Consider the following 56,447-nt stretch of genomic DNA (forward strand, 5'->3'; position numbering starts at 1 on the left):
AACAAGTGCACAAAAAAGCCAGCGTTGAAGGAACGCTGGCTTAATAAAAACCGTCAACTTATTTTAGGACGGCACATAACTCGCAGTTTGATGCTGCTCCATCCAGCCTTTTAGTTGCTCTAAAATAGTCAACGCAGAGCGGCCAAACGGTGTTAACTGATAACTCACGGCTAAAGGCCGCTCGCTTTCGACTTGCCGCAATACCAGACCTTCTTTTTCCAATTCTTTTAATCGCTGATCAACCATTTTCTTGCTGGCTCCGCTAAGCATTCGAGCAAGATCATTGAAGCGCACGGGCTTGTCTCGGAGTTGCCAGAGAATCGAGCCTTTCCACTTACCACCAATGAGGCGCATGCCATCCTCAATAGGGCATGGCTTGGTGCAGGCGTTAATAACTTTTTTACGGCCGTTAGTATCTGTTTTAATTGCTGTTTTCATGACTTTCGCCTAGGTTACAAAAAGTATACTAGTTGCTTTATATTTATAGGTTACCAAAATAGACCGCGTTGTCATTCAAAAATATCGGCCAGTTTCAATATGGCGACTGTGATGCTCGTTCTTGGCAACAAGACCAACCAGCGTTGACGAACGACAAACTCAAGTAAGTTGGCGTGGTGATTATTCAGTTTCCAATGCGTTGGTTCGATGTCCGCTAACCTCAAGCGATAACTCAATGAGGTTTATACCTACACTTAATGTTTGATAAAGGCGGCGTTGTGGCTGAGCAAAAAGCCAAAGCTCAATGTATTAAACGAGATGTGAAATCTTAACGAAGGAAATAAATTTATGTTTACGTTACACGATGTTGATAGTGCACCAGAGCAATCCAAACCACTGATGGAGCAGTCATTAAAAGCCTTCGGTATGTTACCCAATTTACACCGAGTGCTGGCTGAAGCCCCAGCTACTTATGAAGCGTATAACACCACCTTTGGTTTGTTCATGCAAAACACCAGCTTGTCGCCGCTAGAGCAGCAAGTGGTGTTCATGACTGCTAATTTTGAGAACAACTGCCACTACTGTGTACCGGGCCATACTTGGATGATGAAGGCGGGCGAAATGCCAGACCAAGTGATTGAAGCGCTGCGTGAGGGAACGGCAATCCCGGATGCTAAATTACAGGCACTGCATGATTTCACTAAAGCCCTGTTAGATAACCGCGGCCACATCGGCGAGCAAGGTTTGAATGACTTTTTGGCCGCCGGTTACACCAAGCAACAAGCATTAGAAGTACTGACCGGGTTGGCTGCAAAGCTGATCTCAAACTTTACCAATGCGTTGGCTGGCACTGAAGTGGATGAGCCAATGAAGCCATTTGCTTGGACTCACCCTTCGCAACGCTAATCCTGTTAGAACTTCGTGTAATGCCTACTGTTGGCGGCTGGCAAACAGTAGGTAATTGACCGAAGAATCATCAGTGATGCGCCAGTTTTTAGTGACAAGATTGTAGCTAAGCCCAACCAGTTGGGTGGTGGAAAACTGGTGTGGTTGCAACCATTGTTCAAGTTGTGAGGGGCGAACAAACCAGCGCCAATCGTGGGTGCCTTTAGGAAGCATGTTAAGCAGGTACTCGGCGCCAATTATCGCCACAAAAAATGACTTGAGGGTTCGGTTTAACGTGGCCATCACCAACAGTCCGTTGCTGTGCGTTAACGATGCACAGGTGTTGGTCAGTGTTTGTTGATCATCGACATGCTCGATCACTTCTGTGTTTAACACAACGTCAAAGCATGCTGATTTTCGAGTGGTTAGCATGTGCTCGGCCAGTGCATGTTGATAATCAATGGAAAGCTTATTGGCACTAGCATTTCGTTTGGCAACTTCAATATTAGTTTCGCTGCCATCTATCCCTGTTACCGTCGCGCCAAGTGCTGCAAGTGCTTCACAGATCAAGCCAGCGCCGCAACCAACGTCTAGGATGTTGAAACCCGCCAAAGGCTTGTCCGACGCAGATTGGAGCTGAAAGTGATCGATGATGCGCTCAACAATGCAGCGAACGCGGCAACGATTAAATGCCGAGATATGTTTAAAGCGGCCATTATCGTTGCGCCATTCTTCAGCCAATTGGTCGAACTTAGCGATTTCATGTGCCTGGCGGTGGCTAGGTGTTGATGATGTTAGGGTGCTTTTATCAAGCATAGATACACTGCTGACTAAATTTCATATAACAGCTTATACGGCCACAACGGCATGAACAGTACAAAATAAAAGGGCGCCGTTAGGCGCCCTATACAATGTAATGCAATGTCATGGAGTCTCACGGCATGACAGCAAAGCGAAGCGAGTGCTTAGCTCTCCGTTTGCTTTTCCACTAGCTCTGGGTTCGCTCGAAGATAACCAGCGGCTTCTTCATCTGTTACGCCTAAGCTATTTTGTTGCGGTGAGTGTTGAGACGCAGCGCGCATTTGTTCATTGACCTGATAAATCTTGCCGGTGTTTTCCAAATCTTTCTCATTGGCAATGTTGGCTATGGACTCGCGGTTTTTCAGGAATGACTTAATTTCATCAACAATGCCGCCCAGCTCATCATCATTTTTATTCATGCCCATGATGTAGCGTGGCGATTCCAAGTTGGTGCCGCCGCTCGTGGCAAAGATGGTACTGTTAATGCGCGAAGTGATAATCCACGGCGTAATGCTGCTTTGTACCACGACGTTTTCTGAACGGGTGCTATCGTGAATCGACATACCCGTTGAAATTTTAGATTCCGTGTATGTACCTTCGGCTTTCAGGTACATCAGTAGCGAGTTAAAGCTCATTTCACCCCAGAATAGATGGGATGCAAATCGCAGCGCGCTTGAGCCAAAGCACAAGGTGATCCAAGCGAATAAGACAAACAGTAACCCGTTAAACTCGGTGACGACTTGGCTTAAAATTTCTTCGTTCATGCGAACATCGCTTACCCAAATCATCATGTTGGTGAAGTCGGCAACGTCGAGACTGAGCGAGTAGAACACGCCAGCAGCAACCACGAATAGCACTTGGCTCAACAAGGTCACCAAGCTTTTCATTGGCTTACTGTAAGCGTCTTGGTTAACTAATGCAGGTTGAGTTTCAATCAGCAATTCACCGGCAAAACTACCTTTGCCCTCTGACTGTTCATTCAGTTTTGGATCAAAAGCACGATAAATCCGATTGGGTACTTCTTTGTAGCGACGATTCGCCAACACAATGTTTTCGATGTTAATGAAAATCTCGTTGGGGTGAATCGACTCTTGCATGTTGTCGCGGTATTCGCTGACCTCAGTTTGAGGTGTCACCTTGCTCATGCGTTTGAACAGCAGTGGCATGACAACGGCAAGCACAACCACGATGGTCACCAGCAACAGCGCTAGGTTGGTCCAGGCAGAGAAGAGCGGCACCATTTCGGTCAGCTTGGTTAAGGTATCAATATCTCGAGCGAAGACTTCATCGAGGTATACGCCGCCGATGACCGGCGCCAAGATTGCTAACGCAAGCAGTGCACCAAACGACACGCCGCCACTTTTAAGCAAACGATGGCTTTGATAGCTACCAATCGCTTTGGCGGTACTGCGCCAGCTGATCAGCAAATAAATTAACAAGATGAGTGACAATATTGGCATCGCCACAAGTTGGGCAATTTGCCCTGCTAAACCCGTGCTGACAATAAACGAAGCAATACCAAAAGCGATTAAGCCAACCACCACTTTAATGGCCATGCCCGCGAGTGATTGAGTTAGGTTACGCAATTGAAATGGTAGGAATACGAGTTTAGGCATGACTGAGTGAATCAATCGCGCTAACCAGCCCTGTGGCTCTATAAATGTCGAGTTCTTGCGGCCCATCAACATCGAATGCAGTTGTTCGTCATCGTAACGAAGCGAGCGCTTTTCTTCCTGTGCGGAATCGCGTTCGGATTCTGCGCGGTTGTAGGCTAGTGATGTTGGTACTGAACGACCAACAAAATAACGAAACAGTTGGAATAGACCAACACCGGCACGATGAGCACCAGCGGAAAGCAAGATGAAACCGACAATGGTATATGTCCAGCCTAGGACTTTGTCATCTTTTAAGGTACTGGCAACCTGTAGAAGTGGTAATAAACCACCGGCCATCACCAGTAAACCGGCAATGGTTTTAAGTAAACCTTCTGTTTTAAAGGGGTTTTTAATGCCTAACGTCTGTGAACCGAAATCATAGGCCATTAGCTACAATCCTTCTTTTTGAGTTGTTTGGCTGTGGTAGTCGTCGTTATTTCAATTGTTGTTATGTGGTTGAAGCATAGGAAGGCACATGAGGCTGGATTCCTTTCGACAACCAGCAAGCGCCTTATACCAACGCTTGAGTGAGGAGCTATTACTCATCGGCCCTCATCATACGGTAGATTTTATTGATTGCTAGCTCAGAAATGCATTTAATAGCTGCCAGCTCAAAGAAATGAATAATCGATAAAAATCTTTACTGGTTAACAGGTTAATAAGTAGTCGCTTGTTAATGTTATGTTGCGGTTTGGGGCTGTTTACAATGCCGATACCCGTGCCAAGAAATGCTGTCAAAAAGACTTTAAATCCCGCCTAAGGAGGCGCCATGAAAACATCTCCCGTGCGATGGCTTATTGGTTATCTTGTTGTACCTTTATTGGCGCTGCAAACCGCTTGGGCTGACGATCGCCAGTTGGCTGAACTGTTTCAACAACAGCAAGTTGACGGCACCATTGTCATTGTCGATTTGGCGGGCACCCAAAAATACATCCACAATAGCGAACGGGCAGCTAAACGCTTATGGCCCGCGTCTACGTTTAAGGTGCCCAATACGCTTATGGCGCTTGATGCAGGGGTGATTGCCAGTGCCGACAGCGTCATCAAGTGGGACGGCCAAGATAAAGGCTTGAAGATGTGGAATCAGGACCAAACCCTTGCAACGGCTTTGTCGCGCTCTTGTGTTTGGTGTTATCAAGGCTTTGCTCGGCAGATTGGCAACCAAGCGTACTTAGACTACTTGCAGCAAATCGATTACGGCAATGGTCTAACAGGCAAGCAGGTGGACACGTTTTGGTTGGAGGGCGATCTGGCGATTTCAGCGCTTGAGCAAGTTGATTTTTTAGCGCGCCTTTATCAGCAACAATTGCCGTTCAAAGCTGAACATTTTGCCGTGCTTAAACAAATTATGTTGGTTGAGAAAGCGGCTAATTATCAACTCTATGCAAAAACGGGCTGGGCCCAGCGTGGCGATGTCGATCACGGCTGGTATGTCGGATACGTGGAGCGTGGTGAAGCGGTTTGGCTGTTCGCCCTTAACATTGATATCAAAAGCCGTAATGATGCCAACAAGCGCATCCTGTTGACGCGTCAGGCGTTGGCGGTCAAAGGGATTATCGACACGCCATAATACCTTGGAAACTTGAGCTAAATGCTGTGCCAAGCGATTTCTGCCTGACGCATGGGCATTCGATCTATTTGCTTCAACAATACTTGCAGTTGTAGCACCTTGTCACGGCGTTTAATTGCACCATCTTTGCCAATCAAAAGCGTTTGAGGCCGCGCCAACGTATTGCTGCGCAACACCGTTTGTAACTGCTCACTTAGCGGGGCTAAAGCATTGGTACTGATGTGCTCTGAGGTGGTAACAAACCAAACGATGTGGCGGTCTTGAACGGCTAGCTCCGCCTGCTCGAGTTGCTGGGTACTGGCGTGTTGGCATTGTACTGAGTCGCACTGCACCAGAATTATACGATTTTGCCATTGTAGCTGTTCTAAACTAACCAGCTTGGCGTCGGCGTTGCTGTTAACCAGCAACGCACATAAAGCTAGTATTCGAATCATAACAAGCCCCCATTTTCGATAAGCCGTGAATGCTTACCTCTGTTGTATGGGAGCTAGCGCTACTCAGATCAATTCAAATGCGTTGGGCTAAGCCGCGTTGGTGTTTAGAGTTTCCGGCCCAAGCGTTTTTCAACTTGCTTTCTTTCCCAGTCAGGGCCAAATAAATTGACCACTTCGAAGACTTGGATGGCATGAAAGACAATGCTAAGCCCCATGCCTAAAGCTGCCCACCAAGCCCAGATGTAACCCGGTGAAATCATATAATTTAAAATAAACAGAAAGGTAATCATGCAGATTGACGTGACTGTATGAGTATAAAAATCTTTCACGTCCTTAACCTGTTCGATAGCTTCTTGCTCGTCGGTAGACAGGCTGGCAGTGGCTTCTGATGGATTGTTCATTGGTTGCTCCTTGGCTGGCTTTTGCAAGTCTTGTACGTCCACTTCAAAAACAGCTGCTAGCGATTTGAGTGATTCTAATCCGGCGGTTTTACCTTGCTCAATACGCTGGATGGTGCGAACACTCAGGCCACTAAATTGCGATAGCTGCTCTTGTGACCAGCCACGCTGGAGGCGAAGTTTACGTACAATCATCAAATGCATTTCCTTGCGGTTGTGATGCCATTCATCATGGCGTTAAAGACCCAGTTAAACCACGACAGTCACCTGTCACCTTGGTGACAGTGCAATAAATTCAACTAGTTACTGAGCTACCCAAAAGGCAGGAGCGCAAAGGAGTGTAGTCCGAAAACAAAAACGGCTCCATTTTAGGAGCCGTTAAGTTGCAATTGAAGGGGGATTAATTTGCCGGTTGTGTCGGAGTTGGCGTAAGTACCGCCTCGAGTTTTTCGTTATCAACATGCTGTTGAATGCCGGCCATGGCGGCTGCGACTGCCGGGCTTGAGAACAACTCTTGGCCGGCAACTTGTCCTAGCACCTGAAAGCCACCTTGAATCGCCAGCTGGCCTTCATAGGCAATTGCATTCTTGGTTTGCTCTTTACATGTCTCTGTCATCAGTTTGGTAAATAGCAGGCCAGTTTGTTTATTGCCTTCATTCACTTGAGCAGCAGAGACATTGGCAATGTCGGCTACCGCAGGGTGATGGGAGGCGGCAATGAACATCCATCGGACTAACGCGGCGCGATCGTCTTGGGTGGTTGATGACACTAAACATTTGGCCAGTTCGTTGGTGTAAACCCCGGCATTTGCTAGACCGGTTAACGATGCGCTTAATACTGCTGCAATCAGGAGTTTGTTCATGGTGATTACATCCTTGTCTCGGTGTTATTGCTTCTTCACGAATTTTGTCAGGATCACGATGCGAACGCCATTGACTCGGCCTTCAATGTGATCTGGATTATCGGTTAGCGAAATACCACGAACTGGGGTGCCACGTTTGGCGGTAAAACTGGTGCCTTTGACGTCCAAGTCTTTAATCAATACAACATTGTCGCCCGCTTCTAACTTGACGCCATTATTGTCGCGCTGAATCACTTGTTGCTCTTCTTCAACTAAACCCGATTCGGCCCAAGTCACCAGTGCGTCATCGAGGTAAAGCATATCGAGTAAATCCTGCGCCCAGGTTTCACCTTGCTTAGTCAGGCGTTTTAGCATGCGCCACGCCATCACTTGTACTGGCGGCTCTTGACTCCACATGGCGTCATTCAGGCCGCGCCACAAGTTTGGATCGAGTTGTTCGCCATTGATTTGCTCGTGTAACTCTTGGCTAATGAGGATGGCACGATCAGCAGATTGACCATCCACTGGAGGCACAGCATAAACGACTAAATCATCGCTGCTGCCAGAGAGCTCGCATTGGTTACCGCTGCGATCTTTTAAAATTTGTTCAATTGACATGAGTTGATCCCAAAGCGGCTGGCAACGCCAGCCGAATGACAAACAAAGATAGTGAGATTATTTGGCCGGAGGCTGATAGCCTTCGATGTGAACGTCTTGACCTTCAAACAAAAAACCAATCATGGCTTGCTCAAGCTGTTCGCGGTGAGCTGGCTCCATCATGTTGAGCTTGTGCTCATTAATCATCATGGTTTGCTTCTTTTGCCATTCAGCCCAAGCTTGTTTACTAATATTATCGAAAATACGTTTGCCGACCTCACCAGGATAAAGTTGAAAATCTAAGCCATCGGCTTCTTGTTGGAGGTACTGACAGAAAACGGTACGAGCCATGAGATATACCCTGCTGATGAAAAACGGCCATTAGTTTAACTCAAAATTGCCTTAATCTGCTGCTTTTGCAGTGTGTTTTTCGATAAAGCTTTTGATTGGCTTGGGCAGGCCTATGGTTGCCAAGGTGTCGAGTGCGAACCATTTGCCACTTTGATGCTCGCTACGGTGCTGCGCCATATTGATGACTTCTGCTGCGAGCTTGTAATGGCTGAAGGTATGACGAAAACGGCCAATGGCTTTCGTTTCCGCCACCTGGTCGAGGGGTTGTTGGTATTCTGGCAGGCACCAAAGGCCGCCCCAAATGCCATCGGCAGGGCGTTTCACCAAGAAAATTTCTTGATCAACTAAGTGCCAGTCAAAAATTGCTGTTTTTACCGGTAAGGTTTTCTTGGGTTTTGGTGTTGGTAGCTCGCTGACGCGATTGCTCGCTAATGCTTGGCACTGATTTGCTAATGGACAAATGGTGCAGTCGGGCGATTTGGGCTTGCACAAGGTAGCGCCCATATCCAATAAACTTTGCGCAAAGCGGCGGTTACTCAACGGCTGATCTGTTGCTGGCGTGAGTTGCTCCGCAAGGCTCCATAAGCGTTTGCTAACTGTGCTGCTTGCCAATTGCCCTTCAATAGCAAATAGCCGACAAAACAGGCGTTTGACGTTGCCATCAACAATCGGCCCGTAGCGATCAAACGCAAACGACATCACCGCGCCGGCGGTATAGCGGCCAACCCCGGGAATACATTCTAAGCCTTTTAAATCCGACGGGAACTCACCATCACACTGCTCTACAACATAGCGTGCCGCTTTGTGCAAATTGCGAGCTCGCGAGTAGTAACCTAGCCCTTGCCAGTGGGCCATAATATGGTCTTCTTCGGCAGCGGCTAGCGCGTCGATGGTCGGGAAACTTGTCATCCATCGTTCAAAGTATGGGATCACCGTGGCAACCTGAGTTTGTTGCAGCATGATTTCCGACACTAATACGGAATAAGGGGTCGGGTTGAGCTGCCAAGGAAGATCATGACGGCCCTGAGTTTCTGCCCAACTGAGCAGGCGATGCTGAAAGCCTAGAATGTCAGTAGCTGACATGGTGCTGCTCGACGAGTCGGTCATGTTGTCCAGATAATGCCTGCAAAAACGGCGCTCAGTGTAGCCATCCGCCATTGACCAGATCAATATCCGGTTGCGCTATTCTTGATAATTACTGAGGCCATAGCGATAATGCGCCGCTATTTAACACAAACGTCAACCAGTTACCGGATTAAACCATGAGTCAGAGCAAAGACGTCAACGATGCCGAGTTCACCGAAGATGGCAAATACATGCGCCGGATCCGCAGCTTTGTGCGTCGCGAAGGGCGCCTGAGTAACCGTCAGCAGCGCGCATTGGACGAGCTTTGGCCAAGCTACGGTTTAGATTACAGCGGTGAGCGCGTCGAATTGTCCGAGTTGTTTGGCCGCCAAGCGAACACGGTTGTTGAAATCGGTTTTGGTATGGGCGCTTCGCTGGTTGCTATGGCGAAAGCTGCGCCTGAAATTAACTTCCTTGGCATAGAAGTGCATCGTCCTGGTGTGGGTGCTTGTTTAGCCGATGTTGAAGATGAAGCGCTGACCAATGTTCGCACCATGGAGCATGACGCAGTTGAAGTTCTGCAAAATACGCTTGCTGAAAACTCGGTTGATCGGCTGCAACTGTTTTTCCCTGATCCTTGGCACAAAAAGCGTCACCACAAGCGTCGCATTGTTCAGCCAGAATTCGTTGCGATGGTGCAACGGGTGCTGAAACCCGGCGGCGTGTTCCATATGGCCACCGATTGGGAAAATTACGCGGAACACATGCTTGAAGTGATGACCGAAGCGCCCGGTTTTAGCAATCAACACCCCGACACAAGTTATGCGCCGCGGCCTGATTATCGTCCGCTAACTAAATTTGAAAAGCGTGGCCAGCGATTAGGTCACGGCGTTTGGGATCTATTGTTTGAAGCGAAATAGTTCGGCTGGTTGATTCGCTCACAAATTAATTTATTTTGATACGAGCCGCGCTTTGATTACGACTGGTAATCAAAGCGCGGCTCTTTTTATTGTTGCAACTGAACTTATCTCTGCGCCAAAGACCAGCCATTTAATCGCTCAATTTGAAAGCTTCTAGTTCACCAATATTGGCCTAACAATTTTCCCATGTCGTAATGTTTGCTGTTGTGCACGAATTCAGCAATTAAACCCACATAAAAAGCAAGTGTTCAGCTAGTGAGCAAAAGCTCTAGTATATGTTGGTGGCAGTTCGTTAATGCTGTATTGAACCTGTCCCGGAGAACCTATCAATGAAAGAACACCAGTTTAGCCGCCGTAAGTTTTTAACTTCGATGGCTAGCCTTTCTGCTGCCTCAGTGCTGCTGCCATTTCACACTTTGGCTGCCTCAGACATGCACAAGGTAAAAATTACCGATGTCAAAACCATGGTGCTGCAGGGGCCAACAACGCCTTACATGAGAGGGCGTACTCATATATTGGTGAAGGTAGAAACTGATGCTGGAATATATGGTATTGCTGAAGCTTATGGTTCGCCGGGGTTAGGAATTGTTGAGGCGATTCATGGTGTTAAAGCAATTCTAATCGGCAAAGATCCATTGCAGATCGATCGCCTATATACCGGCTATCGATACACTGATGATAGTGCACACGCCCAACAACGTGCCATGAGTGGTATTGAAATGGCCCTGTGGGACTTAGCTGGCAAAATCTTAAAAGTGCCTACCCATACTTTATTAGGTGGTAAGTTCCGCGACAAAGTGCGCATGTATGATCACCACACGCCACGCGATTACAGCGACAAAATTTCTTGTCGTGACTGGGCCGCCGCCGCTAAAGAGCAGCCAAACGGTATTACTATTCACAAGCTGGGTGTACCGATTATTGGCGAAAAGGATGACTTTGGATTCGACCCATCTAACCGAGTCCTATCCAGCAAAGCCATGCGTAAGCTAATTGAAGGCTACGAAAATATTCGTGATGCCATTGGCTGGGATCACGACTTGCTCATTGGTTGTCACTGGCAATTCGATTTGCGCACGTCCATAGAGTTGGCGCGAAACCTTGAGCAAATTAAACCGCTTTGGCTGGAAGATCCAATGCCGGTTCCATATAGCGAAAGCTGGCGCCGCTTAGTTGATGCTTCGCCAGTGCCGATTTGTACCGGTGAAAACTGGTCGCGCCGCTCCGACTCGTTGCCGTTTATTAAAAATGCAGCCACCGACATTATTCACCCTGATTTGCGCAACTCAGGTGGCTTCCTTGAGAACAAACGCATGGCCGATCTGGCTGACTTATATTCGCTTCCTGTAGCGAATCACAATACCGGTGGCATTGTGAATGGTATTGCCTCGGTTAACTGGGCGGCTTCCATTCGTGATTATCTATTTTGTGAAACGGTGTTCTTTGATGGTGGCTGGATGGACGATGTGGTTGTGCATGACAAACCGCTGTGTGAAAACGGCTATGTGGCGGTCTCTGAGAAACCGGGGTTGGGGATTGAACTCGATCCCGATGTGGTTAAGCCGAATTTAGTTGAGGGCGAAAAGTGGTGGGGTTAAGTTAATTCTGCCTTGCCTAACAACTCTAAGCCTGCCGAGCTTTCTCTTCGCAGGCTTTGTTCTATGGGCATTTGTACAATACTAGCTTGGCTGGTCAAAACTCAGTGTAAGCTTGCTTAGATACGCCAGTTGTAGGTTAGCGTTAAAGTCTCTGTGCCTGGGTTTTCGTCGCTAATGCTCGCATTTGACAAGTGACCGAATTCTAATCGCAGAAAGCCTTTGTCGCTGGTGTCATAGTTGACGAAAATACGTGAATAGAACTCTAAGTGATGGCCTAAATGGTCGGTGTCGCTGAAGTAGCCAACCACATTACCAAATCCCCAATCCCATCGTTCAGTGATTTCAAACTCTTTTAACCAACCGCCTGCCACGTAGTACTCACCATCTTCGCTAACCATGCCGATAACTGTTGGACGAATCCCCCAAAGTGGCTCATATTCGGCGAATTCATAAGCAACTTGTGCATAGGAAATATCCATATTCTCAGTGGCTTCCCAGACGCCTGCACCAATGGCCCAACGGTGTTGTTGTGCGTCAGTTGCTGGCTCTGCTGCGTTGACCAAGCCACTCATTAACGCCAATGATGCGAATACTGCGGTGAAATAATTCATTCTAATTTTCTCTATCCATTTTGAGATTACAGCTGTTGTTGATATGACGAACGGTTATGAAAAGCAGCTCATTACTTCGTCCATCGCAATGCCTTTTTCTTTAAACATTGAGCGTAATTGGATCAACGCTTTGGTTTGGAAGTGAGCAATGTTTTGGCGCGATACGCCCATTTCTTTGCCGATATCGCTCAAGGTTGCAGGTTCTTGCCCTAATAAGCCGAAGCGGCGGGCAATAATGTTGCGAAGTTTGGGCTCTAGCACATCTAGGCATTCAACTAAAACGCTGTTAACCGTATTGGTCTGTAGCGTTTGATCTGTTTCCGCCTGGTATTCATCAGCAAGCAGATCAACTAGCGGGGTATCTTCGTTTTTACCCACGGTAATATCTAATGAACTGGTGGTTTCATTGAGCTTGAGCATGCGGTGAACATCGGCAACTGGCTTGTCCATTTTTTGCGCTAGCTGCTCTGCTGTTGGTTCGTTGCCAAGTGACTTGGCCATTTCTTTTGCTGTTCTTAAATACACATTCATTTCTTTGATTAAATGAATGGGCAACCGAATGGTGCGCGATTGATTCATGATGGCACGCTCAATGCCGTCGCGAATCCACCAAGTGGCGTAGGTAGAAAAGCGGAAGCCGCGCTCAGGATCAAACTTCTCAACGCCTCGGATTAATCCGATATTTCCTTCTTCGATGAGATCAAGCAATGTCAGGCCACGATTCATGTAGCGGCGGGCAAGTTTCACGACCAAGCGAAGGTTAGACTCGACCATGCGTTTTTTTGCTTGCTCATCACCTTGTTGCACTTTCAATGCAAGGACGACTTCTTCTTTGGCTGTTAGCAAAGGGAAGCGACCAATTTCGTCAAAGTACATTTGATTCGGGTCGATTGTTTTGCGTTGGTTCTGAGTAATGGTGTCTTGAAATTGTTGGTCTAGTTCTTGTTGTTCAAGCTCTGCAAGAGAAGCGTCAATATCAGATAGATTAATGTTAGCAACATGATTTGTATTAAAGCCTATAGTTTGCTGTTCCATGGTTATTCCCTCAATTCTCTGTTCGGTCGCAGAGCCGGTAACTGGCCGGTCAATTTCAATGGTTGCTATGGTATCGACGGTGAGTGTGTGGGTATGTGTGTTAATGGTGTGTGAATGTGTGATCGGAACAAGTGATGTGTTGAGTAAGTTATTCAAATTGACTCTTCATGCTGTGATTTGGAGGGCGATTGTAGCTTAGGTTTTTGAATTAATTGTTAAAAATAGTTAATTATTTATTGCTGCGACTGTATTTCGTACGACCTCACTCATGCCTGAATGATAATTATTATTAGGTAAGTGCCTGTAAGTAAACACAATGTGTGATGCGAAAGGGAAGCTGACAGCAAACGCCAAAGTGAAGCATTTGCGCAGTCATAGAGCTGTGTTGGCCAACGTGTTGATGCAGCTTACGTCTAATCGAGTGGAAGACGGCGTTTGATGTCACTACAGATGATGGCTAATTGGCGTGTCATGGCTTGTAACTGAGCCAATTCAGGAGCAGCTTCTTTCGAGGCTAATTCTATAGCGGCCGCCTGTTTTGCTATTTCAGTGAGGCCTAAGTTAGCAGCGCTGCCCTTCAATGTGTGGATGACGCTTTGCAAATCGCTTTGATGGGCATCGAATCCTCGCTGATATTGATTGGCAAACTTGACCAATAGCTTTTGGTAAAGGGTTACATTCAATCGAGCCCCGATAGGCGTCTAGGTTGCCTATCAAGATGATTGATTTTTAATGATTCTTTTGGCGATAGAACGGCGTGTTTTGGTGCTTATTGACGAGTTGAAGAGCCGTTGCTCGCTTGTCTTCAACGGAACGAAGGAGCAACGGTTATGCCTCATGTAACTAGCGCGGCGGCGCGTCCATGGGCTGGATGTAATCAAGCCAATCTTGTTTGACGACACGCTCGGCAAAAAAGTCGGCGATGCGCTGACCTTCTGAAATGATCTGTTGCCAATAAGGAATTCGTTGAGCTGGCGCCATGGTTTTGAAGTCGTTGCGATCAGAAATTTTACCGTGCGGTAATTGACTAACAAAGTTGGCAGACGGGGCAACCAGCAGCACGTTGCGATAGTTGTCTGCTTGCGCTTTGCGCCATGTCAACGATTTATCAAACCAACCAGGGGTGATACCTGAATAGAAATGCGGGTAGAGCACGATGCCTTGAGTTTTAATATTTAAATCAAAATGATAATCGACGATACCGCCGTCATAGTAATAACCTTCGCCGGGCCCTTGGAGATGACGCTGCGGGTGGATCACCAGTGGAATAGCGCCGGTGGCTAATAAGCCTGCGCGCAGGTTGTGCTGGTTGAGTTGAAAGTTACGGGTCGGGAAGTCGTTTAGCTGTAAGAATGGGCTTTGAACCGATTGCGAACGTTTGCTGTTATGCAACAAAATGCGCTCAAACGATAGGCTCAATAGATTTCGGTGGATCCCATTGAGTGTTGCTGCGGCGGCTAAGGCCAGCATTTGACGATGCTTATTGCCACTGGCTGCTAGGTGTTTACCGCGACAAACGACCATATGCAGGCGAAAACTTGGGTGTGACAAGATTTGCTCGCTACCATGCTCGCCCAACAATTCATCAACCAAGGCGATGGCTTTAGTGGTGATCTCATTAGCATTTGCTTGCGCGGAGTAAACGGTATTCGCGTAATGCTCGACAAAGCGGCGAGTGGCTTCGGCGGGTTGCTGCTGGCAGTAACACGCAAAACGCCAGCCGCCTGCCGAAGTGCCAAGTAAATCCAATGGCTGTTGTCGGTCAGCAAAAAACTCTCCCGCCAAATATTGATCGATGGCAGACAAAATAAACCACTTAGGGCCGCCTGACGCGCCCAACAGAGCGCTGATATCATTCGCGGCTAAACCGTTGGCGGCTATCTTTTGATAAGCCTCGCGGCCAGCCAGTAAGGTCACCGGTACTTGTTTGTTGTTAGAAATAGGCGTCATTACTGCGGTTTATTCCTGTGTTGTATCGCTTGCGGCTAGGTGTTTGCCGGCGTGCCAATTTTGCTCGGCTAATAACGCTTCGCCTTTAGCTTTCGCTGGCTCTTCAATGGTGGTTGCCATTGCATCGTTCCAACGGTTCAGAAAACCATACAGCGAAATCGCCGCGGTTAGCTCCACGATTTGTTCTTCGTTCCAGTGTTGCCGCAGGCTGGCCATGATGGGTTCGTTGACCTGTGCTGGTGCACTGCCCGCCGCCAAAGCGAAATCTAGCGCTGCTCGTTCTGCCGGTGAGAACAGTGGAGAGGTTTGATATTGCCAGAGTTGTTCTAAGCGTTGTTGTTGCTCGCCCGCTAATTCTGCGGCTAACAAAGAGTGTGCTTGGCAGTATCGGCAGCCTGCAGCACTACTGGCCATGTGGGCAAGTAATCGCTTGAAGCCCGCATCTACGCTGGTGGATTGCTCCATCACTGCGGCCGTTAAAACACCAAACGCGTTTAAAATTGCAGGGTTACGCTGCATGGTTAACAGGCTGTTGGGGACGAAGCCAAGAATTTTTTCAAACTGTTGAAATCTTGATTTCAATTCTGGGTTTAAATCAATTGCGAGAGGGTGCAAAAGTGCCATAATGCGCGCCTTTCTGGTGCAAGCCAGATTTTTTTTGGTAGAAACAAGCTACACACTTTAGCCGATCGACCAGCAATAAAACAAAGCTGGCGGGCGAGATTGCAGGTTTAGGAGAAATAATGAAGCACTTAATTTTGGCTGCCACTGCAGCCCTTGTGGCCCCTTTCACTCAAGCAGCAGGTTTAGTTCAATGGCAAGACAACAGCTTGTCGTATCTTTACGGTCAAGACTTTGAAGTTAATCCAGAGATTCAGCAAACCATCACTTACGAGCACGTGAGTGGTTGGAGTGTTGGAGATCTGTTCTTCTTCACCGACTACACCATGTACAACGGTGAGAAAGACTTCTACAACGGCGAAAGCGCCTACTACGGCGAATTCAGCCCACGTTTCAGCTTTGGCAAAATCTTCGACAAAGATCTGTCGTTCGGTATCGTTCAAGACGTACTGGTTGCGACGACCTACGAATTTGGTGAAGGCGATGTAGAAAGCTACTTGGTTGGTGCAGGGTTAGACTTGGCGCTGCCTGGTTTCGACTTCTTCCAATTGAATGCTTACCAACGTCTACCTGAAAATGGTGACGGTGACACTATCCAAATTACACCAGTATGGAAAATGACATTCCCTGTTGGTAACTCTGCGATCGTTTTCGATGGCTTCATTGACTGGGTCGTAACCAGTGATGGCACTTACGAGAAGAACTTCCACTTCAACCCACAAATCAAATATGACGCCGGTGTGCACTTCGGTCTGCGTGAGCGTTCGTTGCTGATGGGTGTTGAGTATGATTACTGGAAAAACAAATACGGTATTAAAGACAGCAGTGCATTTAAGACCGACCAGAGCGTTGTAAACCTCTTGGTAAAATATCACTTCTAATTGTCATGCTGCGGCAAGGCAAAATAAAAGGGGCCAGCAGGCTAATGCCGATCAGTTAGGTTTAATTTGAACGCTCATCTGAGCCTGAGAAAAATCCGGTACAACAATTGTTGTATCGGACTTATTGTTCGTGCAGTTATAAGACACTCCTGCATAATCTGTAGCAAGGAAAGCCCTTCAGTTTGAAGTCATTTGTTCGTTAGAACGGCAGGATAAACAAGTTCGCTTAACGACAATGTCACAAGCTCTTAAGAAGTTCAGGCGTTATGGGGATTATTACTTTCTTACAACCTAATCCGCTATGTCATGACGCAGGTGGCATGTTGACTTAAGGGCATATGGCCAAATCAGCTGAACTTTGACAGTTATTCAATACATAAGATTGTATTTTTAGTGACAGGCCTCTGAGCTCACTAGGCACATGGCCCAAGCTGGATGAGGTGCTATTAATTCGGCTACTTGATTCTGCCAACTCGAAGGTGGGAAGGTTTACCCAAGGTGTGTAATAAAACCAAAGCCGTCGAAATCTCCCCAAAAAAGTAATGCCAGCCAGATTAACTGACTGGCATTAGCCAATCGAAGGACTTTGTCATTCAGGCCCTATTTGCTATGGCAGCTAAATACCATTTTGAAGATGGTTTCGATACTGTTGCTGATACCGCTCGGTAAATGTTACGAACGCCACATCACCAAATGCCTCGCCACATTTCTTGAGCGCAGACATGAAGGTCAATGGATGCTGGTGATAATTTTCGTTCAACAAATCACAGTGCCACCCTTGCTGCTTAACGTAGCTCGCAATAACGTGTTGCTCTTGGGCTAAGTAATTGAACTTTCCTGAGGGCAAGGACTTGTTTTTCGCCTGTTGCTGTAATTGCGTAAAACGTTTGTCTTTGTCGCGCAGCAGTGTTGCTCGGTCAGTGCCAACAATTTCCTTAAAACGAGCATTGTAGTTAGCTATGACCATGCGCTCGCCAATTTGAAACAGTGAATTGCCATCATAGCCATTGATGAACCTAATCCCTTTCGCTTGGAGGCGTTTGCTCAACAAGTCTTGTATTTGACTCAGCAAATGCCTCATTTGCCCCTCATAGATTTTACTTTGGCGATCCTTGGGCAATGACTCTTTGGCCTGCAGTTGCAGTTGTCGCTCTTTCTTGATCGATGAACTCTGAACCAGATTTAGACTGCATTTCAAGCCAGTAGCAGTGAGCAATAAAAATTGTTCACCGGACAATCGCTTGGGATTTGATAAAAAGGTTTCGAGCAAATTTTTACGATCAATACAAGCGGATAAACCGAACAGGGACGATGAGCTGAACAAAGCGATTTGGTCAGAAAACCCTGAGTTACTATTTGTATTCACGGCGTCATACATAAATGCGGGTTGCGCCAATTTGATAGCCCGACTCGCGAACTCGCCAGTCACGTGGTTGACCTTCCGCTGATAGTTGACTGCCGCGCCGTTGTTAGTTAACCATGATGGTGCTTTCGCGATGTCTACCGCAACAGGATATTCGGCGTTAACCATAGCAATGATCTTCTCGATTTCTTTTTCTTTGGCAAGGACTTCTTGTCTTTGCTTTTCAGCCTGTTCCAATTTTGCTTGTTCTGCCACTTGTTCTTTTCTGGCTTCGGCTAATTGCTGTTTTGCGAGGTTAAAGTCAGCTTGTCGCTGTTGTGAGTATCCTACCCACTCCGGTTGCCATAGATTTGGCCGTAAATATCCTCTGCCAGGAACACAAGTCAGGCAATAGGATGTCCGATCGGTTACTGCCGCATCAGCGACATAAATTTGGGCCAAATCGGCCAACTGTTGCGGGTTTTGAGCAGCATCAAATTGCGGCTTTAGTGTTGCAAACTGCTCAGCAAAGCAAAGTCGTTGTAAATACTGAACCGGCACGGCATATTCCATTTGCTGGGCCTTGCTAGACCGGTTGCCGTAAACGTCAGGTGAATAATTTGGGAGAGTCCAACCGCTCGGATGACGATACTGTTTCAAATAGTTTTCGTCACAAGTTTGATTGAGGGCGTCATACAATTCCCGCTGGATGCCGGCTTCCCCTATTTGTAAAGCTTTCTTTTGCCATTTGTCGGCTGGGACCGATGCTTTTTGTTGTGCCAGTTTGGCGACAGTTTTGCGTAGCTGTAAGAGACTAAACTTGTTCTTGTTGACCGCTTTTTCCAAGCGTTTGTAGTCGTCTAACCCTTTAAGTAATTGCTGAGCTTGCTCAAAACTGAGATCAGAGATGGCTGTTGCTGCGGTGACAGACGCCGTCACATCGGCTGGTTTTTGCGAAGGCTCATCGAACGCAAGATCTAAGGTTAATTCTGGCTCTGGTGGCCATTCTCCAGCCTCCAACGCTTTACCTGCTTCCAACACCGCGAGATATAGAGGATTATTTTCTATCTCTCCCTGCAGTGCTAGTTTTGTCTGCATTGGACAACCTAAGTTGCTTGTATAGCTCTTCGACATCACCAACATAGCCGGTTGAACTTCGCCATTGGATTTAAATTGCGAGTTTGCTTGATTGAGGTTTTCGAGGCCTTGCTTACAGCCGATATTACAGCTGTACTGCATCGTCGAAGGCGCGGATTCGCAATAGGTTGCGAGCTTTTGATAGATAGCGATGATCTTATCCATATTGACACTGCCATCTTCATCTCGGAAGTTGGCATCTATCGGAGCGCTCGATGCTTGTTTGCTACCGCCGGTTTGGCCATGGTTTTGTTTGGCTATTGCTTGTTGCAAACTGGCTTGAGCTTTCGCTTTGAAATCTGTTGTTGTTTTGCTGTTGGTATCCGCTGACGTTGGTTCTTTTAATTGCGAAGCGGTCATTATTAACGGCATCAGGTGAGGATTTTTGGAATTGGCGCGATTCATTGCAGTCACGGAATAGCAGTTCATCATTGACTGCTTAATAGCCACTGCATTGCCACTGAGGCTATCGAGTTGTCTAATCTTGTTTGCTTCTGTTGCGCACTTGTCAACGCAGGCTCCTTTACAACTATTGGCGACAGCTTCAAGTTGCAAAACGTACAAATCAACGTCGCTAGCATGTGCTTTAGATAGTGCTGACGCAGCTACCCACAAGAAAATAGCAATCTTATAAGTGAAAAAATTCATCATTCCTCTTTAAACGTGGTGGATATTTCAGGTTTTTAGATAGGAATAAGGAATCCAATCTCTCCCCTACATTAGTTAACATTGAATCAACAAGCCAATAAGAATTCGAATCATTAGTGTCAACTTGTTTAAATAATGAATATTTTGTTCTTACTGTTAAATGGACATGTTGTGCCGTGGGTTATCATGGGGCCACTGTGGTCGCGGAAACTGATAATAAAAAGGCCTCAAATCGGAGTAATGCCGAACAGTTAAGTTCAATTTGAACGCTCATCTGAGACTGATAAAAATCCGGTATAACAATTGTTGTATCGGACTTATTGTTCGTGCAGTTATAAGACACTCATTGCATAACCTCTGGCAAGGAAAGCCCTTCAGTTTGAAGTCATTTTTTCGTTACAACGGCAGGGTAAACTAGTTCGCTTAACGACAATGTCACAAGCTCTTAAGAAGTTCAGGCGTTATGGGGATTATTACTGTCTTACAACCTAATCCGTTATGTCATGTTGCAGGCGGAATATTGGCTTAAGGGCATATGGCCCAAGCTGGATAAGGTGCTATCAATTCGGCTACTTGATTCTGCCAACCCGAAGGTGGGAAGGTTTATCCAACGCAATAAAACCAAAGCCGTCGAAATCTCCCCAAAAAAGTAATGCCAGTCAGCTTAACTGACTGGTACTACCCAGCAGGCCCCTTTTTTAATACCTGCGTGATATGGATTAGTCCGCTAGGTAATACACCACCGTTGAGACCACCCGAACTTTCTTGATATGAGGGCTATTTTTGTCTCGCGATGAAATAGAAAACTGGCCTTGCGAAGCGGTTTTGATTTTGCCTAATTGACTGTTGGAGTCGGCGGCAAACTTTTCCGCCACTTTGCGGGCATTCTGAGTTGCTTGCTCGACCATCTCGGGTTTAATTTCATTTAAACCGGTAAATAAGTAGTCGGTTCGGTAACTACTATCTTCCAGCGTGATGCCTTGTTTTCCTAATTCTAAGAGTTGGCCCATTGCTGATCTGACCTTGGCCACATTAGTGCTGTAAACCGTTAGGGTTTGCTGTGCGCTAAAGCGAAATGGTGGTCGATCGCGGCCATAAGTCTGGGCGTGGCGATCTTGCATGGCAGGTGGCGCGAGCGTTAATGACTCTTCATCCACGCCATTGAGCAGCAAAAATGCCCTAATCTTGTCGGCGTTATTTTGCAGTGCTTGATATACCGCTTGTTGCTCATTGCCGGCAACACTAAAGCGAATGGGCCAAATAACAATGTTGGCTTCAACTTCCTGCTCCGCTAGCCCTTTTACCGTCACTGTGCGATCAAAGCTGCGATATTCCCGCACGGCATCAGGCAGAGCCATCGCCAATAGCCACAAACCCACAACAATTGAGATCGCGATGAGTCCCGCGGCGAATGGATGTTGTTTCATTAAGTACTCCGAATGCTACGTTAAATGAGCTGCGGTTTAGTGTAGCGGTATTTATAAGCATGCAGTGACCACTGATGGTGAGAATTAATTGGTTGAGTTGGATCACGCCGCTGAATGATAACGTTTTCAATCTGGCGTCAAATCGCTTTAGAATTAATGAAAGCGTTTTCATTTTGACTTCTGAAAAATTTGTGCTGGTAGCAAGGCAACAACTCTACAATCAATAACAATGATCATCGGCCATCGGTGACGGAGAAAATCACATGAAATCCAATATATTATCGCAGCGCCTTAGCGTTGCATTAATCGGACTGGCTGCGGCTGGCGTGGCAATGACGGGCTGCTCAGGTGGTGGATCGGAAGCACCAGCGAACCAATCGGCGCAGCAAGCAACGACAGCTGACACGATTCGACTCAATCAGCATGGCTATGCGCCCGCTGCGACCAAACGAGCCACCATTGTGAGCGAGAGTAAGTCGCCACTGACTTGGCAGATTATGTCTGCGGACGAGCAGCAAATGATCAGCGGCGTCTCGCAAGTGTTTGGTGCCGATGGCGCTTCCGGCGAACACCTTCATCAAATTGATTTTTCAGCTCTACAGTTGCCCGGACATTACCGCTTAGACGTTGCTGAACATGGCAGTCGCGAAGTCTCAGTCAAAACCCAGTTGTTCGATAATTTATATGTGGATAGTGCGCGTTTTTATTACTTTCACCGGATGGGCGAACCTGTCCTTGCTGACTACTTGCATGATCCAAAACATGCTCACGACGCGATTCACCCCACAGACAACGCATTGCCGTGTTTTGATAGCTGGTGCGGTGATGGGGTGACGTTAAATGTCAAAAATACCTGGTATGACGCCGGCGACTTTGGTGCTTATCCGGTTAATGCTGCGATATCTGCTTGGACCTTACTCAATGCTTACGAGTTTGGTGCGCGGGTATTTGAGGACGATGAACTCACTATTCCTGAAAGTGGTAATGGTACGCCAGATCTACTCGATGAAATACGTTTTGGTAGCACCTTTATGGCGGGCATGTTGCCACCGGAAGGTCAGCTTGCGAGTCACAAAATTCATAATCAGGAATGGAGTGGTTTTGAAGGCGATATCGTAAAAGAAAACGCGATGGAGCGTTATGCTCAACCACCATCAACCGCAGCAACCTATGCAGTGGCGCGTAATGCAGCGCATTTAGCGCGTGTGTTCCTGCCTTATGATGAGTCTTATGCGCAGCAGCAATGGCAAGTTGCCAATGATGCGTGGCAGCGAGCCGAGTCGAACCCTGTTGTTTATTACTCATCGGACACGGTCGACTCGAATGGCGGCGGCGATTATGACGACAACAATGTGGTGGATGATCGCTATGCTGCCGCCGCTGAATTGTGGATAAGCGCAACCGTATTGGCTGACGATAGCCGCGAATCATTTGCCAGCACTGTGCGCCAATCTCCAGACTTTCTAACCTTTGATGACGATGGCGCGCAGCAATGGCAGTGGGTACAAGGCGCTGGCTCATTGAGTTTATGGTTGCACCGCGAAGCAGTCGGCCTGACCGTAGATGAAATCGCAACGTTGGAAGGGCGTATCGAAACTACTGCGACGCTGGCTGCCGCGCGTTTGCAAGCTAGCGGTTACCCCATGCTCTACAATCCAACCGCTGCGGAGCCTGAGCAGATCTGGCCATGGGGCTCCAATTCGTTTGTACTCAACCGAATGATTGTTCTTGCCTATGCGCATCAGATTACTGGCGATATCGCTAAGCTCGAAAATATGCACCAAGGCATGGATTACTTGCTGGGCAATAACCCACTAAACCTGTCATTTATTACAGGTTATGGTCAGCAGTTTGAGGAAGATTTACATGACCGAATTGGCTTCCCTTTATTGCGTGATCAGGGCGTAGCATTTCCGCCGGGCTGGGTTGCTGGTGGACCATTAACGGGTTGGAAGGGCTGTGATTCGGCTACGCCTGAAACCGTGGCACCAGCTAAGCGTTATGGGCCGGCTGGTACGGCGCCAGAAGCTTGGTGTTCAAAGGAAGTAGCCATTAACTGGAACAGCCCGCTGGTGTGGGTAAGTGCTTACCTCAGTGTTAACCCTCTGAATTAATTTGAGATACAGATAATGGTTTACAAGGCTAATGTAAATCATTCTCATTGTGCTCGTTGTATTTTTTGAATGTCTCAGCATACAATGACCTACTTTCCTAAAGGGTTTTGGCGTTACAAGGGTTTATGTTTAAGAATTTAGCCACCAGCTATGCGGTAAAAATCAGTCTGTATTACCTGATCTTCGGGTTACTGTGGATCTTGTTTTCCGATTGGTTGCTCAACGCATTGGTGAAAAACCCAGACCTAAACGAGCGCCTGCAAACCTTTAAAGGTTGGGTTTACGTAAGCCTGACAGCCTTTCTTTTTTATGTCTGGGCAAAGCGCTCACTGACAAAAATTCAGCAACTCACCATTCTTGATAGTTTAACGGGCCTAAAGAACCGCCATTGGGCCATTAATTACGGCCAATCTTTAGCCTCAAAAGATGCCCGTTATTATCTGATTGTGGTGAATATTGATGACTTCAAACTAGTAAACGATTCAGAAGGGCATGCCAATGGCGATGCCATGTTAGTTCACCTAACTGAGATCCTACAAGAGTGGGCGCCCGATCCCGATAAAGTAGCGCGTATCGGTGGTGACGAATTTTTGATTTTTGATACCGTCTCGGACTATACCGAATTACGGACATCGCTTAGTCTACTTGCCGTTAAGTTGCGGCAGTCACGCCACTTTATCAGTAAGACCATGCCATTTAGTGCTTGTATCGGCGTGGTGTGTTTCCCCGATGATACCAACTCCTTCAAGCAGTTGCTCTCTGATGCCGACGCCACCATGAGCCATGCTAAAAAGCAGGGGCATGGCCAGATCAGCTATTACCATTCCTTTATGAATGAACAGCTCAAGAGCAGGGTTAATCTGATCAAAGCGCTCCATGAAGCCGTGGAAAAACGCGAGTTTGATATTCATTATCAACTTCAGGTCGACACTCAGACTAATAAGGTGTTGGGCGCGGAAGCGCTATTGCGCTGGAGCGTGATGCAGGTACCCGTCCCGCCAAGTGAGTTTATTCCCTTGGCTGAAGAAGTTGGGCTGATCAATCAAATCAATGAAATTGTAATCACCAAAGCGATTCTGCAGCTCAAAGATGCCGGCTTGTTAGGGGGAACGATTCCCAAAGTGGCGATTAACTTGTCACCCATGCAATTTCAAACTTCCTCTGATGCTCACGCATTGCTTGAAATCGCCAGCCGCTTTGCGAGCGATTTGCCTTATGTACGTTTCGAAATGACCGAAACAGCGGTCATGGAAAATGTTGATGAGGCGTTGGTGATCCTGAATCACTTGGCCAAGCTAGGCGCGTCGTTGTCGATTGATGATTTTGGTTCAGGCCATTCTTCGTTGGGTCGTTTACGTGAGCTGCCGATTGATGAAATTAAAATTGATCGCAGCTTTATTCGAGATATTCCCGGCGACCCTCAAGGCGAAGTGATCGTAAAAACCATTATTGCTATGGTCGAGACCATGGGGTTGGATTTAGTGGCTGAAGGCGTTGAGTTAAGTAGCCAGGCCGCTTTCTTGATCAAGCACGGCTGTTCGGTTCATCAAGGGTTCTTATATGCCCGCCCGGTTGCTTTAACAGAGTTGCTTGAATCTGAACCCTTAATGAAGTTACTGGGTATTGGCCAAGAAAAAAGCGGCAATGTTACGCCGCTTTTTCGCAATACCTAAACCAGGCTTTTAACTTACCGCTATTGAGTGCTGTCGCTACTCTCATCTTTTTTACGAAGCGATAACGCCAGTGCCTTGGTGTGCACTACAACAACTTGATCGCCAACCGCGACTTTATCTAAGTGCTCGGGGTGACGTCTTACTGGCAGCGTTGACACCGCTTGGTTTGGTCCGCGTAACGTGACGGTTTTGTTTTCCAAATCGATGGCAATAATGTCTGCAATAAGCTCCGTTGTGTCGTGCGCTTCGATGTTTGGATTCGCACCTTGCTCTGCCATATCGAGCTGCTCAGAGCGATTAACGCGAGGGGAGCCGTCGTTAGCCTGAACATGAACCACAACCGATTCGGTGTATTCGGTATCTACTAAATCGCCAACTGCGAATTGATCAAAGTTATTCACGGCTTCTGATGCCACTAGCGTAACTTGCGAACCCGCGCGTTCAATGGTGAAGGTGCGCGATGGTTGGTCAATACCAATAATTCTTGATGTGCTCGTTGTGGTACTGGTTTGTATTACTTCTGGCCCCACGATCTTTTCGCCTGGCTCCGGCGTTGTCGAGCATGCGCCCAGCGCTAGTGTGCTTAGGCCAGCTAAGCAGGCTAACAGTGCTTTATTCATAGTTCCCTCGTTAAAACAGTGCGATTGATTGGTCGGACAACCGCAAGCCTATTTAGTTTCGAATTGGCTAATTTATTACTTGAATTGATTAGGTTTTCACCACTACTGCGAGTGCTGAACGAGGCAAGTATGGCGCAAAAAAATAGTTTTGCTGATGGTTTCGGAAATTTACATGGCTAGTCGGCCAGCGGTGCGATCACCTGATTGAAGAAGTTCAGGCCTTTGTCTGTCATTTGCCAGTTGTCTGCGGTCAGGATCATGGTGTCGTTACTTTGCTGTTGCTGCAAAAATGGTTCAATCGCAGAGATTGCTAATCCGGTGCTTTGTTCAAACTCGGCAAATGGGGCAGGCTGCCGCAAGCGGGCCCGATTCATAAAGTACTCAAATGCCACCTCGTCTTTGGCAACATCATGCACGTTCAAGCGAACATTCGGACTTGCCGCTAAATAGCTATTAGGTGCCGTGATCTTGACTGAGCGAACGATGCGCTGCTGCTCCGGCAAGGTAATTTTCCCGTGGGCGCCACAACCGATGCCAAGGTAGTCACCAAAGGTCCAATAATTGAGGTTATGGCGACATTCAAATCCGGGCTTGGCATAGCCCGAAATTTCATAACGCTGGTAGCCTGCTTGCTCTAATAACTGATGGCCTTGCTCGTTAATGGCATCCAACACATCATCGTCTGGTAACGCTGGAGGTTGGCGATAAAATGGAGTATTGGGCTCTAAGGTCAACTGATACCAGCTTAAATGGGGCGCACCTAAATCAATCGCTTGTTGTAAGTCGGCAAGGCCGCCATCAAGTTGCTGTTGTGGTAATCCATGCATCAAGTCGAGATTAAAACTGTTGATAGGCAATTTGTTAGCGAGTTGGGCTGCACGCACGGCTTGCTGAGGATCGTGGATTCGGCCAAGCAGATTGAGTTGCTCGCTTTGCAGACTCTGTACACCGATGGATAGGCGATTCACACCAGCTTTTACAAACCCTGCAAACTTGTCTGCCTCGACTGTTCCTGGGTTGGCTTCCATGGTGATCTCGCAATCATGGCTTAGTGCTACTGTGTTGCGGATCCCCGACAAGAGTTGTTCGATGGCATTCACTGATAACAGACTTGGGGTGCCGCCGCCAATGAAAATTGACACGATCTCACGGCCTTGAACCCAATTTAGATCGGTTCGTAAATCGTTCAACAAGGCTGCCACATAGGCTTGCTCTGGTAACTCGCCACGCATGGCATGGCTGTTAAAGTCGCAGTAAGGGCATTTTTCAACGCACCAAGGTACGTGAATGTACAGTGACAATGGGGGAAGTTGCAGCAAGCCTGCCGGGGAGTTCCGCATTACCACTAACCAAGCTGCAGAAAGTTGGGTAGCAGCTCGGTGAGCTGAGCCAAGGCTTGCCCGCGATGGCTGACGGCATTTTTTTCTGCTTTGGTCATTTGGGCTGCCGTGGTGTTTTGGCCATGGGGTATGAATACAGGATCGTAGCCAAAGCCGCCTTCGCCAAAAGCTTGTTGTGCAATTTGGCCTTGCCATGTGCCTTGGCAAATGAGCGGAGTTGGGTCTGCGGCGTGGCGCATAAACACCAGCACGCAGCGAAAACGGGCGCTGCGCTTGTTGTCTTCTGTGTTTGCCAGTTCGCTAATGAGCTTACTGACATTGTCACTGTCGTTGGCGTGCTCGCCAGCGTAGCGTGCAGAATAAACACCGGGGGCACCATTCAATGCATCTACTTCAAGGCCTGAGTCGTCGGCAATGGCAGGAAGACCGGTTAACGCCGCGGCGTGGCGTGCTTTGATAATGGCATTTTCCACAAAGGTGGTGCCCGTTTCAGCTACTTCAGTTACCTGAAAATCACTCTGTGGACGCAATTCAATATTCAGTGGCGCCAGCATGGCTGCCAGCTCTGCTACTTTACCGGGGTTACCGGTTGCCAATACCCATTTCATTAAGACTTGCTCCGCTGCACATTTGAGTGGCGCGAATCATAGCAGTGAGGCGGGCGCTAGTTCACGTAAAACTTTTTCATGAATTCTACTGGGTACGTCCCTTCCGGCGTTGTTATTTCTAACTTGAAGCGAAAGGTTTCTTCGTTGCTGTAACGGATTTGTTCTAGGTAATACACAGCTTCGCCTTCTTTTACTTCTTTAAAATCGAGCGGCACGTTGTGGCCAATTAGGTTTTTGGCGTCACCGGTGATTTCTACTTCAGTGGGTAAGTTACCACTGCGAGTATCGAGCACGGAGATATTAATCACGCCGTTATAGCGGCTGCGAGTAATGTTATAAGTTTTGGCTACCTCAGGCGTCAGAAACGTACTTTCAAACGCTGAAAAGTGGACTTGGTAGGGGCCGGCATTGTGCACTTCGGCCTGTGCAGCGGGAAACCAGCTGAGGCTGCTAATCAGTAATATCAGCGCAAAGTTGAATGGTTTCATCAGATGCTCCTATTGGTCACTGACCAAAAGTGGATTTGTATTCATTATAGGAAAGCCTGCGATGGTGAAAAATTTCACCATCGCAGGCTTTCAATAAATGGTTTGTTAGAGGATTTGCTGGAACAGCAATACTTGGAAAAACTGCAGGGCGACGAGTAATACCAGCACTGACAAATCCAACCCACCTAACGATGGCAATATGCGGCGAATGGGGGCCAGCATTGGTTCCGTCAATTGGTGCAACGCAGCCTCAATGGGGTTGTAACCTTGGCTGACCCAGCTAAGAATCGCACGGATCACCAGAACCCAAAATACAATTTGAAAGACTTCCTTCAGTAACGTTAAGCCGCCGACAATCACAATCGCTTGTGGATTGAGCTGGCTGCCTGACATGGCCAACAATATGGCAATTTTGGCGCAAGCCACCACAAAGGCAAACAACACCGACGCGGTATCAAGGCTACCGAGCGGTGGGATGATGCGGCGCAGTGGACCGACGACCGGATGCGTTGCTTTTACGACAAATTGAGCAAGCGGATTATAAAAATCTGCTTTTACCAACTGCAGCCAAATGCGCAGCAGGATTACCATTAGATACAAATTAAAAATGGTATCAATCAAAAATCCGAAAGCGGATTGAGTTGCCATAGCTGGTCCTTCCCAGAAAAATTTAAATACTAGTGAATTAAAATTGTTTTTCCATTTGCTCTGCGCGAGCCACGCAGTTTCGCAAAGCTTGGTCCACCAAGCCGGCTAAGTCACCGTCTTTAAAGGTTGCCACGGCTTCAGCTGTGGTACCACCTTTTGATGTGACTTGAGCGGTCAACTCAGTAAAGGATTTGTCCATTTGTGATGCCGCTAGCTGACTTGAACCGATTGCCGCTTGTTGAACAAACTGGCGCGCGCTGACGGCATCTAGCCCCATGGCTTCGACACTTTTTTGCATGGCGTCCATGAACATAAAGAAGTAGGCGGGCGCACTGCCGCTGGCGGCTATGACATGGTTTAGCCCAGCTTCACTTTCAACCCAAGCGGTTTTTCCTACAGCTTGCATGAGCGTTTGTGCGGCATTGCGATCGGTTTCTGAAACTTGTTCATCGGCATATAAGCCGGTCATGCCTTGTCCAATCAAACATGGTGTATTCGGCATGGTTCGCACCACGCGCTGCGCATTGCCGAGCATTTCTCGCAGGCGGGCTACTTTAATGCCAGCGGCAACAGATACGATCAGCTTATTGGCTAATGAAGGCTGTGCGGCGAGTAAAGGCTCACACACCGCCGCCATAAGCTGCGGTTTGACAGCCAATACCACTACGTCGGCATTGGCAATACACGCGGCGTTGTCGGTGTATGTATTGAGCCCGGTGAACTCGGCGGCCAGCGCGTTTAGTTTTGGTTCATCAAGGTCGCTCACATGCACCTGTTGTGCGGGGTGGCCTTGCTGAATAAGCCCTTTCAAAATTGCGCCTGCCATGTTGCCGGCACCGATAAATGCAATCTGTTGTGACATTCTAATTCCTATGGTGTTAGCCCGCGGCTCGTTTAATTCGACTGGCGGGGTTGGCGCGCACCGAAAATTGCTGTGCCAATGCGGACCATGGTACTGCCATGATTAATGGCATGCTGCAAATCCTGACTCATCCCCATTGATAGGGTATCAACATTGTCGTAGCGCGTTTTTAGTTGGTCGAAAAGCGTCTGCATGGCAGTGAATTGCTGCGCAAGTTTGGCTTCATCCGCAGTATTTTCAACAATGGCCATCAAGCCGCGCAATTCGATGTTAGGTAACGTCTGGATTAAGGCCGCTAGGTCTTTAACATCGGCAGGCATCGCGCCTGATTTTTGTGGCTCGGCACTGATATTCACTTGAATACAAACCTGCAGCGGTTTGAGTTCTGCTGGCCGTTGCTCGCTCAAACGTCGGGCAATTTTGTCTCGTTCAACCGTATGGAGCCAATCCATATGCTCGGCCAATGGCCGCGTCTTATTGGATTGAATGGGGCCAATGAAGTGCCATTGCAACCCTAGGTGGGCTAATTTTTGTGCTTTCTCGACCGCTTCTTGGGCGTAATTTTCACCAAAGTCGGTCTGTCCTAACGCGGCCACGGCTTCTATGTCTGCGATGGGTTTAGTTTTTGACACTGCCAGCAGTTTGACGCTGTTTGGTACTCGTTCGGCTTTTTCGACGGCAACTTGAACTTGGTCGTAGGCAGCGGCGAATCGCTCTGCTAGGGTTGGCATAATTTTGTCACGGCTTAATCTGGAGTTTCAGGCCATGGATATTACCGAACTTTTGGAATTCAGTGTTAAACATAACGCCTCGGATTTGCATTTAAGTGCTGATATGCCGCCACTTATTCGGGTAGACGGCGAAGTTCGCAAGCTTAACATTGCTCCGCTTGAGCACAAGCAAGTGCATGCGTTGATTTACGACATTATGAACGATAAACAACGCCGTGATTATGAAGAACAGCTAGAGAGTGATTTCTCCTTTGAAGTACCTGGGCTGGCGCGTTTTCGTGTGAATGCTTTTGTGCAGAACCGTGGTGCCGCGGCAGTATTCCGTACCATTCCTTCGAAAGTGTTGACGTTAGAAGAATTGGGCGCACCGGATATTTTTCGTCAGGTGAGTGAGAAGCCACGCGGCTTGGTGCTAGTGACCGGACCAACGGGCTCGGGTAAAAGTACCACGTTGGCGGCGATGATCGATTACATCAATTCGAGTCGTTTCGATCATATTCTGACCATTGAAGATCCCATCGAATTTGTTCATGAAAACAAAAAATCACTGATCAATCAGCGCGAAGTACACCGCGATACCCACAGCTTTAACAACGCCTTACGTTCTGCGTTGCGTGAAGATCCAGATGTGATTCTGGTGGGTGAAATGCGTGATTTGGAAACTATTCGCTTAGCCATGACCGCAGCGGAAACCGGCCATTTGGTGTTTGGTACGTTGCACACCACCTCCGCGCCGAAAACCATTGACCGGATCATTGATGTGTTCCCAGCTGAAGAAAAGTCCATGGTTCGCTCGATGTTATCGGAGTCGTTGCAGGCAGTTATTTCGCAAACACTGCTGAAACGAAATGGCGGCGGCCGAATTGCAGCCCATGAGATCATGGTGGCAACACCGGCGATTCGAAACCTGATCCGTGAAGACAAGATTGCTCAAATGTATTCGGTGATCCAAACCGGTATGGCGCTTGGCATGCAGACCCTCGATCAGTCGCTGCAAGATTTACTGAACCGTGGTTTGGTTGCACGTGAAGAAGCCGTTAAGAAAGCGGGCGGCAAGCAAGCGCTGTAATGTTTCATCCCATTTGTTATTGCTGTCTTAAAGCGAATACAGAGAAATTAAAATGGAATTACTGACTCCTTATCTTGAAAAAATGGTGGCGCAAAAAGGTTCCGATATATTCGTCACCGTTGGCGTACCGGTCAGCATGAAAGTTCATGGCCGGGTCGAACCGCTCGATGCTAACCCGTTAACTCCGGGCGCTGCGCGCCAGTTGCTCGACAACACCATGAATGCGTCACAACTGGCTGAATTTGAAGAAACCAGTGAGTGCAATTTTGCCATTGCGGTTGATGGTGTTGGGCGTTTCCGGGTGAATGCTTTTTGTCAGCGTGAACAGGTTGGCATGGTGATTCGACGTATTGAAACCACTATTCCTGATGCCGACGACCTCAATCTGCCGTCAATTCTTAAAGATATTGTGCTGTCTAAGCGCGGTTTGTTTTTGTTTGTTGGCGGTACGGGCACCGGTAAATCAACGTCAATGGCGGCATTGTTAGGGTATCGAAACCTGAAAACCTCTGGTCACATCCTAACCATTGAAGATCCCATTGAGTTTGTTCATGACCATCGGGGCTGTATTGTGACCCAACGGGAAGTGGGCATCGACACGCCAAGCTTCGATTCAGCGCTGAAAAATAGTTTACGACAGGCGCCAGATGTCATCATGTTGGGGGAGATCCGTACCTCTGAAACCATGGAATACGCGCTTAGCTTTTCCGAAACGGGCCATTTGTGTATCGCCACGTTGCACGCCAATAACGCAAACCAGGCTCTGGATCGCATGCTTCACCTGGTACCCAAAGAAATGCAAGATCAGCTGCTGTTCGATTTGGCGCTCAACCTGCGGGCCATCGTTGCACAGCAATTGGTGCCGACCAAAGATGGCAAAGGCCGTCGAGCTGCCATTGAAATTTTGATTAATACGCCACACGTGTCGGATTTAATTCGGCGTGGCGAAGTACACAAAATTAAGGAATCGATGGCGAAATCGCGTGAGCAAGGAATGCAAACCTTCGATCAGGCGCTGTTCGACTTATACAAAAAAGGTGATGTGACTTACGCCGATGCTTTGCATGCTGCTGACTCACCGAATGATTTACGTTTGATGATTAAGTTGGATGACGGTGACAAGGCGTCCAAAGGAATGCTCGACGGTGTTTCTATCGATTTGGATGACTAGGCCATGTTGATATCGTGCGGCTTAACTAGGCCAATTCATGAGCCCTGAATTCATCATTTTGTTGCTGAACGGGGTATTGCTAGTGGTTGCTTACTTCTGGCTTTACCCATCGTTTGTAAGTAGCGACCTTAAGCGACTACTGATCAACGACGTGTTGGCATCAGGCGTTGCCATAGTTATTGCAGGGGTGTTGTTCTATGGCAAGGGCGTGGTATTTAACGCAGTGCTGTTTGAGGCCAATTGGTTTTGGTTTACCTTGTTGAGTTACTTTGTGCTGGAAATTCCATTTTCTGTTGTTTACTGCAATAAATATGATTTATGGCGTAAATTCTAGCGCTAACAAGTTGCCTTATATGGTATTTATTGACTATAGCTTACGTATTCTGTCATTCATCTCAGGTCGTTAGTTTGTCTATTTTTGAGCAACGCCATATTACTGATGGCGACGTTATCAATGAAATCATCTCTTATCTTAAGCCTGGCAACCTGCTCGACTTTCAACTGAACGCACCGGTTAAAATTCGCACCAAGCTTCGATTGATCGGAGTGGAATCAGAAAGTTTTTTCGTCTGTGCGCTTCCAGCTTCTGCTTATCGGACTCACTTAGAAGAATTTAACGCTGGCCATAGTTGCGTGATACGGGCTGTGGTGGGTGGCGATCTCGGCCATTGCATTGCATTTCAAGGCAATGTGATTTCAGTGCAAAAATCGCCAAAGCCTATGATGTTTGTCAGCTGGCCAAACAAGCTGGAGAATTTCCGTCTTCGCAAAGAGCAGCGCATTGGCACTCGAATCCCTGCGACATTGATGGACAAAGAAGGAACAGCGCAAGAGCGCAGTAACTATCATTTGATTGAAGGCACCTTGATGGATTTGTCGGTCGGCGGCTGCTTGTTGCAAATCCCCTGGTCAGTGCAAGCGGGGGCGATTCCAATCAAGCGGGGTTTGCTTAAGATCAACTTCCCATCTCGACCGGATGATCCCTTGTTTGTTCCGTGTGAAGTTCGCCGAGCAACCCGACAAAACCAAGAGAATATGCATGTAGGGCTGCAGTTCGAGCCGGTTGACGAACTAATTGAGCTGTTTCACCACATCAATATGGACAACCGTAACTGACGTTTTATTCGCGCCAGAGGTTTTCAAAGTAGCTTTCGATAATCAGCACGGCTGAGACACTATCGACCTTGCCTTTGGTCAACGCCTTGTAGCCACCGAATTCGAATAAACGGGCTTTGGCGTCCACCGTTGTTAATCGCTCGTCTTGCCACGCCACTGGGTAACCAAATCGACCATGAAGCCGGTTGCCAAATTTCTTAGCGCGTTTGGTTAATTCTTGCTCCGTCCCGTCCATGTTGAGGGGAAGGCCAATCACCAAAAGGTCAGGTTGCCACTGCTTGAGCAAAACCTCGACTTGTTGCCAATTAGGAACGCCGTCATTGGCTGGCAGTGCGGCTTCTGGTGACGCGGTGCCGGTAATTTCCTGACCGATGGCAACACCAATACTTTTGGTGCCATAGTCAAAACCGAGAATGGTGCGTTGACCTTCAGGTTTGGTCATGGCTTACGCATGACCGGCTTGCGGGCTGATATTAGCAATATCGATGCCTAGCTTTTGGCCGGATGCTTGCCAGCGCATGTCCGCATCAACATCAAAGATGATGGCTTGGTCTGCTGGGATCATTAACCAAGAATTTTCTGCAATTTCTTGCTCCAGCTGGCCTGCATCCCAGCCGGCATAGCCTAAAGTCACCAGGTATTTGCTTGGCTCGAGATCAGTACCGAGGATCTGCAAAATGTCCTTGGAGGTCGTGACCATCAGATCATTGTCTAATTCCATACTTGAAGACCAACCGGGTTGCGCAGTATGTAAAACGAAACCGCGTTCTTTGGCCACCGGCCCACCGGCAAAAATAGGTTGGCCGAGATTGTCCGACGCCAGGTCATCACGGTGTAGATCATCAACCTTAGATAACAGCTCAGACAGGCTTAGATTTTTAATGGGGTGGTTAATCACCAGACCCATTGCACCTTGATCGTTATGCTCACAGACATAGGTCACTGAACGCTGAAAATACGGATCTTGCAGCGACGGCATAGCGATTAGTAATTGACCTTGAAGACTTTCCATACAACTCGTTTCTGGCTCACTCATAGGCTTATTATGGCAGTTATTTGGCAACAGCCCCTAGGGTTAGTTTGCTAATTTATCGGCAATGGCATCCATTAACCGGTCGGCAATGCGAACGTCAAAAGCCGCTTCAATTTCTCGAATGCAGGTTGGACTGGTGACATTAACTTCTGTCAGCTTGTTGCCAATCACATCAAGGCCGACAAATAGTAAGCCGCGCTTTTTCAATTCTGGTCCGACTGAGTTGGCGATTGCCCAATCATCATCCGATAGTGGTCGCGCTTCGCCGCGGCCGCCGGCAGCTAGGTTGCCTCGGGTTTCACCGCTGGCAGGAATGCGGGCTAAGCAGTAGGGGACCGCTTCACCATCAATCATTAAAATACGCTTGTCGCCTTGCTTAATTTGCGGAATGAAGTTCTGAGCCATGGCATAGCGTTGACCGTGCTCGGTTAGGGTTTCGGTGATTACGCCAATGTTTGGATCATCTTGCTTCACCCGAAAGATTGACGCGCCGCCCATGCCATCAAGAGGCTTGAGAATAATATCGCCATGCTCAGTCAAAAATTCTCGAATATGACTCGCTTCTCGGGTGACTAAGGTGTCTGGAGTGTGCTCAGAAAACCAAGCCGTGAATAGCTTTTCATTACAGTCGCGCAAACTAGCAGGTTTATTCACCACCAGAACACCTTGTTCTTCAGCTCGCTCTAGCATGTAGGTTGCGTAAATAAACTCAGTGTCAAATGGCGGATCTTTGCGCATCAAAATGGTGTCGAGATCGGCTAAAGGGCGAGCCTCTGGTTCGCCAAGGGTGAACCAATCATTCGGATCTTCTTGTACATGCAGTTTGCGCATGGTGGCATAAGCCGTTCCCTGGCGCAGATACAAGTCATTCATCTCCATGTACCAGAGTTGCCAACCGCGCGCTTGGGCAGCCAACAACATGGCGAAACTTGAATCTTTTTTGATGTTAATGCCTGCAATGGGATCCATCACAATGCCAAGTTGTACCGTCATTTGGTGTCCTTATCCTAAATCGCCGAAGCGTGTTTGCAGTGCCGTTAAGGCGGTGAGGGCGGCGGTTTCAGTTCGAAGCACCCGTGGCCCCATCAAGATACTTTGGTAACTGTGCTGCTGGGCCGCTTCAATTTCAATGTCGCTTAAGCCGCCTTCCGGGCCAATTAACAAACGTACGCCGCTATCGGGTACCGTCGTCAGGCCATTAATGCCGTGGGCAGCTTTGGGGTGTAGATTGAGTTTGAGCTGATCACTGGGTTGCTCCAACCAGTGTGACAAGGTCAGCGGTTGGTGAATGGCTGGCACTTTGTTGCGACCACATTGTTCACAGGCACTAATTGCTATTTGTTGCCAATGCAGCACTTTCTTTTGCCAGCGCTCTGCTTGCAACTTGACGCCACAGCGTTCGGTCAGCAATGGGGTAATGGCATCAACGCCCAACTCCACCGCTTTTTGAATGGTGAAATCCATTTTGTCACCGCGGCTTACGCCTTGGCCAATATGGACTTTGAGCGGGGACTCACGATCGTGCTCGGCTGCAGTGGTAATGTTGGCAACTACTCGACGCTTTTCCACCACGGTTAGCTCTGCTGAGTAGGCAAAGCCGGAGCCATCAAACAGTTCAACCGCATCACCAACACGCATTCTCAGCACTCGGGCTACGTGGCCTGCAGCACTGTCAGATAATTGGATCTGGGTGTTGGTGTTCAGAGGTTCTGGATGAAAAATTCGGGTCGTCACTTGGCTTCCGCTTAATCAAACGTTATTGCTCTAGATGATGGGGGCTGTGGCTGATATTTCAAGTGATTAGCGAGGGTTGAGTGTAAATCTGCCAGCCAACATAAAAAAAGCCCGAGCACTTGGCTCGGGCAAATTCGATTATGGATGTAAACGTGCTATCTAAAGCTAGTTCAAAGTTTCACTAACGCAAACAGTGATTACAAACCGGCGCTGGCACGCAGAGCGGCAACTTTGTCGGTCGCTTCCCAAGGAAACTGCTCACGACCGAAGTGACCGTAGGCGGCAGTTTGTTGGTAAATTGGTTGGGCTAGGTTGAGCATTTCGGTCAAACCATAAGGGCGTAGATCAAAGTGCTGACGTACCCAAGCAACTAAGGTTGCTTCGTCAAACTGGCTGGTACCAAAGGTTTCAATGCTGATTGAAGTAGGCTCAACCACACCGATGGCATAAGACACTTGAATTTCACAACGTTTGGCTAAGCCCGCCGCCACTAAGTTTTTGGCAACATAACGTGCAGCATAAGCGGCACTACGGTCAACTTTAGAAGGATCTTTGCCTGAGAACGCACCACCACCATGGCGGGCCATGCCGCCATAGGTATCAACAATAATCTTACGACCAGTTAAACCACAATCCCCCATAGGGCCACCAATGACAAAGCGCCCCGTTGGGTTAATGAAGTATTTGGTGTCCTCGGTCAGCCACTGTGCAGGCAATACGGGTTTAATGATTTCTTCCTGCACCGCTTCAATTAAGTCGGTTTGGCTGATGGTGTCACAGTGTTGAGTTGAGAGAACAACCGCGTCAATGCCAACCGGCTGACCATCTTCATAAACAAATGTGACCTGACTTTTTGCATCAGGGCGAAGCCAAGGCAGGGTGCCGTCTTTACGAACATCAGCTTGGCGCTTCACTAATTTGTGTGCGTAGCTGATAGGAGCAGGCATTAATTCTTCGGTCTCATCCGTGGCGTAACCAAACATCAGGCCCTGATCGCCAGCACCTTGTTGTTTTGGATCGGAGCGATCAACACCTTGAGCAATATCTGGCGATTGCTTACCAATGGCATTTAGCACGGCGCAGGAGTCGGCATCAAAGCCCATATCCGAGTGAACATAGCCAATATCGCGCACGGTTTTACGCGCCAGTTCTTCAATATCAACCCAAGCTTCGGTGGTGATTTCACCGCCCACCATGACCATGCCGGTTTTGACATAGGTTTCGCAGGCAACACGCGCATTGCGATCTTGTTCTAATATTGCGTCCAGCACAGCGTCGGAAATCTGATCCGCGATTTTGTCTGGATGACCTTCAGAAACGGATTCGGAGGTGAACAAATGTTTTGCCATGTTGCCTATCTCGATATTAAGGATGTTTATACGGATTTACGTCTAGACGTCTATTCTAGATTAATTCTGCTAAATATTGCTAGCCTAGATTGATTTTGCAGATAGCATGCGATGATTTCCGCTTAGCCCTTGTGGCACGCACGATGGCAGCGACTCGTAATCGATGGTTTCCAGCATTAGAGAGAATTGATAATTAATTTGATTGAAAAACAAATTGGCGTAAAATGGTTGGGCTGGTTGATATTCTGGTTTTAAACCCAAGATAAATGAGTGTAGGTAACCACCCGAAGCTTGTTACAGGCTAGGGTGATGTAAATCAAATTGCTGATAGTTGGCTTATACCATAATGCGCGGGCTTCGCCAAAAGACCCGTTGCGCGTTGAGGCTCGTTTCTCCGCGCGGCCAATGATGACTGGTTCAGCTCAAAGTAAGGTCGATAACGCAGAGTTTTTAACAGCGCACTATAATGCGTTGAGCTTGTTTCCGAACGCTGGTGAACACCGGCGTTCATTCAAAATACACAAAGCAATTCTAGAGGAATAATCATGTCCGTATTGAAAATGACAGATCTGGATTTGGCCGGCAAACGCCTGTTCATTCGTGCTGATCTAAACGTGCCAGTGAAAGATGGCAAAGTCACTTCTGATGCTCGTATTCGTGCATCTATCCCTACCATTGAGCTAGCTCTGAAAGCGGGCGCCAAGGTAATGGTGACTTCTCACCTCGGTCGTCCAACTGAAGGCGAGCCAGCGGATGAGTTTTCTTTACAGCCTGTTGTGGATTACCTCAATGACGCGTTGGACGTGCCTGTTCGTTTAGCCAAAGATTACTTGTCTGGCGTTGCGCTGGCTGAGAATGAAGTTGTTGTGCTGGAAAACGTTCGTTTTAACAAAGGCGAGAAGAAAAACGAAGAAGCATTGTCAAAAGCGTATGCCGCTTTATGTGACATCTTCGTAATGGACGCCTTCGGTACAGCGCACCGTGCCCAAGCATCAACTCACGGTGTTGGCATGAATGCTCCAGTGGCCTGTGCTGGCCCACTGTTGGCTGCTGAATTAGAAGCCCTAGCAAGTGCGATGGACAACCCAGCTCGCCCAATGATCGCCATTGTTGGTGGTTCTAAGGTGTCGACCAAGCTGACCGTTCTAGAATCACTTTCTAAAGTTGCGGATCAATTGGTTGTTGGCGGCGGTATTGCAAATACGTTTGTTGCTGCAACTGGCAACAACGTGGGTAAATCACTGTGTGAAGCAGACCTGATCCCAACAGCTCAAAAATTGATGAAAGAGTGTGCTATTCCTGTTGCTACCGACGTAGCCGTTGGTAAAAACTTCTCTGAAGACGAAAAAGCCGTGATTAAGTCAGCCTCAGATGTTGAAGATGACGACATGATTTTCGATCTGGGCCCAGACTCAGCTGCAGAGTTGGCTGAAATTATCAAAAATGCTAAGACCATTCTGTGGAATGGCCCAGTTGGCGTTTTTGAATTTGACGAGTTTGCTAAAGGCACTGAAGTTATTGCTAACGCCATTGCCGAATCAGAAGGCTTCTCTGTTGCTGGTGGTGGTGACACCCTAGCGGCAATCGACAAATTCGGCATTGCCGACAAAGTCTCGTACATCTCCACCGGTGGCGGCGCTTTCTTAGAATTTGTTGAAGGTAAAGTGTTACCTGCAGTTGCCATGCTTGAAGAGCGAGCAAAAGCTTAATTTGCATGCAATTATCAACGGGAGCCTAGCGCTCCCGTTAATTTATAAAAAAATTTTGACTTGCGTGACTAACAGCGTGAATCATCTACAATAAATATCGAAAAATTATTAACCCACAGGATCAAATCATCATGTCTCAGAATATTCTTGATGTTGTTAAACCGGGCGTAGTAACTGGTGACGACGTAGCTAAAGTATTTGCCATTGCGAAAGAAAAAGGTTTCGCTTTGCCAGCTGTTAACTGCGTGGGCACAGATTCTGTGAACGCGGTATTAGAAGCAGCAGCTAAAGTGAAAGCGCCTGCAGTCATTCAATTCTCAAACGGCGGCGCTGCGTTCTTCGCGGGTAAAGGTTTGAAGTTGGACGGCCAGGAAGCAGCTATTCTGGGTGCCATCGCTGGCGCTAAGCACGTTCACACTATGGCTGAATCTTACGGTGTTCCAGTTATTCTTCACACCGACCACGCAGCTAAAAAACTATTGCCTTGGATTGACGGCTTGCTAGAAGCCAGTGAGAAAGAGTTTGCAGCTACCGGCAAACCACTGTTCAGCTCTCATATGATCGACTTGTCTGAAGAGTCTCTGGAAGAAAACATCGAAACATGTGCCAAGTACCTTGAGCGCATGAGCAAAATCGGTATGACGTTGGAAATCGAACTGGGTTGTACCGGTGGTGAAGAAGATGGCGTTGATAACTCCGATATGGACCAATCGTTGCTTTACACCCAGCCTTCAGAAGTTAACTACGCGTACGAAACGTTGAACGCGGTTAGCCCTAACTTCACCATTGCAGCATCATTCGGTAACGTACACGGCGTTTACAAGCCAGGTAACGTGAAACTAACACCGACCATTTTGCGTGACTCACAAGCTTATGTATCTGAAAAACATAACTTGCCAAACAACTCGCTGAACTTCGTATTCCACGGTGGTTCTGGTTCATCACAAGCTGAAATCCAAGAGTCTATCAGCTACGGTGTGATCAAAATGAACATCGATACTGATACTCAATGGGCAACTTGGGATGGTATTCGTCAGTACGAAGCTGACAAGCACGATTACTTGCAAGGCCAAATCGGTAACCCAGAAGGTGACGATGCGCCAAACAAGAAATACTACGACCCACGTGTTTGGTTGCGTAAAGGCCAAGATTCTATGGTGACTCGCCTAGAGCAAGCTTTCGCCGATCTGAACGCAATTGACGTACTATAAGTGAGTTAACCACTCATTTATTAAAGCCCGCCGACCGGCGGGTTTTTTTGTTGCTGAAACGTCCTTGTTTCCTGCCCTTAATTTTTTATAGAATCACCGGACCGCTGTTATTTTTTGCCCTCAAATTTACTGGCCTTAGAGATTGAACATGTTGGAATTGCGTCGACGTCTTGCTGTTTTTGCGTTGTGTTTTGCTCCGCTTTGCCCAACTGCTTTCGCTTTGGACATTTCTGATGAAGATCTGATCAAACAAGGTTGGTCCGCCGAAATTGAAGGCGGAATCAGCTACTCAACCGGTAATACCGATGAATCCGCCATGCGCTTTCGCGGTGAATTTGATTATTTTTGGGCAGACTGGCGTCATTTCCTAAAAGCTGAAGCCAATTCTAGTAAAAGCAATGGCCAGAACAGTGCTGAGCGGTATCGTGGTTCATACAAAGCTGATCGTGACTGGACCGATGTGGATTATACCTTTGGCCTCGTAACCTACGAAAATGATCGGTTCAATGGTCTTGAGGATTTGTTTTCGCTAGTGGCCGGTTGGGGGCATCGCTTTTTCCCGGGTGAAGGCATGGAGCTTTATACCGAAGCTGGGCCCGGCTACCGTTGGAATAACTCACCAGGCTCCCAAGATAGCGAAGCCATTTTACGTGGCGCCAGCCAGTTCGACTGGACCATTAGTGAGAACAGTACCTTTCGTCAGATCGTCACCTTTGAAAGCGGTGAAAGCAACGTTATTAGCCGTTCGGAAACATCGCTGACCACCAGTATCATTGGTTCACTGGCATTGAAAGTGAGTATTTCCATGACACACCAAAGTCAGCCAGAAGAGAACGATGACGGCAGCAATAAAGATAAACTCGATACCATTTCGGGTGTTACTCTCCTTTACCGCTACTAATCTCGCCTCGTTACTCAAACAATTTACTAAGCAGTTGATTCTGATCCCATTGCTCAACTTGGACCGGCACCGAGCCATGCATTGAAAATTTGGGTTGCAGGGCAAAGCGTCTGGCTTGCTCTACATTCATGTCTGGCAATACGAGCTGATAACGCTCATTTGCTGTGGCATCAAACTTGACGATATGAACCCCCGAATTAACAAACTCATGTTGCTCAAATCCATACTCGAATAAATCATGGTAGCGCAGCGCAATGACTTGTGCGCCAGAGGCGAGAGTGACGGTGCTTGATGGCGCCGTGCTAATCGTTTGGCCATTGATTGCCAAGATCTGAATGCCATCATCTAATTCTAACGTGGCGGCAGACAGCGAAAAGCTGGCGCTGGCAAATAACGCGCAAAGATAGGTTTTCATGCGGCTTCTCCTGTTGGGCTTATTGCAATAGACCGCCAGGCGCAGCATTCGATTTCAAACCGAGTGCAAGATGGGTATCAATTCGCTTGGGACTCGCTCGCAGCTTCTTGTTGAGCTAACCAATCTGCAAAGTCCGGCAGGTGATCATTAAAAGCATCGGGGTGCACTAGAAGCCCTGTGTGATCATAGTCTTGGCGATTGCCATTGTGTTGACTCAAGACGCTGAGTTTAGCGTTGTGATTATCGCTATCGCGCAAAAAAGCGCGCACATCATTTTTGTTGCCTAAAACCGAATCCCCTTGTCCTGCGAAAAACCAAGATGGTGGCCAGTCAAATTGGCGGGACGCTGCGTGATAGCAAAAGCCATCTTGATCGCGCCATTGCGATGAGTTGACCCATTCAACATTTGCCAGCAATGATGCCGTTGTTTCGTTATCCATGCCTAACTTAAACCGCTTGGCAGGAAAGTAGCCGTAGCGTCGGGTCAGCATTGGACAAAATCGATTCCAAATTAAATTCACCATGAATTTACGTTTTAAATGATTGGAATAGATTGTTTTTTTACTAGCGAAGCCCGATAGCGTTTGCACCTGTGGCCGCCGTTTTGGGAAACGCACTAAATGACTGGCTAGCAAAATAGTTCCCCAAGAATGGCCAAGCCAATGCAGTGCTTGTTGGTGTCGTTTCACGATCCAATCATGAACTAAGGGGATTTGTTCGGTGATCACTTCAGTTTGGCCAAACTCTTCTCCGCCGGTCAGTCGCGGCTTACTTTGACCATTGCCAAACACGTCCATTACATATACCGGGTGGCCGCGTTGTGCGAGCAAGCAGGCAAGGCCCTTTCCCGATTCGGTGTAGAACACTTTGCCGTTGCTCATTGATCCGTGCAGCATCAATACAGGTTGGCGCGGTTGCTCGCCTGAGGGGGCAATTTCACGCAGGTGTAATTGACCATTCCTGTACGGTAAGAAATGCGAATGCTGTTGTGGCAAAGCCGATTCTCCAACTGAGGGTAGGCTCTAAGTTGTAAGTTAATCTTTCTGGTATGACCAGTGATGTAGCGATAACAAAGAGGAAGTTGTGATCTAGTTGGAGGTTTAACTGAGTTGACCTACAAACCATATGGAAATAAAAAAGCCAACCGAAGCGGTTGGCTTTTAATTACGCGATAGGGCAATCGCAGATTTGATCGCTTAGTGCAGGATGCGAGTCTTAATTGTGCCATCAATTGCTTTGAGGTGCTCAAGTGCCGTCTGGGCATCTGCTGTGTGCACATCAATCACGACATAACCTAACGCATCATCCGTTTGCAGGAACTGGGCGGCAATGTTGACGCCTTTTTCCGCAAAGGTCAGGTTAATCTGGGTCAGAATACCAGGTTTGTTCTCGTGCACGTGTAGCAAGCGGCTACAGTCGGTATGCTCTGGCAGTGATACTTCTGGGAAGTTAACTGCTGACAAGGTGGAGCCATTGTCTGAGTATTTGGTGAGCTTACCGGCAACTTCAATACCAATGTTCGCTTGCGCTTCTTGGGTTGAGCCACCCACATGCGGGGTAAGGATCACGTTGTCGATGCCGCGCAGCGGTGATACAAATTCTTCCTTGTTGGATTTTGGCTCAACTGGGAATACATCAACCGCGGCGCCTGCGATCTTGCCGCTGGTTAGTGCTTCAGCCAAGGCATCAATCTCAACCACGGTACCGCGAGCAGCGTTGATGAAAATAGCGCCTTGTTTCATCGCGTCAAATTGTGCTTTGCCAATCATGTCTTTGGTGGCGGCTGTTTCTGGAACATGCAACGAGACAACATCGGCTTGATTCAGTAAGTCGTTAAGGCTACTAGCAGGACTTGCGTTACCTAACGGCAGCTTGGTTTCTACATCGTAGAATTTTACCCGCATACCCAACGTTTCCGCCAAAATGCCCAATTGAGTACCAATATGGCCGTAGCCAACAATACCTAAGGTTTTGCCGCGAGCTTCATAGCTACCAACAGCGCTTTTCAGCCATTCACCACGGTGTGCTTTAGCGCTTTTGTCAGGAATGCCGCGCAACAACATGATGGTTTGTCCCAGCACCAACTCGGCAACACTACGGGTGTTTGAGAACGGCGCGTTGAACACTACAATGCCGCGCTTTTTAGCCGCTTGCAGATCAACCTGGTTCGTCCCAATGCAGAAACAGCCGATGGCGATTAGCTTTTTGGCATGTGATAGAACTTGCTCTGTTAAATTGGTACGCGAACGGATGCCGATGAAGTGAGCATCTTTAATTTTTTCAATCAGTTCAGCTTCCGGCAGTGACGTTGAAAGCGATTCAATGTTGCTATAACCGGCGTCACGAAATGTTTGCTCTGAGCTTGGGTGCAAGCCTTCCAGCAGTAGAATGCGAATTTTATTTTTATCGAGCGAAAACTTTTGCATCAGTGGGTTCTCTTTGAGCTAGCGATTTGGGAAATAGTTGAATTTATGGTTCTAGTGTAACCACGCCGGTATCGGTACCGAGTAAACAAATATCAGCACCGCGATAGGCAAATAGGCCGTTGGTCACGACACCAGTAATCATATTGATGTCATGCTCCATTTGTTTAGGCTCCATGATCTTCATGTTGTACACATCAAGGATCACGTTGCCGTTGTCGGTAATCACACCTTCGCGCCACACTGGATCGCCACCAAGCTTCACTAATTCACGAGCAACATAGCTGCGAGCCATCGGGATCACTTCAACGGGCAGCGGGAATTGGCCTAATACTCCAACTTGTTTACTGGCATCGGCCACGCAAACAAATTTTTTGGCGACAGCGGCAATGATTTTTTCGCGAGTTAGCGCGGCACCACCACCTTTGATCATGTGCATATGCTTGGTAATTTCATCCGCGCCATCAACATAAACTTCAATGCCATCAACAGCATTCAATTCAAACACGGGGATGCCATAACTTTTCAGGCGCTCAGTCGAGGCTTCGGAGCTCGACACCGTTCCTTCAATTTTATGCTTGATGGTTGCAAGCGCGTCAATGAAGTGAGCTGCAGTTGAGCCGGTACCAACACCAACGATGGTGTCTTGCGGAACATATTCCAATGCAGCCCAGCCGACTGCTTTCTTTAGTTCATCTTGAGTCATGGCGATTACCTTTACGGTACGCATCGATAAATGCAGTACCTAAATGTAGGGAGGGCGAATTATACCCAAATTCGGAGCCTCCTGAGAATAGCCGTTTAGACGTCTTTTTGCAGAGATTGTATGAATCTGTCTGACAAGCCAGCGATGCGGGCTTTAATCGGCCTAATTTGCTTATAGCGCTCGGTGATACGTTGATGGCGTAACAATGATATCGAGTGGCACATCCCAACTTGCGATAGGCAGCTCTGGCACTTGCTGGCAATCGTGTGCCACGCCGATTAGCGCGGCATTGACGTGGCGCTGCAACTGCCAATGGGCCAGTGTTCGATCGTAAAAACCGCCGCCCATACCGAGTCGATTGGCATCGCCATCAAACCCAACCAGAGGCAACAGAATTGTGTCCAGTTGTTCAAGGGGTACCACTTGAGGAGCAGCCAATTCGGGTTCAAAAATACCAAACCGATTGCGGTGCATTGGGCTATTCGGCTGATAATTTAAAAACAGCAAGTGATGTTTGCTAAACGGATGCAGTACTGGCAGGCAGAGTTGCTTGTCATGATGCCAACACCAATGACAAAAGCGAGTTAGGTCGATTTCACCATCGTTGGCTAAATAAACTGCAATAGTCTTGGCGGCTTGAATTTGAGGAAGTTGAATGAGCTGTTGTTCGAGCTGAACGCTGGCCGATTGTTGTTCCGTGGCGGAGAGTGCTTGGCGTTTTTGTCGAAGGAGTTTACGAAGCGCGGCCCGTTCGGCCATTAAATTTATCATCTAACTGCTCGTGTGATAGGTGCCCCAGAGTGCCGCTGCATTGGTGTCTGCCCTTGAACCATTCGGTTCAAGGCGGAACAACATGCGTTTACCGTAGGCTTCTCAGTTTATCTGAGCTTGCACAATAGTAACCGATGTTATCCCTTAAAAAAGTGAATATCGGCTCAGGGACGTAACCCGCTGGCAAACACCCCAGGGTAGCTTGTCAAGGCACAACTGATATCTTAGCAATGAAGATAAACAGCGTTTGCGCCGCTGACATCTCTAATTGTTCTGACTTTGCCGTTGCTTGTCAACCGAGTTATTGCGTTCGTTCAGCGCGCGTTCAACCGTTGCTTGCAAGACCTTCATCCGGCTATCCATGGATTTGGCTAAACGCTCAGCACGCCGCTGTTCAATTAATAAGTCATGGCACAGATTTAATGCCGCCATCAGGGCGATTTGCTCATTACCTTGGTTGATTCGGCTGCCTTGTAATTGGGTAATTTTTTGTTCCAGTAATTCAGCAGCTTGTTTTAAGTCTTCAACTTCCTCTGGCGGGCAGCTAAGGGTGTAGCTTTTACCGAGTAACTTAATTTTTATGTCCTGCTCTGCCATGGCGAATCATCCTGTTTACAGCCTGCAACCACCTTAGCGGCAAAACTGATCGACTCTAGATCTTTATGTGCTTTTTGCCGAAATTTTATTCAAATGAACTGGTCTGCTTTGCCGGTTCGCAATAAATCTAGCGGACGAGGTTGGTGCACATCAGCCGCGGTGTTAGCATGAGGCGATTCAGATAGTTCGGACTTTTTCTTATGTATCAGACGCCAAGTTTGTATCAGGCTTTAAACGAAGCCATTGAAGCCAAGTCAATGCTGACCGACGCTGCAGAGGTTCACGGCATTTTAGTTGGCCAATTGTGTGGCGGTATCGCGCAAGATAGCGATGATTGGTTAAGCAACCTCTGCGACTTAACTAATAATGGCGAAGCAATGCCAGAGCAAGTGCAACAGCTCGTTGACGATCTGCGCCAGGTGACGGCTAAAACCTTACTGGATGAAGAGCTAGGATTTCGTTTGCTGTTGCCTGATGACGAACAGCCATTTGATCTACAAGCCGAAGCAACAAGCCAGTGGGTTCAGGGCTTTTTGGCCGGGTTTGCCTCGGCTAGCCCTAAACTCGATGATGCCAGCGATGAGCTAAACGAATGCATGCGCGATCTCAGTGAAATTGCGCTGCTGGAAGTGCCTGAAGACGGCGACGATGAAAACGACATCGCGTTGACCGAGCTGCAAGAATACGTTCGTATTGCCGCCATGATGGCCTTTGCTGAATTTGGCGTGCCACCACAAGCGCCCGAAGTTTCGCCTGCGCTACACTAAACCCAGTCATTCCGGCGCTGCGTTATTGACTTCAAAGTCACGCTGCGCCGCTTGTAAGAGAGATGTTTGATGCCTGCCGTGCATATACCTACCACTCAATACGTTGAACGCCGCCGTCAATTGATGGCGCAGTTACCAGCCGATAGTGTTGTGCTGATCCCCGCGGCCAAAGAGCTGACCCGTTCTGCCGATACCGAATTCATGTTCCGTCAGGACAGTTACTTCTATTACCTGACTGGTTTTAATGAGCCCGACGCGTTGCTGGTATTGAAGCCAGATGCTGAACAAGCGGTCACGCTATTCTGCCGCGAGAAAGATAAGCTAGCTGAGGTTTGGCAAGGTCGCCGATTGGGCGTTGAAGCGGCAGTTGATACGCTGCAAGTTGATGCAGCTTTTACGCTTGCCGAAGTTGACGAACAACTGCGTGAACTGGTGAACGGAACCTCGCAATTGTGGTACCCCGATGGGCTATATGCCGACTGGGACGAGTACGTTCAGAATCTGATTAAAACCTTGCGGCAAGGGCCTAAACGTGGCTGGCAAGCGCCATCAATGCGCCGAGATGTTCGCGGTTTGCTTGATGAAATGCGACTCTACAAAGACCAACATGAGCTGGCCATCATGGAGCAAGCGGCAACGCTTTCTGCCAACGCTCACTGCCGTGCAATGGAAAAAGCCTACCCGGGCATCCATGAATATCAGCTCGAAGCTGAAATTCATCATGAATTTGCTCGTAACGGGGCTCGCTTTCCGGCCTACAACAGCATTGTTGGCGGCGGTGCCAATGCCTGTATTTTGCATTACACCGAAAATCAGGATGCCATTGCTGACGGTGATTTAGTGCTTATTGATGCCGGTTGTGAGCTGGCAGGGTATGCCGCTGATATTACCCGCACCTTTCCCGTTAACGGTACTTTCAGTGACGAACAAGCTGCTTTGTATCAAATCGTGCTGGAAGCGCAATATGCTGCGTTGGCCGAAGTTAAACCCGGTAGCAATTTCCACCAAGCGAATCAGGCAGCCGTTGCCGTGGTGACCCAAGGTTTGCTGAGCTTAGGAATTCTGCAAGGCGAACTAGACGACTTGATTGCCAATGATGCCCACAAGCCATTTTTAATGCACGGCATTGGTCACTGGCTGGGGTTAGATGTGCACGATGTAGGGGATTATCAGCGAACCGATGGCAAGCAGTTACGGGCATTTAAAGCCGGTATGGTGCTTACCATTGAACCTGGAATTTATATTGATGACAGCCATGATGTTGATCCCAAGTGGCACAACATTGGTATTCGAATTGAAGACAATGTGGTGATCACCGATAACGGCCATCAACTACTGACCGGCGATGTGCCCAAAGACATTGATGCCATTGAGCAGTTAATGGCAAGCGCCAAAGGCGCTTAATCACCGTTTCTAGTTAAGGATTAACAACCATTACCATGAGCGCGACCACGTCTCCTGCAGCAGCCAAGCAACCTACCGATTACGATGTGATCATCGCCGGCGGCGGTTTGGCTGGGTTGTCGCTGGCGTACGCGCTACAGCAGGTGTTGCCTTGGCGAATCGCCGTTATTGAGGCGAAGCCTCTACCAACTGGCGCTGTGCCTGCAACACCAAGCAGCCATTATGATGAGCGAGTGTTAGCACTATCAGCCATGACAGTGCGCATATTAAAAGCACTTAACCTCTGGTCGACGTTAGCCAATAAAGGCTACCCGATTCGACACATTCACGTGTCTGATGAAGGAAACTACGGCAAAGTTCGGCTCGATGCAGAACAACAAAGCGGTGCCACTGAATTTGGCCAAGTGCTAGCTGCACGCCATCTCGGTGAGCATTTACAACATCAGGCCGAACAGGCTGCCCTCGACTGGTTTCGCCCCGCTCATATTGAATCAACCTCGGTGCTTGCTGATCATCGAGAGGTGAAACTCAACACCGGCGATACCCTAAGGTGTCAATTGCTGGTAGTTGCGGATGGCGGTGAGTCTAATACGTGTGACGTGTTGGGAATCGAAGCTGAAGAGCATGATTATCAGCATGTGGCTGTCATCGCCAATATCACCACCGATAAACCCCATAATGGTTTGGCGGTAGAGCGCTTTACCGCCAATGGCCCGCTTGCTTTGTTACCCATGACCGAACAACGCCGTTCGCTGGTGTGGACCTTGCCGCCAGAGCGGGCAGCTGAAGTGGTCAAACTTTCCGAACAAGCATTCAGTGAGCAACTACAGCAAGCCATGGGGTATCGTCATGGCTTAATTACGCAAGTGGGCAGTCGACAGAGTTACCCGCTCAAGCGTCGCTTAGTCACTCATGCCGGATTACCGCGCGCAGTGATCATTGGTAATGCGGCGCACGCGCTGCATCCGATTGCAGGGCAGGGCTTTAATCTTGCCCTACGCGATGTGATGGAGCTGGCCATGCAACTGAACAAGCGCGGCGTCCAAGCCGATATTGGTACGCCCTCGGTGATCCAGCATTACCAGCAACAACGGCAGGGCGACCAAATTAAAGTCGCCAATGCAACACATGCGTTGGCAACACTATTTTCCAATGATTTGCCTCCACTCAAGTGGGCGCGCAATCTTGGCCTGGTGGCCATGTCACATGTTCCGCCAGCACAGCAATGGTTGGTGAATCAAGCCATGGGTGTTTCGGCGCTTTCAGAAATTGTTGAAGGCTGGTCCACCGGTAAATCTGAAAATGCGAAAGGAAGCTAATGCAAAGCGTTGATATCGTCATTATTGGCGGCGGTATGGTGGGCTTGAGTGCCGCCATTGGCTGTGCTCGTTTGGGTTATCAAGTGGTTGTGGTCGATCAAGCAAAGCCACCACAAGCTGCCAGCGATGTCATCGCCAACAGAGTGTCAGCCATTAGTGCCGCGAGTCAGCGTTGGCTTACCCAGCTCGATAGTTGGGCCGGAATTGAAGCGCAGCGGGCAACGGCCTACCAAACCATGGCGGTGTGGCAAGCGGATCAGCTAGGCGAGCTGCACATGGATGCCAACGAGTTGGGGCAACCTGCCTTGGGCCATATTGTTGAAAACCAGGTGGTGACCTATGCCTTATTTCAACAAGCGCAGCAGCAAACCAACTTACAGTTGCTTTATCAAAGCCAGTGCCAGCAGTTACACCTGAACGAGCGAGAAGCATGGTTGGCGTTAGAAGGCGGCCAAATGATTGGTGCGCAACTGGTGATCTGCGCCGATGGAGCAAATTCTTGGGGGCGACAACAAGCAAACTTGCCGCTCACTTTTCGCGATTATGGTCATCATGCCATTGTTGCGACTGTGCGAACTGAGCAGCCGCATCAACACTGTGCTCGACAAGCCTTTACTGCCGCCGGACCGCTGGCATTTTTGCCTCTGCATGATGAGCATTTGTGCTCCATTGTTTGGTCTATTCCGCCCGCGCAGGCTGAGCAATTAATGGCGCTGCCAGATGACGGCTTTAATCGTAAGCTTACCGCGGCGTTTGATGCCCAGCTTGGCTTGTGCCGCGTTGAAGGTGAACGTGCCGCCATTCCTCTCACCATGCGTTATGCTCGCCGTTGGTTGAAACATCGTTTGGTACTCATGGGCGATGCCGCTCACACCATTCACCCGCTGGCAGGGCAAGGTGTCAACTTGGGCTTTGCCGATGCCGCTGCGTTTGTGGCGGAATTAGCTCAGTTGACCGAAGCGTCAGCAGAATCATTAGACTTGGGCGAGCAGCAGCACTGGCGCTCGTACGAACGTCAACGCAAAACGGCGGCCGTTGAGATGATTGCGGCAATGGAAGGTATTAAGCAGGCCTTTTCATTACAAGCGTCACCGTTGCGAGGCATCATTGGCGCGGGCATGAATCTCGTCAATCAACTCAGCCCGGTTAAAAATGCCTTAGTCAAAAAGGCGATGGGGCTTTAAATAATGCGCATTGAATTGCGACCCGCTCGCTCTTTGCTCTGAGCCTGTCGAAGGGGGCAAAGCGCTGCTTATCAACAACTCCCAACTCTACCCCTGCAATCGAAGCTTAATGAATTGCGCTAATTTCTCGGCCGCTTGTGGGTGCGACGTTTTTTGACTAAACAAACAAATCTTAATTTTGCCAAGCTCAGGCAGGCTTGAGTGATGAATTAGTTTTAGTTCTTTCGGCACACTGGTTCGTGCCAGCGCTGTGACTCCCAAACCCTGTTGAATCGCCGCCGTTAAGCCATATAAGTCCGCATTGGTATAAGCAATGCGCCAGGCCGTTTTTTGTTGCTGCAAGCGGTTTAAAGCGCGGCTCCGGTAAACGCAACCATCGGGAGCCAACACCAAGGGTAATTGATTTTTCGGCAACGAATGGCGGCCTGAGCCAACCCACACCAAGTCGTCTTCCAATACCAACTCACCATCGGTTTGTTGTTCCGGATTAAGCAGCGCAAGAATCAAATCAAACTGCTCGCTTTGTGTGCCAACGGGCGCCTCGCTTAATAAGTCTCGGCTTAGTGAGGAGGTGATCTCAAGGGCAACATCGGGGTAAAGCTGATTAAACTCACCAATAATGCCGGGCAATAGCGTGGTCGCAAATTCACTCGGGATCCCCAGTCTTAATCGGCCACGAAGCGGCGTTTCACGAAAGTGATTAAACAATTCATCATTCATGGCCAGCATGGCGTGTGCTTTTTTATAAAGGAATAAACCGTCTTGATTGGGCACATGACGCTGGCCTTGTTTGGTAAACAAGGCTTTGCCTAGCTGCTCTTCGAGCTTTTTTATTTGCAGACTAATTGCGGGTTGAGAGCGCCCGAGTTTATTCCCAGCTTTGGCGTAGCCACCCAATTCGATCACGGTAACCAGGGTTCTGAGGTTGTCTAAAGAAAGTGGGCGCATAAGTAGTGCAGCTTTTAATAACAAATTTTAATGAAGGGATTGTCATACATTAACAAAACTTATGTAAGTATAAAAACTTCCAATTTGTTTGCCACACTAGCCATTCATATACTTTTCGCCCTAATCCTTGTACGAGTAACATCATGACGCAACAAACCGCCTTGTATCAGCAGCATGTTAACTGCAACGCCAAACTGGTTGATTTTCATGGCTGGGAAATGCCAATTCACTATGGCTCTCAGCTAGATGAACATCATCAGGTTCGTAACGATGCGGGCATGTTTGATGTTTCCCACATGACCATCGTGGATGTTAAAGGCGAGCAGGCCAAAGCATATTTGCAGGTGCTGCTGGCGAATGATGTTGCCAAACTAAAAGTGACCGGCAAGGCGCTGTATTCCGGCATGCTCAACGAGCAAGGCGGGGTGATTGACGACCTCATCGTGTACTTCTTTGCCGATGATGATTATCGCGTTGTGGTTAACTCGGCCACGCGTGAAAAAGATCTGAACTGGATGCTCAAGGTTGCCGAGCCGTTTGCCGTTGAATTAACCGAGCAAGCTGATCTGGCAATGATCGCGGTGCAAGGCCCAAATGCCAAAGCAAAGGCGCAAACCGTATTCTCCGCCGAACAACAAGCTGCCGTTGCTGACATGAAGCCATTCTTTGGTGTTCAAGCTGGTGACTTATTCATCGCCACCACCGGTTATACCGGTGAAGCTGGCTACGAAATCATCGTACCCGCCGCTCAAGCAGGTGACCTTTGGCAAGCCTTACTCGATGCCGAGGTAAAACCGGCTGGTTTAGGTGCACGTGATACCTTGCGCTTAGAAGCTGGTATGAACTTATATGGCCAAGACATGGACGAAACTGTGTCGCCACTGGCTGCCAACATGGGCTGGACAATTTGTTGGGAAAACCCACAACGCGCTTTTGTTGGTCGCGCCGTGCTTGAAAAGCAACGCGCCGAGGGTACGGACAAATTAGTGGGCCTCGTGATGACAGAAAAAGGCGTGCTACGCGCCGGACAAGCCGTGCGCTTAGCCGAAGATCAAGCGCCGGTTGGCGTGATCACCAGCGGCACTTTTTCGCCAACCTTAGGCCACGCCATTGCAATGGCTCGCGTGCCAGCAGAAGCCGGTGAAACCGTACAAGTGGAAATGCGCAAAAAGTGGGTTACAGTAAAACGAGTCAAACCTGTCTTTGTGCGAAACGGCAAAGCCGTCTAACTAATTTACCGGCCTCGGCCACATCAATTTAAAAGCATATTGCTAAGTAAGGAAAACAACCATGAGTAGCATTCCAGCTGAGCTGAAATATACCTCCTCTCACGAATGGGTTCGTAAAGAAGAAGATGGTAGCTATACCATTGGTATCACCGAGCATGCACAAGAGCTGCTGGGCGATATGGTCTTCGTTGAACTGCCAGAAGTTGGTGAAGAAGTGAATGCCAGCGACGACGTTGCCGTTGCTGAATCTGTTAAAGCCGCCTCCGACGTGTACTCACCATTAACGGGTGAAATCATGGCCGTGAACGAAGATCTGGAAGATTCACCCGAGCTGGTGAACTCAGACGCTTTTGGTGATGGCTGGTTGTTCCGCATTATGCCAACTGATTTAGCTGAGCTTGACGATCTGCTTGACGCCGATGGCTACCAAGAAGTGATCGACGACGAGTAATCGCCGACTCGAATTTAATGTTGTAACCCCAGCCGCTTGGCTGGGGTTTTTACATTCTTACCAGAGCTAACACCTAAATAACTAAATACATTCGTTGGCTTTATTGCTGTTGGAGAGGAGCAAGCCAAAGGCTTTGCTCCCAGTTTTTATGACGGGTAGTACCATGACAAACGCTTCGCTTTCTGCACTTGAACAAAAGCAGGATTTCATTCGCCGCCATATCGGCCCAGGCGCTGCTGAGCAGCAAGCTATGTTGGCTAATTTAGGCGTAGACTCGGTTGATGCCTTAATTGAGCAAACTGTGCCTGCTGACATTCGCCTGCCAGCCCCTTTGCAAATTGGTGAGGCGCGCACAGAAGTTGAAGCGCTGAGTTACCTCAAATCACTGGCCCAGCAAAACCAAGTGTTTCGTAGCCACATCGGCATGGGCTACCACAACACCCATACGCCCAACGTTATTCTGCGCAACGTATTAGAAAATCCAGGCTGGTACACCGCTTACACGCCATATCAACCAGAAATCGCCCAAGGCCGATTGGAAATGTTGCTGAACTTCCAGCAAATGACCATGGACTTGAGCGGCTTAGATCTGGCCTCGGCCTCATTACTAGATGAATCGACCGCCGCTGCCGAAGCCATGGCGCTGGCCAAACGCGTGTCAAAAAACAAAAAGTGCAACACCTTCTTCATTGCCGATGATGTGCACCCGCAAACCATTGATGTAGTGAAAACCCGCGCCGAAGCATTTGGCTTTGATATTGAAGTTGGCCCGTGGCAGCAAGCCGGTGAGCACAATGTGTTTGGTGCCTTACTGCAGTACCCAGGAAGCACGGGGCAGGTGAATGATCTGACCGACGTGATTGCCGCCGTTCAGGCACAAAAGGGTATTGTTGCCGTCGCTGCCGACATTCTCGCTTTAATGCTGCTCAAATCGCCAGGTAGCATGGGCGCAGACGTCGTGCTGGGCTCTGCCCAACGCTTTGGTGTGCCTATGGGCTACGGTGGCCCACACGCCGCCTTCTTTGCCTCTCGTGATGCTTACAAGCGCTCACTACCGGGCCGCATCATTGGCGTGTCTAAAGATGCCTCTGGCAATGTGGCTCTGCGCATGGCAATGCAAACTCGCGAGCAACACATCCGCCGAGAAAAAGCCAACTCCAACATTTGTACGGCGCAGGTACTGCTGGCCAACATGGCCGCTTTTTACGCCATTTATCATGGCCCCGAAGGGCTCAAAACCATCGCCAATCGGGTACATCGCTTAACCAGTATTTTGGCATTGGGGCTAACCCAAGGTGGCCTGAAACTCGCCAACACGAGCTGGTTCGACACCTTGCTGGTGGCTGTAGATGATCAAGGTGCCACCATTGAAGCTGCCGCCGCCAAACGCATTAACTTACGCGCTGATGTGGCCGGTCATGTGGGTATTTCACTTGATGAAACCACCACCGCCGCAGATGTAGCCGAGTTGTTTGATATTTTACTGGCTGATAATCACAGCGCCTCGGTACAAGTGCTCGACAGCCAAGTCATAGCCGGCGCTGATGTGATTCCGGCAGCTCTACAGCGTCAAGATGACGTGCTGACGTTGCCAGTATTTAACCGCTATCACTCTGAAACCGAGATGCTGCGTTACATCAAGCGCTTGGAAAACAAAGATCTGGCACTCAACCACTCGATGATCTCGCTTGGCTCTTGCACCATGAAGCTCAATGCCACCGCAGAGATGATTCCAGTGACCTGGCCTGAGTTTGGCCAACTGCACCCATTCTGCCCACGTGAGCAAGCCAAAGGCTACGACGCGATGATGGAAGAGCTGAGTGACTGGCTGATCAACATCACCGGTTACGATGCCTTACTGATGCAACCAAACTCCGGTGCTCAGGGCGAATACGCGGGTTTGTTAGCCATTCGCAAATACCATGAAAGCCGTGGCGACAGTCACCGCAACATTTGTTTGATTCCGCAGTCTGCCCACGGTACTAACCCGGCCTCGGCGCAAATGGCCAGCATGAAAGTGGTGGTGGTTGCCTGTGATGGTGACGGTAATATCGACTTGGCCGACTTGCGTGAAAAAGCCGAGGCCATGGCCGATCAACTCAGCTGTTTGATGGTCACCTACCCATCAACTCACGGTGTGTATGAAGAAACCATTCGCGAGGTGTGCGACATCGTTCACGCCAATGGTGGTCAGGTTTATCTCGACGGCGCCAATATGAATGCGCAAGTTGGGCTTACCTCGCCGGGCTTTATCGGTGCCGACGTGTCGCACCTGAACTTGCATAAAACCTTCTGTATTCCTCACGGCGGCGGCGGCCCGGGCATGGGCCCAATTGGTGTGAAACAACACTTAGCACCGTTTGTTGCCGGTCATGCCGTGATCAAAATGGACGGCGAGCACAAAGACAACGGCGCGGTCTCTGCCGCACCATATGGCTCGGCCAGCATTCTGCCAATTAGCTGGGCATATATTGCCATGATGGGCAGTGAAGGGCTGAAACAAGCTACGGAAATTGCCATTTTGAACGCCAACTATCTGGCGAATCGACTGAAAGAGCACTTCCCAATCTTGTACACCGGCACCAATGGGCGTGTGGCGCACGAATGTATCCTAGACATTCGCCCGCTGAAAGAAGCCTCAGGCATTACCG

At 48.5% G+C, this 56,447-nt stretch carries 56 protein-coding genes and 1 other RNA gene (1 of these 57 running past the window's edge); 21 read left to right on the forward strand and 36 right to left on the reverse strand.

Going from position 1 to position 56,447, the window contains the following annotated elements:
• Positions 1-63: 63 nt before the first annotated feature.
• Positions 64-438, reverse strand: a complete 375-nt coding sequence (locus K0504_RS16470) for a winged helix-turn-helix transcriptional regulator (protein WP_220105256.1) — start codon at positions 436-438, stop codon at positions 64-66.
• 348 nt (positions 439-786) lie between these two features.
• On the opposite strand from K0504_RS16470, the gene K0504_RS16475 reads away from it, so the two are divergent.
• Complete coding sequence (locus tag K0504_RS16475) at positions 787-1,344, forward strand: carboxymuconolactone decarboxylase family protein (RefSeq protein WP_220105257.1); 558 nt, start codon at positions 787-789, stop codon at positions 1,342-1,344.
• Between the two features lie 24 nt (positions 1,345-1,368).
• Here the strand turns inward: K0504_RS16475 and ubiG are convergent, their stop codons facing one another.
• Together ubiG and K0504_RS16485 are read right to left on the reverse strand one after the other, a co-directional pair.
• Positions 1,369-2,139, reverse strand: coding sequence for a bifunctional 2-polyprenyl-6-hydroxyphenol methylase/3-demethylubiquinol 3-O-methyltransferase UbiG (ubiG, locus tag K0504_RS16480; RefSeq protein WP_220105258.1), 771 nt, complete (start codon positions 2,137-2,139; stop codon positions 1,369-1,371).
• Between the two features lie 149 nt (positions 2,140-2,288).
• On the reverse strand, positions 2,289-4,166 hold the full coding sequence (locus K0504_RS16485) for a hypothetical protein (protein ID WP_220105259.1): 1,878 nt from the start codon (positions 4,164-4,166) through the stop codon (positions 2,289-2,291).
• A gap of 382 nt (positions 4,167-4,548) precedes the next feature.
• On the opposite strand from K0504_RS16485, the gene blaOXA reads away from it, so the two are divergent.
• On the forward strand, positions 4,549-5,349 hold the full coding sequence (gene blaOXA, locus K0504_RS16490; protein ID WP_220105260.1) for a class D beta-lactamase: 801 nt from the start codon (positions 4,549-4,551) through the stop codon (positions 5,347-5,349).
• Positions 5,350-5,366: 17 nt separating this feature from the next.
• On the opposite strand, the gene K0504_RS16495 is transcribed toward blaOXA, so the two are convergent.
• From K0504_RS16495 to mutY, 6 genes are all read right to left on the reverse strand, one after another.
• Entirely contained in the window at positions 5,367-5,783 is a 417-nt protein-coding gene (locus K0504_RS16495) for a DUF4174 domain-containing protein (RefSeq protein WP_220105261.1), read from the reverse strand.
• Positions 5,784-5,887: 104 nt separating this feature from the next.
• Positions 5,888-6,376 carry a 2TM domain-containing protein gene (locus K0504_RS16500; protein ID WP_225918197.1) on the reverse strand — a complete coding sequence of 163 codons (489 nt, stop codon included), beginning with the start codon at positions 6,374-6,376 and terminating at the stop codon, positions 5,888-5,890.
• A gap of 205 nt (positions 6,377-6,581) precedes the next feature.
• The gene (locus tag K0504_RS16505; RefSeq protein WP_220105262.1) at positions 6,582-7,043 is read right to left on the reverse strand and encodes a hypothetical protein; all 462 of its coding nucleotides are present in this window, start codon (positions 7,041-7,043) and stop codon (positions 6,582-6,584) included.
• Positions 7,044-7,067: 24 nt separating this feature from the next.
• Positions 7,068-7,640 (reverse strand): PhnA domain-containing protein, encoded by a 573-nt coding sequence (locus tag K0504_RS16510; RefSeq protein WP_220105263.1) that lies wholly within the window; start codon positions 7,638-7,640, stop codon positions 7,068-7,070.
• Between the two features lie 57 nt (positions 7,641-7,697).
• A complete protein-coding gene (locus tag K0504_RS16515; RefSeq protein ID WP_220105264.1) occupies positions 7,698-7,970 on the reverse strand; it encodes an oxidative damage protection protein in 273 nt (90 codons plus the stop codon).
• 51 nt (positions 7,971-8,021) lie between these two features.
• Positions 8,022-9,053, reverse strand: a complete 1,032-nt coding sequence (gene mutY / locus K0504_RS16520) for an A/G-specific adenine glycosylase (RefSeq protein WP_220105265.1) — start codon at positions 9,051-9,053, stop codon at positions 8,022-8,024.
• Between the two features lie 179 nt (positions 9,054-9,232).
• Here mutY and trmB point away from each other — a divergent pair, with 179 nt between their 5' ends.
• Positions 9,233-9,955, forward strand: coding sequence for a tRNA (guanosine(46)-N7)-methyltransferase TrmB (gene trmB / locus K0504_RS16525; RefSeq protein WP_220105266.1), 723 nt, complete (start codon positions 9,233-9,235; stop codon positions 9,953-9,955).
• Positions 9,956-10,284: 329 nt separating this feature from the next.
• Positions 10,285-11,553, forward strand: a complete 1,269-nt coding sequence (locus K0504_RS16530; RefSeq protein WP_220105267.1) for a mandelate racemase/muconate lactonizing enzyme family protein — start codon at positions 10,285-10,287, stop codon at positions 11,551-11,553.
• A gap of 116 nt (positions 11,554-11,669) precedes the next feature.
• Here the strand turns inward: K0504_RS16530 and K0504_RS16535 are convergent, their stop codons facing one another.
• The 5 genes from K0504_RS16535 to K0504_RS16555 all read right to left on the reverse strand — a co-directional run bounded on the left by K0504_RS16535 (position 11,670) and on the right by K0504_RS16555 (position 15,773).
• On the reverse strand, positions 11,670-12,164 hold the full coding sequence (locus tag K0504_RS16535) for an acyloxyacyl hydrolase (RefSeq protein ID WP_220105268.1): 495 nt from the start codon (positions 12,162-12,164) through the stop codon (positions 11,670-11,672).
• Between the two features lie 54 nt (positions 12,165-12,218).
• Positions 12,219-13,199 carry an RNA polymerase sigma factor RpoS gene (rpoS, locus tag K0504_RS16540; protein ID WP_220105269.1) on the reverse strand — a complete coding sequence of 327 codons (981 nt, stop codon included), beginning with the start codon at positions 13,197-13,199 and terminating at the stop codon, positions 12,219-12,221.
• A 413-nt stretch (positions 13,200-13,612) separates the two neighbouring features.
• Positions 13,613-13,882: an Hpt domain-containing protein gene (locus tag K0504_RS16545; RefSeq protein ID WP_220105270.1), complete on the reverse strand. Its 270-nt coding sequence runs from the start codon at positions 13,880-13,882 to the stop codon at positions 13,613-13,615.
• A gap of 160 nt (positions 13,883-14,042) precedes the next feature.
• Positions 14,043-15,149 carry a hypothetical protein gene (locus K0504_RS16550; protein ID WP_220105271.1) on the reverse strand — a complete coding sequence of 369 codons (1,107 nt, stop codon included), beginning with the start codon at positions 15,147-15,149 and terminating at the stop codon, positions 14,043-14,045.
• Between the two features lie 9 nt (positions 15,150-15,158).
• Complete coding sequence (locus K0504_RS16555) at positions 15,159-15,773, reverse strand: carboxymuconolactone decarboxylase family protein (protein WP_220105272.1); 615 nt, start codon at positions 15,771-15,773, stop codon at positions 15,159-15,161.
• Between the two features lie 119 nt (positions 15,774-15,892).
• Here K0504_RS16555 and K0504_RS16560 point away from each other — a divergent pair, with 119 nt between their 5' ends.
• A complete protein-coding gene (locus tag K0504_RS16560) occupies positions 15,893-16,651 on the forward strand; it encodes an outer membrane protein OmpK (RefSeq protein ID WP_220105273.1) in 759 nt (252 codons plus the stop codon).
• A gap of 616 nt (positions 16,652-17,267) precedes the next feature.
• On the opposite strand, the gene K0504_RS16565 is transcribed toward K0504_RS16560, so the two are convergent.
• Together K0504_RS16565 and K0504_RS16570 are read right to left on the reverse strand one after the other, a co-directional pair.
• Positions 17,268-19,778: a hypothetical protein gene (locus tag K0504_RS16565; RefSeq protein WP_220105274.1), complete on the reverse strand. Its 2,511-nt coding sequence runs from the start codon at positions 19,776-19,778 to the stop codon at positions 17,268-17,270.
• Positions 19,779-20,497: 719 nt separating this feature from the next.
• Positions 20,498-21,205: an SIMPL domain-containing protein gene (locus tag K0504_RS16570; protein WP_220105275.1), complete on the reverse strand. Its 708-nt coding sequence runs from the start codon at positions 21,203-21,205 to the stop codon at positions 20,498-20,500.
• Between the two features lie 263 nt (positions 21,206-21,468).
• Here K0504_RS16570 and K0504_RS16575 point away from each other — a divergent pair, with 263 nt between their 5' ends.
• Both K0504_RS16575 and K0504_RS16580 read left to right on the forward strand, forming a co-directional pair.
• Positions 21,469-23,319 carry a glycoside hydrolase family 9 protein gene (locus K0504_RS16575; RefSeq protein ID WP_220105276.1) on the forward strand — a complete coding sequence of 617 codons (1,851 nt, stop codon included), beginning with the start codon at positions 21,469-21,471 and terminating at the stop codon, positions 23,317-23,319.
• A gap of 125 nt (positions 23,320-23,444) precedes the next feature.
• Positions 23,445-24,992, forward strand: coding sequence for a putative bifunctional diguanylate cyclase/phosphodiesterase (locus K0504_RS16580; protein WP_220105277.1), 1,548 nt, complete (start codon positions 23,445-23,447; stop codon positions 24,990-24,992).
• Between the two features lie 20 nt (positions 24,993-25,012).
• On the opposite strand, the gene K0504_RS16585 is transcribed toward K0504_RS16580, so the two are convergent.
• The 7 genes from K0504_RS16585 to K0504_RS16615 all read right to left on the reverse strand — a co-directional run bounded on the left by K0504_RS16585 (position 25,013) and on the right by K0504_RS16615 (position 30,289).
• Complete coding sequence (locus tag K0504_RS16585; RefSeq protein WP_220105278.1) at positions 25,013-25,612, reverse strand: hypothetical protein; 600 nt, start codon at positions 25,610-25,612, stop codon at positions 25,013-25,015.
• A 176-nt stretch (positions 25,613-25,788) separates the two neighbouring features.
• A complete protein-coding gene (gene hemW / locus K0504_RS16590; RefSeq protein WP_220105279.1) occupies positions 25,789-26,952 on the reverse strand; it encodes a radical SAM family heme chaperone HemW in 1,164 nt (387 codons plus the stop codon).
• A gap of 5 nt (positions 26,953-26,957) precedes the next feature.
• Positions 26,958-27,560 (reverse strand): XTP/dITP diphosphatase, encoded by a 603-nt coding sequence (locus tag K0504_RS16595; protein ID WP_220105280.1) that lies wholly within the window; start codon positions 27,558-27,560, stop codon positions 26,958-26,960.
• A 56-nt stretch (positions 27,561-27,616) separates the two neighbouring features.
• Positions 27,617-28,048: a DUF4426 domain-containing protein gene (locus K0504_RS16600; RefSeq protein ID WP_220105281.1), complete on the reverse strand. Its 432-nt coding sequence runs from the start codon at positions 28,046-28,048 to the stop codon at positions 27,617-27,619.
• A gap of 105 nt (positions 28,049-28,153) precedes the next feature.
• Entirely contained in the window at positions 28,154-28,696 is a 543-nt protein-coding gene (locus K0504_RS16605; protein ID WP_220105282.1) for a YggT family protein, read from the reverse strand.
• A 37-nt stretch (positions 28,697-28,733) separates the two neighbouring features.
• Entirely contained in the window at positions 28,734-29,558 is an 825-nt protein-coding gene (proC, locus tag K0504_RS16610; RefSeq protein ID WP_220105283.1) for a pyrroline-5-carboxylate reductase, read from the reverse strand.
• Positions 29,559-29,590: 32 nt separating this feature from the next.
• A complete protein-coding gene (locus K0504_RS16615; RefSeq protein WP_220105284.1) occupies positions 29,591-30,289 on the reverse strand; it encodes a YggS family pyridoxal phosphate-dependent enzyme in 699 nt (232 codons plus the stop codon).
• 34 nt (positions 30,290-30,323) lie between these two features.
• Between K0504_RS16615 and K0504_RS16620 the strand changes: the two genes are divergently transcribed.
• The 4 genes from K0504_RS16620 to K0504_RS16635 all read left to right on the forward strand — a co-directional run bounded on the left by K0504_RS16620 (position 30,324) and on the right by K0504_RS16635 (position 33,645).
• Complete coding sequence (locus K0504_RS16620) at positions 30,324-31,358, forward strand: type IV pilus twitching motility protein PilT (RefSeq protein ID WP_220105285.1); 1,035 nt, start codon at positions 30,324-30,326, stop codon at positions 31,356-31,358.
• Between the two features lie 52 nt (positions 31,359-31,410).
• Positions 31,411-32,529 carry a PilT/PilU family type 4a pilus ATPase gene (locus K0504_RS16625; protein WP_220105286.1) on the forward strand — a complete coding sequence of 373 codons (1,119 nt, stop codon included), beginning with the start codon at positions 31,411-31,413 and terminating at the stop codon, positions 32,527-32,529.
• Positions 32,530-32,566: 37 nt separating this feature from the next.
• Complete coding sequence (locus K0504_RS16630; RefSeq protein ID WP_220105287.1) at positions 32,567-32,863, forward strand: hypothetical protein; 297 nt, start codon at positions 32,567-32,569, stop codon at positions 32,861-32,863.
• Positions 32,864-32,937: 74 nt separating this feature from the next.
• On the forward strand, positions 32,938-33,645 hold the full coding sequence (locus tag K0504_RS16635; RefSeq protein ID WP_220105288.1) for a PilZ domain-containing protein: 708 nt from the start codon (positions 32,938-32,940) through the stop codon (positions 33,643-33,645).
• 4 nt (positions 33,646-33,649) lie between these two features.
• Here K0504_RS16635 and ruvX read toward each other — a convergent pair whose 3' ends face one another.
• From ruvX to metK, 5 genes are all read right to left on the reverse strand, one after another.
• Positions 33,650-34,087, reverse strand: a complete 438-nt coding sequence (gene ruvX, locus K0504_RS16640; RefSeq protein WP_220105289.1) for a Holliday junction resolvase RuvX — start codon at positions 34,085-34,087, stop codon at positions 33,650-33,652.
• Between the two features lie 3 nt (positions 34,088-34,090).
• On the reverse strand, positions 34,091-34,657 hold the full coding sequence (locus K0504_RS16645; protein ID WP_220105290.1) for a YqgE/AlgH family protein: 567 nt from the start codon (positions 34,655-34,657) through the stop codon (positions 34,091-34,093).
• A 63-nt stretch (positions 34,658-34,720) separates the two neighbouring features.
• On the reverse strand, positions 34,721-35,671 hold the full coding sequence (gshB, locus tag K0504_RS16650) for a glutathione synthase (protein ID WP_220105291.1): 951 nt from the start codon (positions 35,669-35,671) through the stop codon (positions 34,721-34,723).
• A 9-nt stretch (positions 35,672-35,680) separates the two neighbouring features.
• Positions 35,681-36,412, reverse strand: a complete 732-nt coding sequence (gene rsmE / locus K0504_RS16655) for a 16S rRNA (uracil(1498)-N(3))-methyltransferase (protein ID WP_220105292.1) — start codon at positions 36,410-36,412, stop codon at positions 35,681-35,683.
• A gap of 197 nt (positions 36,413-36,609) precedes the next feature.
• The gene (gene metK / locus K0504_RS16660; protein ID WP_220105293.1) at positions 36,610-37,761 is read right to left on the reverse strand and encodes a methionine adenosyltransferase; all 1,152 of its coding nucleotides are present in this window, start codon (positions 37,759-37,761) and stop codon (positions 36,610-36,612) included.
• 545 nt (positions 37,762-38,306) lie between these two features.
• On the opposite strand from metK, the gene K0504_RS16665 reads away from it, so the two are divergent.
• The 3 genes from K0504_RS16665 (at position 38,307) to K0504_RS16675 (ending at position 41,582) form a co-directional block, all read left to right on the forward strand.
• Positions 38,307-39,470, forward strand: coding sequence for a phosphoglycerate kinase (locus K0504_RS16665; protein ID WP_220105294.1), 1,164 nt, complete (start codon positions 38,307-38,309; stop codon positions 39,468-39,470).
• A 131-nt stretch (positions 39,471-39,601) separates the two neighbouring features.
• Positions 39,602-40,681 (forward strand): class II fructose-bisphosphate aldolase, encoded by a 1,080-nt coding sequence (gene fbaA, locus K0504_RS16670; protein WP_220105295.1) that lies wholly within the window; start codon positions 39,602-39,604, stop codon positions 40,679-40,681.
• A gap of 148 nt (positions 40,682-40,829) precedes the next feature.
• Entirely contained in the window at positions 40,830-41,582 is a 753-nt protein-coding gene (locus K0504_RS16675; protein WP_220105296.1) for a DUF481 domain-containing protein, read from the forward strand.
• 10 nt (positions 41,583-41,592) lie between these two features.
• Here K0504_RS16675 and K0504_RS16680 read toward each other — a convergent pair whose 3' ends face one another.
• The 7 genes from K0504_RS16680 to K0504_RS16710 all read right to left on the reverse strand — a co-directional run bounded on the left by K0504_RS16680 (position 41,593) and on the right by K0504_RS16710 (position 46,494).
• Positions 41,593-41,997 (reverse strand): DUF2057 family protein, encoded by a 405-nt coding sequence (locus K0504_RS16680; RefSeq protein WP_220105297.1) that lies wholly within the window; start codon positions 41,995-41,997, stop codon positions 41,593-41,595.
• A 77-nt stretch (positions 41,998-42,074) separates the two neighbouring features.
• Positions 42,075-42,992 (reverse strand): alpha/beta fold hydrolase, encoded by a 918-nt coding sequence (locus tag K0504_RS16685; RefSeq protein ID WP_220105298.1) that lies wholly within the window; start codon positions 42,990-42,992, stop codon positions 42,075-42,077.
• Positions 42,993-43,193: 201 nt separating this feature from the next.
• Entirely contained in the window at positions 43,194-44,423 is a 1,230-nt protein-coding gene (serA, locus tag K0504_RS16690; protein WP_220105299.1) for a phosphoglycerate dehydrogenase, read from the reverse strand.
• Positions 44,424-44,466: 43 nt separating this feature from the next.
• Positions 44,467-45,126, reverse strand: coding sequence for a ribose-5-phosphate isomerase RpiA (gene rpiA, locus K0504_RS16695; protein ID WP_220105300.1), 660 nt, complete (start codon positions 45,124-45,126; stop codon positions 44,467-44,469).
• 171 nt (positions 45,127-45,297) lie between these two features.
• Entirely contained in the window at positions 45,298-45,897 is a 600-nt protein-coding gene (locus tag K0504_RS16700) for a 5-formyltetrahydrofolate cyclo-ligase (RefSeq protein ID WP_225918198.1), read from the reverse strand.
• A 17-nt stretch (positions 45,898-45,914) separates the two neighbouring features.
• Positions 45,915-46,099: non-coding RNA, 6S RNA (gene ssrS, locus K0504_RS16705), on the reverse strand.
• Between the two features lie 62 nt (positions 46,100-46,161).
• Positions 46,162-46,494 (reverse strand): cell division protein ZapA, encoded by a 333-nt coding sequence (locus K0504_RS16710; RefSeq protein ID WP_220105301.1) that lies wholly within the window; start codon positions 46,492-46,494, stop codon positions 46,162-46,164.
• 200 nt (positions 46,495-46,694) lie between these two features.
• Between K0504_RS16710 and K0504_RS16715 the strand changes: the two genes are divergently transcribed.
• The 4 genes from K0504_RS16715 to K0504_RS16730 all read left to right on the forward strand — a co-directional run bounded on the left by K0504_RS16715 (position 46,695) and on the right by K0504_RS16730 (position 51,168).
• A complete protein-coding gene (locus K0504_RS16715) occupies positions 46,695-47,261 on the forward strand; it encodes a UPF0149 family protein (RefSeq protein WP_220105302.1) in 567 nt (188 codons plus the stop codon).
• A gap of 69 nt (positions 47,262-47,330) precedes the next feature.
• A complete protein-coding gene (gene pepP / locus K0504_RS16720) occupies positions 47,331-48,665 on the forward strand; it encodes a Xaa-Pro aminopeptidase (protein ID WP_220105303.1) in 1,335 nt (444 codons plus the stop codon).
• Positions 48,666-48,700: 35 nt separating this feature from the next.
• The gene (gene ubiH, locus K0504_RS16725; protein ID WP_220105304.1) at positions 48,701-49,984 is read left to right on the forward strand and encodes a 2-octaprenyl-6-methoxyphenyl hydroxylase; all 1,284 of its coding nucleotides are present in this window, start codon (positions 48,701-48,703) and stop codon (positions 49,982-49,984) included.
• Positions 49,984-51,168 (forward strand): FAD-dependent oxidoreductase, encoded by a 1,185-nt coding sequence (locus tag K0504_RS16730; protein ID WP_220105305.1) that lies wholly within the window; start codon positions 49,984-49,986, stop codon positions 51,166-51,168. Before ubiH ends, K0504_RS16730 begins: the two co-directional genes overlap by 1 nt.
• Positions 51,169-51,255: 87 nt before the next feature.
• On the opposite strand, the gene K0504_RS16735 is transcribed toward K0504_RS16730, so the two are convergent.
• Positions 51,256-52,116 carry a LysR family transcriptional regulator gene (locus tag K0504_RS16735; protein ID WP_220105306.1) on the reverse strand — a complete coding sequence of 287 codons (861 nt, stop codon included), beginning with the start codon at positions 52,114-52,116 and terminating at the stop codon, positions 51,256-51,258.
• Between the two features lie 143 nt (positions 52,117-52,259).
• Here K0504_RS16735 and gcvT point away from each other — a divergent pair, with 143 nt between their 5' ends.
• The 3 genes from gcvT to gcvP form a co-directional block, all read left to right on the forward strand.
• On the forward strand, positions 52,260-53,345 hold the full coding sequence (gene gcvT, locus K0504_RS16740; protein WP_220105307.1) for a glycine cleavage system aminomethyltransferase GcvT: 1,086 nt from the start codon (positions 52,260-52,262) through the stop codon (positions 53,343-53,345).
• 61 nt (positions 53,346-53,406) lie between these two features.
• Complete coding sequence (gene gcvH, locus K0504_RS16745) at positions 53,407-53,796, forward strand: glycine cleavage system protein GcvH (protein WP_220105308.1); 390 nt, start codon at positions 53,407-53,409, stop codon at positions 53,794-53,796.
• Positions 53,797-53,959: 163 nt separating this feature from the next.
• Positions 53,960-56,447, forward strand: partial view of an aminomethyl-transferring glycine dehydrogenase gene (gene gcvP, locus K0504_RS16750; protein ID WP_220105309.1) — the 5' portion only. 392 nt of this gene lie beyond the right edge of the window; 2,488 of the gene's 2,880 nt are visible here — the first part of the coding sequence; the start codon lies at positions 53,960-53,962; the stop codon falls past the right edge of the window.

Source organism: Neiella holothuriorum (assembly GCF_019457915.1).
Classification (GTDB): domain Bacteria; phylum Pseudomonadota; class Gammaproteobacteria; order Enterobacterales; family Neiellaceae; genus Neiella; species Neiella holothuriorum.

What these genes read in the sequence shown, in the direction of transcription:
- K0504_RS16555 (WP_220105272.1), bottom strand. Translation starts at nt 15,773, where the DNA reads ATGGCACTTTTGCACCCTCTCGCAATTGATTTAAACCCAGAATTGAAA.
- ubiG (WP_220105258.1), bottom strand. Translation starts at nt 2,139, where the DNA reads ATGCTTGATAAAAGCACCCTAACATCATCAACACCTAGCCACCGCCAG.
- K0504_RS16485 (WP_220105259.1), bottom strand. Translation starts at nt 4,166, where the DNA reads ATGGCCTATGATTTCGGTTCACAGACGTTAGGCATTAAAAACCCCTTT.
- serA (WP_220105299.1), bottom strand. Translation starts at nt 44,423, where the DNA reads ATGCAAAAGTTTTCGCTCGATAAAAATAAAATTCGCATTCTACTGCTG.
- K0504_RS16595 (WP_220105280.1), bottom strand. Translation starts at nt 27,560, where the DNA reads ATGAAATGGGTATTGGCAACCGGTAACCCCGGTAAAGTAGCAGAGCTG.
- K0504_RS16605 (WP_220105282.1), bottom strand. Translation starts at nt 28,696, where the DNA reads ATGGCAACTCAATCCGCTTTCGGATTTTTGATTGATACCATTTTTAAT.
- K0504_RS16565 (WP_220105274.1), bottom strand. Translation starts at nt 19,778, where the DNA reads ATGAATTTTTTCACTTATAAGATTGCTATTTTCTTGTGGGTAGCTGCG.
- K0504_RS16560 (WP_220105273.1), top strand. Translation starts at nt 15,893, where the DNA reads ATGAAGCACTTAATTTTGGCTGCCACTGCAGCCCTTGTGGCCCCTTTC.
- K0504_RS16585 (WP_220105278.1), bottom strand. Translation starts at nt 25,612, where the DNA reads ATGAATAAAGCACTGTTAGCCTGCTTAGCTGGCCTAAGCACACTAGCG.
- K0504_RS16615 (WP_220105284.1), bottom strand. Translation starts at nt 30,289, where the DNA reads ATGCCAACCCTAGCAGAGCGATTCGCCGCTGCCTACGACCAAGTTCAA.
- K0504_RS16710 (WP_220105301.1), bottom strand. Translation starts at nt 46,494, where the DNA reads ATGGCAGAGCAGGACATAAAAATTAAGTTACTCGGTAAAAGCTACACC.
- K0504_RS16530 (WP_220105267.1), top strand. Translation starts at nt 10,285, where the DNA reads ATGAAAGAACACCAGTTTAGCCGCCGTAAGTTTTTAACTTCGATGGCT.
- K0504_RS16470 (WP_220105256.1), bottom strand. Translation starts at nt 438, where the DNA reads ATGAAAACAGCAATTAAAACAGATACTAACGGCCGTAAAAAAGTTATT.
- trmB (WP_220105266.1), top strand. Translation starts at nt 9,233, where the DNA reads ATGAGTCAGAGCAAAGACGTCAACGATGCCGAGTTCACCGAAGATGGC.
- K0504_RS16620 (WP_220105285.1), top strand. Translation starts at nt 30,324, where the DNA reads ATGGATATTACCGAACTTTTGGAATTCAGTGTTAAACATAACGCCTCG.
- proC (WP_220105283.1), bottom strand. Translation starts at nt 29,558, where the DNA reads ATGTCACAACAGATTGCATTTATCGGTGCCGGCAACATGGCAGGCGCA.
- gshB (WP_220105291.1), bottom strand. Translation starts at nt 35,671, where the DNA reads ATGACGGTACAACTTGGCATTGTGATGGATCCCATTGCAGGCATTAAC.
- K0504_RS16680 (WP_220105297.1), bottom strand. Translation starts at nt 41,997, where the DNA reads ATGAAAACCTATCTTTGCGCGTTATTTGCCAGCGCCAGCTTTTCGCTG.
- K0504_RS16570 (WP_220105275.1), bottom strand. Translation starts at nt 21,205, where the DNA reads ATGAAACAACATCCATTCGCCGCGGGACTCATCGCGATCTCAATTGTT.
- K0504_RS16665 (WP_220105294.1), top strand. Translation starts at nt 38,307, where the DNA reads ATGTCCGTATTGAAAATGACAGATCTGGATTTGGCCGGCAAACGCCTG.
- K0504_RS16505 (WP_220105262.1), bottom strand. Translation starts at nt 7,043, where the DNA reads ATGAACAAACTCCTGATTGCAGCAGTATTAAGCGCATCGTTAACCGGT.
- K0504_RS16575 (WP_220105276.1), top strand. Translation starts at nt 21,469, where the DNA reads ATGAAATCCAATATATTATCGCAGCGCCTTAGCGTTGCATTAATCGGA.
- K0504_RS16675 (WP_220105296.1), top strand. Translation starts at nt 40,830, where the DNA reads ATGTTGGAATTGCGTCGACGTCTTGCTGTTTTTGCGTTGTGTTTTGCT.
- K0504_RS16625 (WP_220105286.1), top strand. Translation starts at nt 31,411, where the DNA reads ATGGAATTACTGACTCCTTATCTTGAAAAAATGGTGGCGCAAAAAGGT.
- K0504_RS16600 (WP_220105281.1), bottom strand. Translation starts at nt 28,048, where the DNA reads ATGAAACCATTCAACTTTGCGCTGATATTACTGATTAGCAGCCTCAGC.
- rpiA (WP_220105300.1), bottom strand. Translation starts at nt 45,126, where the DNA reads ATGACTCAAGATGAACTAAAGAAAGCAGTCGGCTGGGCTGCATTGGAA.
- K0504_RS16550 (WP_220105271.1), bottom strand. Translation starts at nt 15,149, where the DNA reads ATGACGCCTATTTCTAACAACAAACAAGTACCGGTGACCTTACTGGCT.
- K0504_RS16510 (WP_220105263.1), bottom strand. Translation starts at nt 7,640, where the DNA reads ATGTCAATTGAACAAATTTTAAAAGATCGCAGCGGTAACCAATGCGAG.
- gcvH (WP_220105308.1), top strand. Translation starts at nt 53,407, where the DNA reads ATGAGTAGCATTCCAGCTGAGCTGAAATATACCTCCTCTCACGAATGG.
- blaOXA (WP_220105260.1), top strand. Translation starts at nt 4,549, where the DNA reads ATGAAAACATCTCCCGTGCGATGGCTTATTGGTTATCTTGTTGTACCT.
- K0504_RS16495 (WP_220105261.1), bottom strand. Translation starts at nt 5,783, where the DNA reads ATGATTCGAATACTAGCTTTATGTGCGTTGCTGGTTAACAGCAACGCC.
- K0504_RS16630 (WP_220105287.1), top strand. Translation starts at nt 32,567, where the DNA reads ATGAGCCCTGAATTCATCATTTTGTTGCTGAACGGGGTATTGCTAGTG.
- K0504_RS16580 (WP_220105277.1), top strand. Translation starts at nt 23,445, where the DNA reads ATGTTTAAGAATTTAGCCACCAGCTATGCGGTAAAAATCAGTCTGTAT.
- K0504_RS16475 (WP_220105257.1), top strand. Translation starts at nt 787, where the DNA reads ATGTTTACGTTACACGATGTTGATAGTGCACCAGAGCAATCCAAACCA.
- fbaA (WP_220105295.1), top strand. Translation starts at nt 39,602, where the DNA reads ATGTCTCAGAATATTCTTGATGTTGTTAAACCGGGCGTAGTAACTGGT.
- mutY (WP_220105265.1), bottom strand. Translation starts at nt 9,053, where the DNA reads ATGTCAGCTACTGACATTCTAGGCTTTCAGCATCGCCTGCTCAGTTGG.
- gcvT (WP_220105307.1), top strand. Translation starts at nt 52,260, where the DNA reads ATGACGCAACAAACCGCCTTGTATCAGCAGCATGTTAACTGCAACGCC.
- ubiH (WP_220105304.1), top strand. Translation starts at nt 48,701, where the DNA reads ATGAGCGCGACCACGTCTCCTGCAGCAGCCAAGCAACCTACCGATTAC.
- K0504_RS16500 (WP_225918197.1), bottom strand. Translation starts at nt 6,376, where the DNA reads ATGATTGTACGTAAACTTCGCCTCCAGCGTGGCTGGTCACAAGAGCAG.
- K0504_RS16735 (WP_220105306.1), bottom strand. Translation starts at nt 52,116, where the DNA reads ATGCGCCCACTTTCTTTAGACAACCTCAGAACCCTGGTTACCGTGATC.
- K0504_RS16700 (WP_225918198.1), bottom strand. Translation starts at nt 45,897, where the DNA reads ATGATAAATTTAATGGCCGAACGGGCCGCGCTTCGTAAACTCCTTCGA.
- hemW (WP_220105279.1), bottom strand. Translation starts at nt 26,952, where the DNA reads ATGCGGAACTCCCCGGCAGGCTTGCTGCAACTTCCCCCATTGTCACTG.
- K0504_RS16535 (WP_220105268.1), bottom strand. Translation starts at nt 12,164, where the DNA reads ATGAATTATTTCACCGCAGTATTCGCATCATTGGCGTTAATGAGTGGC.
- K0504_RS16645 (WP_220105290.1), bottom strand. Translation starts at nt 34,657, where the DNA reads ATGGAAAGTCTTCAAGGTCAATTACTAATCGCTATGCCGTCGCTGCAA.
- pepP (WP_220105303.1), top strand. Translation starts at nt 47,331, where the DNA reads ATGCCTGCCGTGCATATACCTACCACTCAATACGTTGAACGCCGCCGT.
- K0504_RS16515 (WP_220105264.1), bottom strand. Translation starts at nt 7,970, where the DNA reads ATGGCTCGTACCGTTTTCTGTCAGTACCTCCAACAAGAAGCCGATGGC.
- K0504_RS16730 (WP_220105305.1), top strand. Translation starts at nt 49,984, where the DNA reads ATGCAAAGCGTTGATATCGTCATTATTGGCGGCGGTATGGTGGGCTTG.
- metK (WP_220105293.1), bottom strand. Translation starts at nt 37,761, where the DNA reads ATGGCAAAACATTTGTTCACCTCCGAATCCGTTTCTGAAGGTCATCCA.
- ruvX (WP_220105289.1), bottom strand. Translation starts at nt 34,087, where the DNA reads ATGACCAAACCTGAAGGTCAACGCACCATTCTCGGTTTTGACTATGGC.
- rpoS (WP_220105269.1), bottom strand. Translation starts at nt 13,199, where the DNA reads ATGGAACAGCAAACTATAGGCTTTAATACAAATCATGTTGCTAACATT.
- K0504_RS16715 (WP_220105302.1), top strand. Translation starts at nt 46,695, where the DNA reads ATGTATCAGACGCCAAGTTTGTATCAGGCTTTAAACGAAGCCATTGAA.